General features: G+C 70.8%; 54 protein-coding genes (2 of these 54 running past the window's edge). 26 read left to right on the plus strand and 28 right to left on the minus strand.

Annotation, left to right across the window (positions count from 1 at the left end; all coding sequences use genetic code 11):
• The 4 genes from AC1HIL_RS28230 to AC1HIL_RS28245 all read left to right on the plus strand — a co-directional run.
• Positions 1-216: the 3' end of an LLM class flavin-dependent oxidoreductase gene (locus AC1HIL_RS28230; protein ID WP_479670550.1), read on the plus strand. Its footprint begins 906 nt before the window's first position; only the last 216 of its 1,122 coding nucleotides appear in the window; its start codon lies beyond the left edge, outside the window; the stop codon is at positions 214-216.
• A 61-nt stretch (positions 217-277) separates the two neighbouring features.
• Positions 278-1,099, plus strand: coding sequence for a class II aldolase/adducin family protein (locus AC1HIL_RS28235; protein WP_479670551.1), 822 nt, complete (start codon positions 278-280; stop codon positions 1,097-1,099).
• A gap of 25 nt (positions 1,100-1,124) precedes the next feature.
• The gene (locus AC1HIL_RS28240) at positions 1,125-2,126 is read left to right on the plus strand and encodes an ABC transporter substrate-binding protein (protein WP_479670552.1); all 1,002 of its coding nucleotides are present in this window, start codon (positions 1,125-1,127) and stop codon (positions 2,124-2,126) included.
• 13 nt (positions 2,127-2,139) lie between these two features.
• Entirely contained in the window at positions 2,140-3,120 is a 981-nt protein-coding gene (locus tag AC1HIL_RS28245) for an ABC transporter substrate-binding protein (RefSeq protein WP_479670553.1), read from the plus strand.
• Here the strand turns inward: AC1HIL_RS28245 and pdxR (AC1HIL_RS28250) are convergent, their stop codons facing one another.
• The gene (gene pdxR / locus AC1HIL_RS28250) at positions 3,121-4,617 is read right to left on the minus strand and encodes a MocR-like pyridoxine biosynthesis transcription factor PdxR (protein WP_479670554.1); all 1,497 of its coding nucleotides are present in this window, start codon (positions 4,615-4,617) and stop codon (positions 3,121-3,123) included.
• 103 nt (positions 4,618-4,720) lie between these two features.
• On the opposite strand from pdxR (AC1HIL_RS28250), the gene AC1HIL_RS28255 reads away from it, so the two are divergent.
• The gene (locus tag AC1HIL_RS28255; RefSeq protein ID WP_479670555.1) at positions 4,721-5,458 is read left to right on the plus strand and encodes a GNAT family N-acetyltransferase; all 738 of its coding nucleotides are present in this window, start codon (positions 4,721-4,723) and stop codon (positions 5,456-5,458) included.
• Between the two features lie 6 nt (positions 5,459-5,464).
• On the opposite strand, the gene AC1HIL_RS28260 is transcribed toward AC1HIL_RS28255, so the two are convergent.
• Positions 5,465-6,382: a LysR substrate-binding domain-containing protein gene (locus tag AC1HIL_RS28260; protein WP_296783305.1), complete on the minus strand. Its 918-nt coding sequence runs from the start codon at positions 6,380-6,382 to the stop codon at positions 5,465-5,467.
• 135 nt (positions 6,383-6,517) lie between these two features.
• On the opposite strand from AC1HIL_RS28260, the gene AC1HIL_RS28265 reads away from it, so the two are divergent.
• Positions 6,518-8,080, plus strand: a complete 1,563-nt coding sequence (locus AC1HIL_RS28265) for a M20/M25/M40 family metallo-hydrolase (protein ID WP_479670556.1) — start codon at positions 6,518-6,520, stop codon at positions 8,078-8,080.
• 12 nt (positions 8,081-8,092) lie between these two features.
• Here the strand turns inward: AC1HIL_RS28265 and AC1HIL_RS28270 are convergent, their stop codons facing one another.
• Positions 8,093-8,956, minus strand: coding sequence for a symmetrical bis(5'-nucleosyl)-tetraphosphatase (locus AC1HIL_RS28270; RefSeq protein WP_413762668.1), 864 nt, complete (start codon positions 8,954-8,956; stop codon positions 8,093-8,095).
• Between the two features lie 23 nt (positions 8,957-8,979).
• On the opposite strand from AC1HIL_RS28270, the gene AC1HIL_RS28275 reads away from it, so the two are divergent.
• The 11 genes from AC1HIL_RS28275 (at position 8,980) to AC1HIL_RS28325 (ending at position 19,236) form a co-directional block, all read left to right on the plus strand.
• Complete coding sequence (locus tag AC1HIL_RS28275) at positions 8,980-10,296, plus strand: hemolysin family protein (protein ID WP_261210840.1); 1,317 nt, start codon at positions 8,980-8,982, stop codon at positions 10,294-10,296.
• 16 nt (positions 10,297-10,312) lie between these two features.
• A complete protein-coding gene (locus AC1HIL_RS28280) occupies positions 10,313-11,281 on the plus strand; it encodes a protein kinase family protein (RefSeq protein ID WP_479670557.1) in 969 nt (322 codons plus the stop codon).
• A 39-nt stretch (positions 11,282-11,320) separates the two neighbouring features.
• Positions 11,321-12,298, plus strand: a complete 978-nt coding sequence (locus tag AC1HIL_RS28285; protein ID WP_261210838.1) for a VWA domain-containing protein — start codon at positions 11,321-11,323, stop codon at positions 12,296-12,298.
• Positions 12,299-12,314: 16 nt separating this feature from the next.
• Positions 12,315-13,640, plus strand: coding sequence for an adenylosuccinate synthetase (locus tag AC1HIL_RS28290; RefSeq protein ID WP_479670558.1), 1,326 nt, complete (start codon positions 12,315-12,317; stop codon positions 13,638-13,640).
• Positions 13,637-14,284: a class I SAM-dependent methyltransferase gene (locus AC1HIL_RS28295; protein ID WP_479670559.1), complete on the plus strand. Its 648-nt coding sequence runs from the start codon at positions 13,637-13,639 to the stop codon at positions 14,282-14,284. The genes AC1HIL_RS28290 and AC1HIL_RS28295 overlap by 4 nt, the downstream gene beginning before the upstream one ends.
• A gap of 125 nt (positions 14,285-14,409) precedes the next feature.
• Entirely contained in the window at positions 14,410-15,411 is a 1,002-nt protein-coding gene (gene dctP / locus AC1HIL_RS28300) for a TRAP transporter substrate-binding protein DctP (protein WP_479670560.1), read from the plus strand.
• A 126-nt stretch (positions 15,412-15,537) separates the two neighbouring features.
• A complete protein-coding gene (locus AC1HIL_RS28305; protein ID WP_413764627.1) occupies positions 15,538-16,266 on the plus strand; it encodes a TerC family protein in 729 nt (242 codons plus the stop codon).
• A gap of 73 nt (positions 16,267-16,339) precedes the next feature.
• Entirely contained in the window at positions 16,340-16,900 is a 561-nt protein-coding gene (locus AC1HIL_RS28310; protein ID WP_479670561.1) for a gamma carbonic anhydrase family protein, read from the plus strand.
• 286 nt (positions 16,901-17,186) lie between these two features.
• Positions 17,187-17,603 carry an SEL1-like repeat protein gene (locus AC1HIL_RS28315; RefSeq protein WP_413762663.1) on the plus strand — a complete coding sequence of 139 codons (417 nt, stop codon included), beginning with the start codon at positions 17,187-17,189 and terminating at the stop codon, positions 17,601-17,603.
• On the plus strand, positions 17,587-17,793 hold the full coding sequence (locus AC1HIL_RS28320; RefSeq protein WP_479670562.1) for a hypothetical protein: 207 nt from the start codon (positions 17,587-17,589) through the stop codon (positions 17,791-17,793). The genes AC1HIL_RS28315 and AC1HIL_RS28320 overlap by 17 nt, the downstream gene beginning before the upstream one ends.
• A 57-nt stretch (positions 17,794-17,850) precedes the next feature.
• Positions 17,851-19,236, plus strand: coding sequence for a glycosyltransferase family protein (locus tag AC1HIL_RS28325; protein WP_479670563.1), 1,386 nt, complete (start codon positions 17,851-17,853; stop codon positions 19,234-19,236).
• Between the two features lie 4 nt (positions 19,237-19,240).
• Here the strand turns inward: AC1HIL_RS28325 and AC1HIL_RS28330 are convergent, their stop codons facing one another.
• The 10 genes from AC1HIL_RS28330 to AC1HIL_RS28375 form a co-directional block, all read right to left on the minus strand.
• Positions 19,241-19,702, minus strand: a complete 462-nt coding sequence (locus tag AC1HIL_RS28330) for a GNAT family N-acetyltransferase (protein ID WP_422096194.1) — start codon at positions 19,700-19,702, stop codon at positions 19,241-19,243.
• A 70-nt stretch (positions 19,703-19,772) separates the two neighbouring features.
• Positions 19,773-20,762 (minus strand): CobW family GTP-binding protein, encoded by a 990-nt coding sequence (locus AC1HIL_RS28335; RefSeq protein WP_479670564.1) that lies wholly within the window; start codon positions 20,760-20,762, stop codon positions 19,773-19,775.
• A 7-nt stretch (positions 20,763-20,769) separates the two neighbouring features.
• On the minus strand, positions 20,770-22,431 hold the full coding sequence (locus AC1HIL_RS28340) for an amidohydrolase (RefSeq protein ID WP_479670565.1): 1,662 nt from the start codon (positions 22,429-22,431) through the stop codon (positions 20,770-20,772).
• A 49-nt stretch (positions 22,432-22,480) separates the two neighbouring features.
• Positions 22,481-23,515, minus strand: a complete 1,035-nt coding sequence (locus tag AC1HIL_RS28345) for an ABC transporter ATP-binding protein (RefSeq protein WP_296783267.1) — start codon at positions 23,513-23,515, stop codon at positions 22,481-22,483.
• Positions 23,512-24,543: an ABC transporter ATP-binding protein gene (locus AC1HIL_RS28350; RefSeq protein WP_479670566.1), complete on the minus strand. Its 1,032-nt coding sequence runs from the start codon at positions 24,541-24,543 to the stop codon at positions 23,512-23,514. The genes AC1HIL_RS28345 and AC1HIL_RS28350 overlap by 4 nt, the downstream gene beginning before the upstream one ends.
• Position 24,544: 1 nt before the next feature.
• The gene (locus tag AC1HIL_RS28355; RefSeq protein ID WP_057592025.1) at positions 24,545-25,465 is read right to left on the minus strand and encodes an ABC transporter permease; all 921 of its coding nucleotides are present in this window, start codon (positions 25,463-25,465) and stop codon (positions 24,545-24,547) included.
• Between the two features lie 28 nt (positions 25,466-25,493).
• Positions 25,494-26,468, minus strand: a complete 975-nt coding sequence (locus AC1HIL_RS28360; protein WP_479670567.1) for an ABC transporter permease — start codon at positions 26,466-26,468, stop codon at positions 25,494-25,496.
• A gap of 12 nt (positions 26,469-26,480) precedes the next feature.
• Entirely contained in the window at positions 26,481-28,082 is a 1,602-nt protein-coding gene (locus AC1HIL_RS28365; protein ID WP_479670568.1) for an ABC transporter substrate-binding protein, read from the minus strand.
• 209 nt (positions 28,083-28,291) lie between these two features.
• On the minus strand, positions 28,292-29,740 hold the full coding sequence (locus tag AC1HIL_RS28370; protein ID WP_057591953.1) for an NAD(P)/FAD-dependent oxidoreductase: 1,449 nt from the start codon (positions 29,738-29,740) through the stop codon (positions 28,292-28,294).
• A gap of 8 nt (positions 29,741-29,748) precedes the next feature.
• Positions 29,749-30,150, minus strand: a complete 402-nt coding sequence (locus tag AC1HIL_RS28375) for a nuclear transport factor 2 family protein (protein WP_057591954.1) — start codon at positions 30,148-30,150, stop codon at positions 29,749-29,751.
• Between the two features lie 149 nt (positions 30,151-30,299).
• On the opposite strand from AC1HIL_RS28375, the gene pdxR (AC1HIL_RS28380) reads away from it, so the two are divergent.
• On the plus strand, positions 30,300-31,838 hold the full coding sequence (gene pdxR / locus AC1HIL_RS28380) for a MocR-like pyridoxine biosynthesis transcription factor PdxR (RefSeq protein ID WP_057591955.1): 1,539 nt from the start codon (positions 30,300-30,302) through the stop codon (positions 31,836-31,838).
• Positions 31,839-31,901: 63 nt separating this feature from the next.
• Here the strand turns inward: pdxR (AC1HIL_RS28380) and AC1HIL_RS28385 are convergent, their stop codons facing one another.
• From AC1HIL_RS28385 to AC1HIL_RS28415, 7 genes are all read right to left on the minus strand, one after another.
• Entirely contained in the window at positions 31,902-33,374 is a 1,473-nt protein-coding gene (locus AC1HIL_RS28385; protein WP_261210825.1) for a DEAD/DEAH box helicase, read from the minus strand.
• Positions 33,375-33,527: 153 nt separating this feature from the next.
• Complete coding sequence (gene ypfJ, locus AC1HIL_RS28390; protein ID WP_479670569.1) at positions 33,528-34,412, minus strand: KPN_02809 family neutral zinc metallopeptidase; 885 nt, start codon at positions 34,410-34,412, stop codon at positions 33,528-33,530.
• A gap of 135 nt (positions 34,413-34,547) precedes the next feature.
• Complete coding sequence (gene dcd / locus AC1HIL_RS28395) at positions 34,548-35,114, minus strand: dCTP deaminase (protein ID WP_057591958.1); 567 nt, start codon at positions 35,112-35,114, stop codon at positions 34,548-34,550.
• A gap of 68 nt (positions 35,115-35,182) precedes the next feature.
• Positions 35,183-36,469 carry a guanine deaminase gene (gene guaD / locus AC1HIL_RS28400; RefSeq protein WP_057591959.1) on the minus strand — a complete coding sequence of 429 codons (1,287 nt, stop codon included), beginning with the start codon at positions 36,467-36,469 and terminating at the stop codon, positions 35,183-35,185.
• A 159-nt stretch (positions 36,470-36,628) separates the two neighbouring features.
• Positions 36,629-37,165 (minus strand): Rrf2 family transcriptional regulator, encoded by a 537-nt coding sequence (locus tag AC1HIL_RS28405; protein ID WP_057591960.1) that lies wholly within the window; start codon positions 37,163-37,165, stop codon positions 36,629-36,631.
• Between the two features lie 264 nt (positions 37,166-37,429).
• Positions 37,430-38,539, minus strand: a complete 1,110-nt coding sequence (locus AC1HIL_RS28410) for a BMP family ABC transporter substrate-binding protein (RefSeq protein WP_479670570.1) — start codon at positions 38,537-38,539, stop codon at positions 37,430-37,432.
• Positions 38,540-38,612: 73 nt separating this feature from the next.
• Positions 38,613-39,005, minus strand: a complete 393-nt coding sequence (locus AC1HIL_RS28415; protein WP_057591963.1) for a carboxymuconolactone decarboxylase family protein — start codon at positions 39,003-39,005, stop codon at positions 38,613-38,615.
• Between the two features lie 147 nt (positions 39,006-39,152).
• Here AC1HIL_RS28415 and AC1HIL_RS28420 point away from each other — a divergent pair, with 147 nt between their 5' ends.
• Positions 39,153-40,379, plus strand: a complete 1,227-nt coding sequence (locus AC1HIL_RS28420; RefSeq protein WP_479670571.1) for an MFS transporter — start codon at positions 39,153-39,155, stop codon at positions 40,377-40,379.
• A gap of 150 nt (positions 40,380-40,529) precedes the next feature.
• Here AC1HIL_RS28420 and AC1HIL_RS28425 read toward each other — a convergent pair whose 3' ends face one another.
• The 4 genes from AC1HIL_RS28425 to AC1HIL_RS28440 form a co-directional block, all read right to left on the minus strand.
• Entirely contained in the window at positions 40,530-43,085 is a 2,556-nt protein-coding gene (locus AC1HIL_RS28425) for a penicillin acylase family protein (protein WP_479670572.1), read from the minus strand.
• 131 nt (positions 43,086-43,216) lie between these two features.
• Positions 43,217-43,768 (minus strand): helix-turn-helix domain-containing protein, encoded by a 552-nt coding sequence (locus AC1HIL_RS28430; RefSeq protein WP_479670573.1) that lies wholly within the window; start codon positions 43,766-43,768, stop codon positions 43,217-43,219.
• A 3-nt stretch (positions 43,769-43,771) separates the two neighbouring features.
• A complete protein-coding gene (locus tag AC1HIL_RS28435) occupies positions 43,772-44,032 on the minus strand; it encodes a hypothetical protein (RefSeq protein WP_479670574.1) in 261 nt (86 codons plus the stop codon).
• A 114-nt stretch (positions 44,033-44,146) separates the two neighbouring features.
• The gene (locus AC1HIL_RS28440; RefSeq protein WP_057591969.1) at positions 44,147-45,097 is read right to left on the minus strand and encodes a LysR substrate-binding domain-containing protein; all 951 of its coding nucleotides are present in this window, start codon (positions 45,095-45,097) and stop codon (positions 44,147-44,149) included.
• A gap of 83 nt (positions 45,098-45,180) precedes the next feature.
• On the opposite strand from AC1HIL_RS28440, the gene AC1HIL_RS28445 reads away from it, so the two are divergent.
• Entirely contained in the window at positions 45,181-46,500 is a 1,320-nt protein-coding gene (locus AC1HIL_RS28445) for an MFS transporter (RefSeq protein WP_479670575.1), read from the plus strand.
• Here AC1HIL_RS28445 and AC1HIL_RS28450 read toward each other — a convergent pair.
• A complete protein-coding gene (locus AC1HIL_RS28450; RefSeq protein WP_479670576.1) occupies positions 46,455-47,525 on the minus strand; it encodes an adenosine deaminase in 1,071 nt (356 codons plus the stop codon). The two genes, AC1HIL_RS28445 and AC1HIL_RS28450, sit on opposite strands and share 46 nt — an antisense overlap.
• 95 nt (positions 47,526-47,620) lie before the next feature.
• Positions 47,621-48,445, minus strand: a complete 825-nt coding sequence (locus AC1HIL_RS28455) for an IclR family transcriptional regulator (RefSeq protein ID WP_093340419.1) — start codon at positions 48,443-48,445, stop codon at positions 47,621-47,623.
• Positions 48,446-48,615: 170 nt separating this feature from the next.
• On the opposite strand from AC1HIL_RS28455, the gene AC1HIL_RS28460 reads away from it, so the two are divergent.
• The 6 genes from AC1HIL_RS28460 (at position 48,616) to AC1HIL_RS28485 (ending at position 52,943) form a co-directional block, all read left to right on the plus strand.
• Complete coding sequence (locus AC1HIL_RS28460) at positions 48,616-49,395, plus strand: ABC transporter substrate-binding protein (protein WP_057591976.1); 780 nt, start codon at positions 48,616-48,618, stop codon at positions 49,393-49,395.
• Positions 49,396-49,409: 14 nt separating this feature from the next.
• Positions 49,410-50,078: an ectoine/hydroxyectoine ABC transporter permease subunit EhuD gene (gene ehuD / locus AC1HIL_RS28465; RefSeq protein WP_057591978.1), complete on the plus strand. Its 669-nt coding sequence runs from the start codon at positions 49,410-49,412 to the stop codon at positions 50,076-50,078.
• Entirely contained in the window at positions 50,075-50,821 is a 747-nt protein-coding gene (locus AC1HIL_RS28470) for an amino acid ABC transporter ATP-binding protein (RefSeq protein WP_209544154.1), read from the plus strand. Before ehuD ends, AC1HIL_RS28470 begins: the two co-directional genes overlap by 4 nt.
• The gene (locus AC1HIL_RS28475; RefSeq protein ID WP_479670577.1) at positions 50,818-52,104 is read left to right on the plus strand and encodes an NAD(P)/FAD-dependent oxidoreductase; all 1,287 of its coding nucleotides are present in this window, start codon (positions 50,818-50,820) and stop codon (positions 52,102-52,104) included. Before AC1HIL_RS28470 ends, AC1HIL_RS28475 begins: the two co-directional genes overlap by 4 nt.
• A 30-nt stretch (positions 52,105-52,134) precedes the next feature.
• The gene (locus AC1HIL_RS28480; protein WP_413762646.1) at positions 52,135-52,473 is read left to right on the plus strand and encodes a hypothetical protein; all 339 of its coding nucleotides are present in this window, start codon (positions 52,135-52,137) and stop codon (positions 52,471-52,473) included.
• A 65-nt stretch (positions 52,474-52,538) separates the two neighbouring features.
• Positions 52,539-52,943 (plus strand): nuclear transport factor 2 family protein, encoded by a 405-nt coding sequence (locus tag AC1HIL_RS28485; protein WP_057591984.1) that lies wholly within the window; start codon positions 52,539-52,541, stop codon positions 52,941-52,943.
• A 4-nt stretch (positions 52,944-52,947) separates the two neighbouring features.
• Here the strand turns inward: AC1HIL_RS28485 and AC1HIL_RS28490 are convergent, their stop codons facing one another.
• Together AC1HIL_RS28490 and AC1HIL_RS28495 are read right to left on the minus strand one after the other, a co-directional pair.
• The gene (locus AC1HIL_RS28490; protein WP_261210814.1) at positions 52,948-53,865 is read right to left on the minus strand and encodes a DUF3883 domain-containing protein; all 918 of its coding nucleotides are present in this window, start codon (positions 53,863-53,865) and stop codon (positions 52,948-52,950) included.
• Positions 53,866-53,953: 88 nt separating this feature from the next.
• Positions 53,954-54,620, minus strand: partial view of a glycoside hydrolase 100 family protein gene (locus AC1HIL_RS28495; protein WP_479670578.1) — the 3' portion only. Its footprint extends 524 nt past the window's final position; the window shows 667 of its 1,191 coding nt (coding positions 525-1,191); the start codon falls outside the window, past its right edge; it ends in the stop codon at positions 53,954-53,956.

Raw genomic sequence — 54,620 nt, forward strand, 5'->3', positions numbered from 1 at the left:
CAGGAGATCGGCGGGCGCTCCAACAGCACCGCGCTGGTCGGCACGCCCGAGCAGGTCGCCGATGCGCTGCTCGACTACTACGACCTCGGCGTGACCACCTTCCTGATCCGCGGCTTCGATCCGCTGGAGGACGCGGCCGACTACGGGCGCGAACTGATCCCGCGCACGCGCGAACTGGTGGCGCAGCGCGCGGCCTCGGTCCGCAAGGCCGCCTGACCACCCTGCCTTCCTCCCTCCCCCAGAGGGGGAAGGAACAAATACCCAAAAGGACATCCCCATGAGCGCCGTTCTTTCCATCGACCGCAACGCCTCGGCCCTGAAGCTCAACCCGGTGCCGACGCAGAAGTACTGGTTCGACCCGATCCCGCCGCGCACCAGCGTGCAGGCCGAGCGCCGCCACCGCCAGGAGCGCCTGGCGGGCGCCTTCCGCCTGTTCGCGCGCTTCGGCTTCGCACAGGGCCTGGCCGGCCACATCACCGCGCGCGATCCCGAGCTGGCCGACCACTTCTGGGTCAACCCGCTGGGCATCCACTTCTCGCGCATCAAGGTCTCCGACCTGCTGCTGGTCAATGCCAGGGGCGAGACCGTGATCGGCGACCGCCCGCTCAACAAGGCGGCCTTCGCGATCCACGCGGCGATCCACGAGCACAACCCCAAGATCGTCGCGGCCGCCCACACCCACTCGACCTACGGCAAGGCCTGGTCGACCCTGGGCCGCAAGCTCGACACGCTGACGCAGGACAGTTGCGTGTTCCACGACGACGTGGCGCTGTTCGACGACTTCACCGGCATGGTGGTCGACACCAGCGAGGGCGAGCGCATCGCGCAGGCGCTGGGCGACAGGAAGGGCGCGATCCTCAAGAACCACGGCATCCTGACCGCCGGCCCGACGGTGGAGGCCGCGGCCTGGTGGTACATCGCGCTCGACAACGCCTGCCACACGCAGCTGCTGGCCGAGGCCGCCGGCACGCCGCAACCGATCGACGAAGCCACGGCGCGCCACACGCACGGCCAGATCGGCGGGCCCGAGGGCGCGATCCATTCCTTCGACAGCCTCTACCAGGGGCTGGTCGAGGCCGAGCCCGAGCTGCTGGACTGACTCCTTCTTTCTCCTGGAACCGCCGATGAACGCATCCCTCTCCCGCCGCCGCCTCCTGCGTGCCGGCGGCGCCGCCGCCGTGGTCGCCTCGGGCGGCCTGATCGCCTCGCAGGCCTTCTCGCAGTCCACGCGCAAGCTGACCTTCGCCTGGAACGCCGCGGCCTTCTGCCTCTCGCCGGTGGTGGTGGCGCAGGAGCGCGGCTACTTCGAACGCAACGGCCTGCAGGTCGAGCTGATCAACTACACCGGCTCGACCGACCAGTTGCTCGAATCGCTGGCCACGGCCAAGGCCGACGCGGCGGTGGGCATGATCCACCGCTGGCTCAAGCCGCTGGAGTCGGGCTTCGACGTGAAGATCGTCGGCAGCTCGCACGGCGGCTGCGTGCGCCTGGTGGGCGCCAGGGCCGCGGGCGCCACCAGCCTCGCGAGCCTCAAGGGCAAGATCATCGGCGTGTCGGACATCACGAGCCCGGGCAAGAACTTCTTCTCGATCCTGCTCGCCAAGAACGGCATCGACGCCGAGCGCGACGTGACCTGGCGCCAGTACCCGGCCGACCTGCTCGACCTCGCGGTGCAGAAGGGCGAGATCCACGCCATCGCCGACGGCGACCCGAACGTCTACCTGATCGAGAAGCGCAACAAGGGTGCGTTCGTCGAGATCGCGAGCAACCTCACGGGCGAGTACAAGGACAAGGTCTGCTGCATCGTCGGCGCGCGCGGCGAGCTGGTGCGCAAGGACAAGGCCACCGTGGCCGGGCTGGTGCGCGCCATCGCGCAGGCCTCGGACTACGTGGCCGAGAACCCGAACGAATCGGCCAAGCTGTTCGCCAAGTACTCGCCCAAGGTGCCGGTGGAGGACCTGCGCGCGCTGCTGGGCACGCTCACGCATGCGCACCATCCGCTGGGCCGCAGCCTGCGCGACGAGGTCGCCTTCTACGCGGCCGACTTCCGCAACGTGGGCGTGCTCAAGAAGAGCACCGACCCGGCGCGCTTCGCGGACCACGTGTCGTACGACCCGCTGGCCTGAGCACGGTCACGCCATGACGAACCGCATGCCATCCGCCAGCCGCCGCCGCTTCATCGCCCAGGGCGGCGCCGCCGCGACCATCGCCGCCCTGCCCGCCTTCGCGCTGCAGGCCCGCGCCCAGGCGCGTCCGCTGCTCAAGGCCGGCGACCAGAAGGGCGGCCTGCGCGCGCTGCTCGAGGCCGCGGGCGGGCTCGAGGGCCTCTCGTACGACATCCAGTGGTCGGAATTCCCGGCCGCCGCGCCGCTGGCCGAGGCCTTGAACGCGGGCGCCGTCGATTCGGGCCCGATCGGCGATGCGCCGCTGATCTTCGCGCTCGCGGCCGGCACGCGCGTGAAGGCGATCGGCGCCAACCGCTCCGACTCCTACGGCACGGCCGTGCTGGTGCGGCCCGATTCGCCGCTCAAGGGCGCGGCCGAGCTCAAGGGCAAGAGCGTGGCCACCAACCGCGGCTCCATCGGCCACTACGTGACGCTCAAGGCCATCGTCGCGGCCGGGCTGAAGCCCGAGGACATCAACCTGCGCTTCCTCGCGCCGGCCGACGCCAAGCTCGCGCTCACGCAGGGCTCGGTCGATGCCTGGGCCACCTGGGAGCCCTACACCGCGCTGGCCGAGACCAGCGGCCATGCGCGCGTGCTCGCGAGCGGCCGCGGCCTGCTGCCGGGCCTGAGCTATCTCGCGGCCACCGACGCGGCGATCGCCGCCAAGCGGCCGGTGCTGCAGGACTTCCTGCAGCGCGTGGTGCGCGCGCAGCAATGGTCCTATCGCAACGTCGATGCATTCTCGGCCACGCTCGCGCGCATCATCGGCATCCCGCCCGAGGCCGCCAGGCTGCAGTTCGAGCGGCGCCAGCAGAAGTGGGTGCCGATCGACGCGCAGGTGATCGCCGACCAGCAGGGCACGGCGGACTTCTATCGGCAGGTGGGGCTGATCAAGCAGGGGCTCGACGTGAAGACCACCTTCGATACCGGCTTCGGGATCGGCATCGCAGCCTAGCTAACCGGCATCCACCGCGCGCGCCAGCTGCGCCAGCCGCTTCGCCATCGGCTCGAACAGCTCGGCCGAGGTGTTGCCGTAGCCCAGCACCAGCCCGTTGCAGTCCCGCCCGGGCCGGATCGCGGCGGCCGACAGCGGCATCGGCGCCATGCGGTGGCGCCGCGCCTCGGCGGCGATGCGGCGGTCGTCGAAGCGCGCGGGCAGGCGCAGGGTGAGATGCATGCCGCAGTGGCCGCCGTCGATGGTGTGCGGCAGCCTGAAGTGGCGCTCGAGCGCGGCGCGCAGGGCCTGCTGGCGCTCGCGGTACAGGCGCCGCATGCGGCCCAGGTGGCGGCTGAACTGACCGCTCTCGATGAAGTCGGCCAGCGCGAGCTGCTCGTGGCGATGGCCGCCGCGCAGCATCTCCTCGAGCGGCGCGCGCACGGTGGCCAGCAGGTCCTCGGGCAGCACCAGGAAGCCCAGCCGCAGCGAGGGGAACATGGTCTTGCTGAAGGTGCCCACGTAGAGCACCGGCGCCTGCGGCACCAGCCCCTGCATGGCGGCGATGGGATCGCCGGTGTGGCGAAACTCGCTGTCGTAGTCGTCCTCGATGATCCACGCGCCGTGCGCGCGCGCCTGCGCGATCAGCGCGAGCCGCCGCGCGATGCCGAGCACCACGCCCGAGGGGTACTGGTGCGAGGGCGTGGCATAGACCAGCCGCGGCGTTTGCAGCCGCCAGTCCTCCTCGCTCGCGCGCAGGCCGCCGGCATCGACCGGCATCGGCACGATGCGCAGGTCGCCCGCGTGCATCGCGGACTTGGCGCCGCGGTAGCCGGGGTCCTCGACCCAGGCGGTGTCGCCCGGGTCGGTGAGCAGGCGCACGCACAGCGCGATGGCCTCCTGCGCGCCTTCGGCGATCACCACCTGCTCGGCCGTGCAGCGCACGCCGCGCGCCAAGCCCAGGTGCTGCGCGATGGCGGCGCGCAGCGCGGGCTCGCCGAAGGGATTGCCATAGCCGAGCGCGGCGTGGCCGGCACCGCGCAGCGCGCGGTCGAGCGCGCCGCGCCAGGCCGCGATCGGGAAGTGCGACAGCGCGGGCACGCCGGGGCGCAGCGCGAGTTCGGGCTCGGCGCGGCTTCCCATGGGATGGATGCGCGCGAGCCGGCCCGCGGTGGCGGGCACGGCCGGCGCGCGCGGGCCGCGCCGCGGCGGCGCGGGCGCGGCCAGCTCCATCACGCGCGTGCCCTGGCGGTCGGGCCGCAGGTAGCCCTCGGCCGCGAGATGCTCGTAGGTGGCCGTGACGGTGTTGCGCGACACCGCGAGCGCCTCGGCCAGCGCGCGCGAACCGGGCAATCGCGTGCCGGGTGCGAGCCGGCCGTCGAGGATGGCGCGCTTCAGGCGCTCGTGGAGCTGGCGCTGCATCGAGCCGGCCTCGCGCTCGCGCGCCAGCGGTGCCTCGAGCAGCGCGCGGCGCACGGGGTCGGACAGGGTGGCGAAGGGGTCGGCGGCATCGGTCATCGGGTGTTGCTCGTGGCACCATGAAATTCGCATGGCGTGGCGCTTTTCGTGGCGCCACGACGGACGTACTGTAACGCCTGTCGTCATCGAAAGAGAGCCCCTCATGCCCGCCTCCCACCCCTCGCTCGCGCCGCGCACCAACCAGTTCGGCCAGACCATCGGCGCCGCCCTGCCCGGCTGGTCGCCGCGCCCGAAGCCGCCGCGCACGCCCATCGAAGGCCGACTGTGCCGGCTCGAACCCTTGTCGGCCGAGCGCCACGCGGCCGACCTGCATGCCGCCCATGCGCTGGCACCCGACGGCCGCGACTGGACCTACCTCTCGGTGGAGCGCGCGCCCGACGCCGCGAGCGCGCGTGCCTACGTGGAGCTGCTCGCGCAGAGCGCGGACCCGATGCACTTCGCGGTGATCGACAAGGCCACGGGCCGCGCCGTGGGCAGCCTCGCGCTGATGCGCATCGAGCCCAACCATGGCGTGATGGAGGTCGGCCACGTGACCTTCTCGCCGCTGCTCAAGCGCACGCCGCTGTCGACCGAGGCCCAGTACCTGCTGATGCAGCTGGCCTTCGACGAACTCGGCTACCGGCGCTACGAATGGAAGTGCGACAACTTCAACGCGCCCTCGAAGAAGGCGGCGCAGCGCCTGGGCTTCCAGTTCGAGGGCGTGTTCCGCCAGGCGATCGTCTACAAGGGTCGCACGCGCGACACGGCCTGGTTCTCGATCGTCGACGGCGAATGGCCGGCGCTGCGCGCGGGCTTCGAGCAATGGCTCTCGCCCGCCAACTTCGATGCCGACGGCAGGCAGCGTCGGTCGCTCGAACAGGTGCGCGCAGCCGCGGCCTGAAGCGACTCAGGCCGCGGCGGGCGCGGGCAGCTGCTCGCCGAGGAAGGCCAGGAAGGTCTTCACCACCTCGGGCAGGGTGCGGCCCGCCAGGGTCTGCAGTTCGACCGCGCGGCCGCGCATGCCGCGCTCGCGGATCTCCGCCGCGTGCAGCTCGCCGCGCCGCACGCGGTCGCGCACCGTGATCTCGCCCGCGATCGTGAGGCCGCCGCCGTGCAGCACGAAGCTGGCCAGCGACTCGAAGCGGTTGCTGGTCAGCACTGGTTCGAACACCAGCCCGCGCTGGCTGCAGCCCACGTCGAACAGCTGGCGCACGGTGTTGTCGGCGCCCGAGAGCGCGATCGGGTACGGATGCATCTGCGCCAGGGTCACGGTGCGCAGCTTCGCGAGCGGATGGTCGGGCCGCATCACGGCGAACACCGAGGCCGGCTGGCGCCGCTCGACGCGGATGCCGTCGACCGCGGCGCGGCTGTAGGTCAGGCCGATGTCGGCCTCGCCGAGCAGCACCGCCTCGGTCACCTCGGCCGGCCGCGCGGCGCGCAGCTGGAACTGGATGCCCGGGTGTTCGGCGCGAAAGTCCGCGATGGCGCGCGGCAGGAACTCGTTGGCGAAACCCGAGGAACAGGCGAGGCGCACCCGCCCGCGCTTCAAGCCCTGCAGCCCGCGGATGTCGGACACCACGCGCTCGGCCTCGAGCGCGCCGTGCAGCGCATGCGCGGCCAGCAGCTCGCCCGCGGGACTCGCGACCATGCCGCGCGGATGGCGCTCGAACAGCGGCACGCCGAGCAGGTCCTCGAGCATCGCCACCTGGCGGCTGATGGCCGAGGGGCTGACGCTGAGCCGCTCGGCCGCGACCGTGAGCGAGCCGCTGCGGGCCACCTCGAGGAAGTAGCGCAGGGCGGTGTCCTGCAGGCGGTGGGCGGTCATGACGGGCTTTCGCTTTGAGGAAAACGCAAAGATATCGCCAAAAAACGGCAATTGTTCAAAAGCGGCGGCCTGCCTAAGCTGCACGGTGGCCGCCCCGGCCAGCCCCTTCCCTCACCCCCACCGAACGATCCGCGCATGCACCTCCCGCTCCTCCACCGCCCCGCGCCCCGCCCACGCACCCTGCTCGCCCTGCTGGCCGCCGCCCTGATCGCCGGCACCGGCCTGGCCCAGGCGGCCGACCTGCCGCAGGCCGAGGCCGAACGCCACGCGCAGGCCAGCTACCGCGAGTACTTCGAGCTGCTCTCGCTGCCCAACGACGCGATCGTTCCCGAAGACATCCGCAAGAACGTGGACTGGCTCGCCAAGGCCTTCGAGAAGCGCGGCTTCGCGACGCGCCAGCTCGACAACGACGGCAAGCCGATGCTCTATGCCGAGCTGCCCGGGCGCGACCCGGCGCGCAAGACCGTGCTGTTCTACATGCACCTCGACGGCCAGCCGGTGATCCCCGCGCAGTGGGCGCAGAAGAGCCCGTGGACGCCGGTGCTCAAGCGCCGCGCGGCCGACGGCGGCTGGGAGGAGATCGATGCCGCGCCGCTGTTCGACGGCCCGGTCGATCCCGAGTGGCGCGTGTTCGGCCGCGCCTCGGCCGACGACAAGGGCCCGATCATGATGATGCTGGCCGCGATCGACGCGCTGAAGGCGGCCGGCGGCACGCCCGCGGTCAACGTCAAGGTGATCCTCGACAGCGAGGAGGAGAAGGGCTCGCCCTCGATCGCCAAGGTGATGCAGGCGCACCGCGAGCTGCTGGCCTGCGACGCCATCGTGATCCACGACGGCCCGATGCACGCCACCAACCGGCCCACCCTGGTGTTCGGCAACCGCGGCGCGGCCGAGGCTCGGCTCACGGTCTACGGCGCCAAGGTGCCGCTGCACAGCGGCCACTACGGCAACTACGCGCCCAACCCGGCGCAGCGGCTCGCGAGCCTCCTGGCCTCGATGAAGAACGAGCAGGGCCGCGTGACCGTGGCCGGCTACTACGACCGGGTGCGCATCAGCGCGGCCGACCGCCAGGTGATGGCCGCGGTGCCCGACGACGAGACCGCGCTGCGCCGCCGCCTGGGCATCGCGCGCACCGACAAGGTGGGCGCCAACTACCAGGAGGCGATGCAGTACCCCTCGCTCAACGTGCGCGGCATGGCCTCGGCGGCGGTCGGCGACAAGGTCGCGAACATCGTGCCCGACCGCGCGGTGGCCGAGCTCGACCTGCGCACCACGCCCGATTCCGACGCGGCCTACCTGGGCGCGCTGATCGAGAAGCACATCGTCAAGCAGGGCTACCACCTCGTGAAGGGCGCGCCCGGCGACGAGGACCGCGCGCGCTACGACAAGCTCGCGACCTTCAGCTACCAGAGCGAGGGCGCCGACGCGGCCGGCGCGCCGATCGATTCGGCGATCGGGCGCTGGGCCTACAAGTCGCTGACCGACAGCTTCGGCGCCACGCCGGCGCCGGTGCGCATCCGCATGATGGGCGGCACGGTGCCGACCGCGGAGATCGTCAAGGTGCTGCAGGTGCCGTTCGCGATCGTCCCGCTGGTGAACGCCGACAACAACCAGCATGCGGCCAACGAGAACCTGCGGCTGGGCAACTACGTGAGCGGCGTGCGCACCATCTACAGCCTGATGACGCACCCGCTCTGAACGAACGGAGGCTCAGGCGCCCTTGCCGGGCTTCTGCGCCTGCTCGCACTTCACCTGGATGCGCTCGCGCTCGTCGAGCGTGGCGCCGATGCGCACCGCGCTGAGGCAGCCGCCCCAGACGCAGCCGGTGTCGGTCGACAGCAGGTCGGGCCGCGACACCCAGCCCAGCGTGGACCAGTGGCCGAAGGCGACCGTGGCTTCGGCCGTGCGGCGACCCGGCACGTCGAACCAGGGCATGTAGCCCGCGGGTGCCTGGGCCGCGTCGTCCTTGGTCTCGAACTCCATCGTGCCGTCGACGGTGCACAGCCGCAGCCGCGTGAGCGCGTTGACGATCACGCGCAGCCGGTCGCTGCCCGCGAGCGCATCGCTCCAGCGGTCGGGCTGGTTGCCGTACATGGTGGTGAGGAATTCGCCGAGGTCGGGGCCGCGCAGCACCGCCTCGAGCTCGCCCGCGTGGGCACGCACGTCGGCCACGCTCCACTGGGGCAGCACGCCCGCATGCACCATCAGCAGGTCGCGCGCGGCCGCGCCCGAACCGATGCGCCGGTGCAGCGCCATGTGCTGGTGGCGCAGCCAGTCGAGCATCGCCTCGCGGTCGGGCGCGGCCAGCAGCTCGGCCAGCGTGTCCTTGCGGCCGGACTTGCGCACGCCATGCGCCACACCCAGCAGGTGCAGGTCGTGATTGCCCAGCAGGCTCAGCGCCGCGCCGCCCAGGCGCTGCGCGCGCCGCAGCACCTGGGCCGATTCGGGGCCGCGGTTGACCAGGTCGCCGAGCAGCACCGCGGTGTCGCGGCTGGGAGAGAAAGCGAGCTCGTCGAGGAGCCGGCCGAGCGCGCTGTCGCAGCCCTGGATGTCGCCAATCAAGTAAAGTGCCATCTCCTCATTCTCTCCCCCCGTACATGGATGTCTTCCTGCTGGCCTTGCTGACCACGCTCAATGCGTTGTTCGCAATGTCCGAAATGGCCCTTTCCACCAGCCGCCGCGCGCGCCTCGCGGCATTGGTCGAAACCGGGGATACGGGCGCCGCCGCGGCGCTCAAGCTGATGGAGTCGCCGACCCAGTTCCTCTCGACGGTGCAGATCGGCATCACCTCGATCGGCATGCTGAGCGGCATCGTGGGCGAGGCCGCCTTCGCGGCGCCGCTGGCGGTGTGGATGGAGAGCGTGGGCATGGGCGCGGGCACCGCCAGCGTGGTGTCGACCGCGGTGGTGGTCACCTGCATCACCTTCTTCACGATCATCTTCGGCGAGCTGGTGCCCAAGCGCATCGGCCAGCTCTACCCCGAGCCGGTGGCGCGCTGGGTCTCGCGCCCGATGCGCGGCCTGGCCAAGGGCGCCAAGCCCTTCGTCTGGCTGCTCGCGGGCGCCACCGCCACCGTGCTGAAGCTGCTGCGCATCGACGCCAACGCGGCGCGCTCGGTGACCGAGGAAGAGATTTCCGCCAGCCTCGAGGAAGGCGTGGACGCCGGCGTGATCGAGCAGCACGAGCACCAGATGGTGCGCAACGTGTTCCACCTCGACGACCGGCGCCTGTCCTCGCTGATGATCCCGCGCGCCGACATCGAATGGCTCGAGGCCTCGTTCAGCGTGGCCGAGGCGCTGCAGAAGGTGGCGGCCGCGGGCGCGCTCAACCTGGTGCATTCCTGGTACCCGGTGTGCCGCAACTCGCTCGACGACGTGGTCGGCGTGATCAGCGTGGCGCACCTGCTGCGGCTGGGCCCGGCCCACGTCGGCACGCTGGGCCAGGAGGCCACGGCCGCGGTGTTCGTGCCCGAGACGCTGACCGGCATGGAACTGCTCGAGCAGTTCCGCGCGCGCGCCGGCCGGCTGGTGTTCGTGGTCGACGAATACGGCGTGGTGCAGGGCCTCATGACGCCGCGCGACCTGCTCGAAGCGATCACGGGCGAGTTGCAGCCCGGCATGCAGACCGACGCCTGGGCTCACGAGCGGCCCGACGGCATCTGGGAGCTCGACGGCCTGATGCCGGTGTCGGAACTGCGCGCGCGCCTGGGCATCCGCGAGCTGCCCGACGAGGAGCGCGGCCTCTACAACACGGTGGCCGGCCTGCTGATGGCGGTGTCGGGCCACCTGCCCTCGGTGGGCGAGCACATCGACTGCGCCGGCTGGTGCTTCGAGGTGACCGCGCTCGAAGGCCGGCGCATCGACCGCGTGCGCGCCTCGCGCGATCCCTCGGTGCCGTCCGGCGGCGACGACTGACGCGAGCGGAGCGCCGATGCTGTCGCTGCTCGCGCTCGCTTGCCCCCAATGCTCCGCGCCGCTGCCGCGCGCGGCGCGCTGGCGCACCGTCAACTGCAGCTACTGCGGCGCCACCATCTCGCGCGGCGAGGAAACGGTCGAGCGCGAGAGCTTCCGCGCCGCGTTGCAACGCGCCAATGCACGGGGCGCCGACGGCGCGCGCCTGCTGCGCTGGCGCGGCGCGCGCTACCGCGTGCTGGCGCCGCTGGCCACCGGCGAGCACAGCGAGGTGCTGCTGGCCGAACGGCTCGGCGCCCTGCCCGAGCGCGTGACCTTCAAGCTGGCGCGCGGCCGGGAGGGCGCCGAGGCGCTGGCGCGCGAGCATGCCGCGTTGCAGGCCCTGCAGTCGCTCGCCATGCCCGGCGCCGCCTATTTCACGCGCCGGCTGCCGCAGCCCGTGGGCCTGGGCGCGACCGGCGCCGACGACGGATCGGAAGACGGCCGCCAGGCGCTGGTGCTGCGCCATCCGACCGGCTACTGGGGCAGCCTGCTCGACGTGCAGCGCGCCAACCCGCAGGGCATCGATGCGCCCCATGCGGTCTGGCTCTGGCGCCGCATGCTCGAGGTGCTGGCCTTCGTGCACGACGCGGGCTGGGCGCACGGCGACCTCTCGCCCGCCCATGCGCTGGTGCATCCGCGCGACCATGGCGTGCTGCTGATCGGCTGGTCGCGCGCGCGGCACGACACGGCACGCGCCGCGGACGACCTCGCGCAGAGCGCCTGGGCGGTGCGTGCCGTGCTGCATGGCCACGAAGGCCTCGGCGAGCCGGGCACCGGCGTCGCGCCCGCACCGCTGGCCGCACTGCTGCGCCGCTGCAGCGAGGACCCCGGCGAATGCCGCCGCCTCGGCGCGCGCGGCATCGAGCAGGCGCTGTCGGCGGCCGCGCGCGAGGCCTTCGGCGCGCCGCGCTTCATTCCCTTCGATCCCGCGCCGCACGGCGGCTGACGGTCCTTTCTTCTTCTCTCTTCACGACGAGGAACATCCATGGGTTACGGAAACTATTCGCACGCCGCGCACGCGGCCCTGGTCGCGGACCGCGCCACCAAGTCGGGCGCCGAGGTCTTCACCCAGACCGCCACCCATCCGCTGATGGACCCGCGCGGCCTCAAGGTGCGCGAGGCGCGCGACAACGCCGACCATCCGAATTCGCTGGGCATCGTATTCGCGCTCGACGTCACGGGCTCCATGGGCGACATCCCGCAGACGCTGGCGCGCCGCGAGCTGCCGACCTTCATGAAGCTCTTGACCGACTGCGGCGTGGCCGACCCGCAGCTGATGTTCATGGCGATCGGCGACGCCACCTCCGACCGCGCGCCGCTGCAGGTGGGCCAGTTCGAATCCACCGCCAACCTGATGGACCAGTGGCTCACCTGGAGCTACCTCGAGGGCGGCGGCGGCGGCACCGGCGAGGAGAGCTACGAGCTGGCCTTCTACGTGATCGCGCAGCACACCGACATGGACTGCTGGGTCAAGCGCAAGAAGCGCGGCTACCTGTTCGTGACCGGCGACGAGCTGCCCTACCCCGCCGTCTCGCGGCACCAGATCGAGGGCCTGGTCGGCGAGAAGCTCGACGAGGACATCCCGATCGAGGAGGCCATCGCGGCCGCGGCCGAGACCTGCCACCTGTTCTTCCTGATCCCCGATGCGCAGCGCCGCCGCCGCTGCGAGCCGCGCTGGCGCGAACTGCTCGGCGACCACGTGATCTGCATGGACTCGCCCGACGACGCCTGCGCGGTGGCCGCGGGCATCGTCGCGCTGACCGAGAAGGCCGTGCCCAGCCTCGACGAACTCGGCCGCGTGATGGCCGCGACAGGCAGCGTCGACGAGGCGCGCATCAACGGCGTGCTGCATGCGCTCGACGGCTATGCGGCGCTGCTCGATCCGAACAAGCCGCGCCACGCGCCGCCGAGCGCTGCCGCGTCGGCACCGCGCTCGTCGTGGTGGAAGCGCCTGTTCGGCTGACCCCTTCGCGCGCGTCGTGAGCACCGGCGCCACGCGCTATCTCTCGCTGCTGGGCCTGGGCTTCGGCGACTGCGGCAAGGGCCTCTACACCGATCACTTCTGCGCCGCGCTGCGCGCCCACACCGTGGTGCGCTTCAACGGCGGCGCGCAGGCCGGCCACAACGTGGTGCTGGCCGACGGGCGCCATCACACCTTCTCGCAGTTCGGCGCCGGCAGCTTCCAGCCCGGCGTGGTCACGCTGCTCGCGAGCCCGGTGGTGGTGCATCCCACGGCGCTGCTCGTCGAGGCCGCCGTGCTGCGCGACAAGGGCGTGCCCGACGCGCTCGCGCGCCTGCGCATCGATGCGCGCTGCCGCGTCACCACGCCCTTCCACCAGGCCGCGGGCCGGCTGCGCGAATGGGCGCGCGGCGAGGCGGCCCATGGCAGCTGCGGCGTGGGCGTGGGCGAGACCGTGCGCCAGGCACTGGCCGCGCCCGACCTCGCGCTGCGCTATGGCGACCTGCTGCGGCCGGCGCTCGCGTTCGAGAAGCTCGAGGCGCTGCGCCTCGTGTTGCTGCGCGAATTCGCGCCGCGGCCCGATCCCGATTGGCAGCGCGAACAGACGCTGCTGGCCGATGCCAGCCTGTCGCAGCGCTGGCTCGCGGCCGCCGAACCCTGCCTGCGCGCCGCGCCGCCCGCGGGCGTCGATGCGGTCGCCGAGCAACTGGCGCGGCCCGGTGCCGTGGTGTTCGAGGGCGCGCAGGGTGTGCTGCTCGACGAATGGCGCGGCTTCCATCCGCACACGAGCTGGAGCACGGTCTCCACCGCCGCGGTCGAGGCCGTGCTGCGCGACGCCGGCCTGGGCACGCCGCCCGTGCGGCACCTGGGCGTGCTGCGCAGCTACCTCACGCGCCATGGCGCCGGACCGCTGCCCACGCACGATCCCGCGCTCGCCGCGCGGCTGCCCGAGCCGCACAACGCCGACTTGGGCTGGCAGGGCGCGTTCCGCCGCGGGCATCCCGATGCCGTGCTGCTGCGCTATGCGATCGCCGCGGCCGGCACGCTCGACGGCCTGGTCGCGAGCCATCTCGATGCGATCGGACGCGCGGGCCTGCGCTGGTGCGAGGGCTACCGCGATACCGATGGGGAAACCATCGCGCAGCTCGCGTTGGGCCCCGAGGCGGACCTCGATCATCAACTGCGCCTGACGCGCCTGCTGGAGCGCGCGCAACCGGTCTATGCGGAGGCCGGCATCGCGAGCGAGCGCGACTGGCTCGAACGCGTGGAAGCCGCGAGTGGCCTGCGCGTGCAATGGGGTTCCCACGGCCCCACGCGCGACACCCTCGAGGCGCTGCGGCCATGAGCACGACCGACGACACCCGCTTCTGGGACCGCGGCGCGCGCAAATACGCGCGCGGTGCGGTCGCGGACCCGGCCGGTTACGAGCGCACGCTGGACCGCACGCGCGGCCTGCTGCGGCCGGACCATGGCGTGCTCGAACTGGGCTGCGGCACCGGCAGCACCGCGCTGCGGCTCGCCGGTGGCGTGCGGCGCTATCTCGCGACCGACATCTCCACCGAGATGATCGCGATCGCGCAGGAGAAGCTGGCCGCCCAACCCGTTGCGGCCCTCGCGCTGCGCACCGCGACCGTGGACGAACTCGCGACCGGCACCGAACGCTTCGACGCGGTGCTGGGCTTCAACTACCTGCACCTGGTGCGCGACCTGCCAGGCACGCTGCGCGGCATCCATGCGTTGCTGGCAAGCGATGGCCTGTTCGTGTCCAAGACACCCTGCCTCGGCGACATGCCGGTGCCGTTGCGCCTGCTCCTGCTGCCCGCGATCGGCCTGGCCCGCGCGCTCGGCAAGGCGCCGCACGTGTCGGTGTTCGACACGTCGCAACTGAGCCGGCGGATCGAGGCGGCGGGCTTCGAGATCCTCGCCACCGAGCGCCATGGCTCGAAGCGCGGCGATCCGCGCGCCTTCATCGTGGCGCGCAGGCGATAGGGCCGCCAACGCCCATCGGCCGAAACGGCGGCCGCACGAGGCCGGACAAATCCCTATCGCGCCCGCGCGCGCGCGATGCCTACCATGCGGCACCGGGCCGATGCCCCGCACCGCTGGGAGACACCATGACGATTTCGACGCCGCGGCATCGCGCCCGCGGCTGGCTGTTGGCGCTCGCTTGCGCCGCGCTCGGCACGGGCGTGGCGCCTGTCCACGCGCAGGCGCTGCAGCTCAAGTGGGGCCATGTCTACGAGGCCTCGAGCATCTTCCACCAGCAGGCCGAGCTCGCGGCGCGCAAGATCGCCGAGCAGTCCGAGGGAAAGATCAGGATCGAGGTGGTGCCCGCCTCGAAGCTCGGCCAGGAGGGCGACTACCCGCTGATGCTGGCCAACGACTCGGTGCAGATCGCCTATGTCACGGCCGCCACGCTGGCCGAGGGCTATGCGCCGCTGCGCCTGGGCAGCTATCCCTTCGCCTTCAAGGACCTCGACCACGTGCGCAAGTACCTCGCGAGCCCGCTGCTGGGCCAGCTCATGAAGGGCTACGACGAGCGCAGCGGCAACCACCTCGTGGCCTCGGTCTACTACGGCGCGCGCCAGGTCACCTCGAACCGGCCGCTCGCGCGGCCCGAGGACTTCCGCGACCTGCGGCTGCACGTGCCCGATGCCTCGGCCTACCAGCTGTTCGCCACCGCGCTCGATGCCAGGCCCGTGACCCTGCCCTACGTCGGCCTGTATGACGCGCTGAAGAAGAACGAGGTCGAGGCGCAGGAATATCCGCTGAGCACGGTGAAGGCCAAGAAGCTCTACGAGGTGCAGAAGTACGTGCAGCTCACCGCCCACGTCTACGACACGCTGGGCATCGTGATCGGCAAGGCCGCCTGGGCCAGGCTCTCGGCGCCGCAGCAGGCCATGGTCGAGAAGGTGCTGGTCGACGGCGCCAAATGGACCAACGTGGGCGTGATCGCGGGCGAGCTGGAAGACGAGCAGTTCCTGCGCGGCAAGGGCATGACGGTGTCGCAGGTCAACCGGCAGCCCTTTCTCGAGCGCATCGCGCGGCGCTCCACGCCCGAGCAACTGGGCGCGCGGCCCGGCGACTGGGCGAAGCTGCAGGCGCTCGCCAACTGATCGCTCGCGCCTGTTGGCGAACCGGCCGCGCTGCTGCACACTGGCGAGCGGCATGCGCCCTGACCGCATTGCCGGGAGCACACCGTGGAATTCCTCCTGGACCCGAATGTCTGGATCGCCTTCGCGATGCTGACCGCCCTCGAGATCGTCCTGGGCATCGACAACATCATCTTCATCTCGATCCTGGTCGGCCGGCTGCCGCCCGAGCAGCGCGACAAGGCGCGCCGGCTGGGGCTGGGCTTCGCGATGGTCTCGCGGCTGCTGCTGCTGTTCTCGCTGAGCTGGGTGATGGGCCTCACGGCCGACCTGTTCCACGTCTTCGGCCAGGGCATCAGCGGGCGCGACATCGTGCTGCTGCTGGGCGGCCTGTTCCTGCTCTACAAGGCCTCGCACGAGATCTTCCTCGAGGTCGAGGCCGGCGAGGAACACGGCCCCGATGCCGCGGAGGACGGGGGCGCGCGCAAGGCCGCGTTCTGGGGCGTGATCGGCCAGATCGCCATCATCGACATCGTGTTCTCGCTCGACTCGGTGATCACCGCCGTCGGCATGGTCGACCAGATCGCCGTGATGGTGGCCGCGGTGGTCGCCTCGGTCGGCGTGATGCTGGTGGCCGCCAAGCCGATCGGCGACTTCGTCGACAAGCATCCCTCGGTCAAGGTGCTGGCGCTGGCCTTCCTCGTGATGGTGGGCATGGTGCTCACGGCCGAGGCCTTCGACAAGCACGTGCCCAAGGGCTACATCTACGCGGCGATGGCCTTCTCGCTCGCGGTCGAGGCGCTGAACATCCGCGCGCGCGGCAAGCGCACCGCGGCGCGGGCGCTGAAGGCACGGGCCGAGGCGGGCAAGGCGCCCTGACCGGAACGACTCACTAACGCATCTCTGTGGCATTATCCGGCCGCCACTCCAACGACGACCGACGAGATTCCACATGATCCGCAAGAACCCGCGCGGCGACCTGCCGCAGATCCATCCGAGCGCCTTCGTCGACCCGACCGCGATCCTCTGCGGCCTGGTCGTGGTGGAGGAGAACGTGTTCATCGGCCCCTATGCCGTGATCCGCGCCGACGAGACCGACGCGAACGGCCACATAGCCCCCATCGTCATCGGCGCGCACTCGAACATCCAGGACGGCGTGGTGATCCATTCCAAGTCGGGCGCGCCGGTCACGATCGGCGAGCGCACCTCGATCGCGCACCGCGCCATCGTCCACGGGCCGTGCCGGGTGGGCCAGGGCGTGTTCATCGGCTTCAACAGCGTGCTGTTCAACTGCGTCGTCGGCGACGGCAGCGTGGTGCGCTACAACGCGGTGGTCGACGGCTGCGAGCTGCCGCCGAACTTCTACGTGCGCTCCACCGAGCGCATCGGCCCCGAGACCGCCCTGGATGGACGGCCGACCGTCTCGGTGGATGCGAGCGAGTTCTCGGAGGACGTGGTGCGCACCAACAACGCGCTGGTGCAGGGCTACAAGAACATCCAGAACGAGTTCTAGGCTAGGGCCTGTTCACACTATGCAAGGGGTCGCGAAGCTCGCCAAAGCCCGCCCATCAAGGCGCGCGACGACGCGTGTGCGTGCGCACACGCTAGGAGGGCAACGCCGAGGGGCGGGCTTTGGCGAGCTTCCCTCCGGGTTGCCCCGCAAAGGGGCCCCTTGGATAGTGTGAACAGGCCCTAGTGCCCTCAGCCTGCGCCATAGGCCGGCTGCGGAAATTCCAGTTCGACGCGCCGGCACGCGCGCGGGAAGATCGTGGCCACCGAACGCCACGAAGGAGCCCGCGATGCACCTCTCCCCGCCATTCCCCCACCGCGCCCTGCGCGCGATGCTCCTCGCGGCCGCGTTCGCCGCGGCCGCCAGTGCCTCGGCGCGCGACACGGCCGTGGCGGTCACGCCCGAACAGCGCTTCCAGCTCGCGCTCGAGGCCCAGTCCGCGCGCGACTACCGTTCGATGATGTCGCTGCTGCGCGAGGCCGGCGCCTCGGGCCACCGCGAGGCGCAGGAGATGCTCGGCGTGGTGCTGCTGGCCGGGCCGCTGCTGTACGGCAACGGCGTGCCCGCCGACCGCTGCGAGGCCCGCCACTGGGCGCGCGAGGCGGCGCGCCAGGGCAGCGAGGTCGGCCAGCACCAGCTGCACCTGCTCAACCGCGCGCGCAACGCGCCCATGGGCAGGGAGGCCTGCGATGCGCAGCGTTCCTGAGTTCGCGCGCGGGCTGCTCGCGCGGCACGGCGCGGTGGGCCTGCTGCAGGCCTGGCGCATGCTGCTCGCGGCGGTCGCGGTGGCGGCCTTCGCGGCATCGGTCGATGCGGGCAGCGACGAAGCACCGGCCGCCACCTGCACGACTGGCGACTGCGTCCGGACCGCGGCCTGCGAGCATCCGTCGCGCTAGCGATCCGCGTCGAGGCACGGGGGCGACAATGGGGCACGCCCCACTCGCCGCCCCCGCATGTCCTCCACCACGATCCTCTCCGTCTTCGCCCACCGGCCGATCGACGGCCTGCTCGAGAACCACGCGGCCTATGCGGCGCGCTGGGGCTACGCGCACGAGGCCAGGGACAGCCTGCACGTGTTCGGCGACCGGCAGGCCGAGCTCTACAAGTACCACGCGATCTATGGCGCCCTGCTCGCGCTGCCCGAAGGCGGGCTGCTGCTGGTGCTCGACGAGTTCTCGGTGGTCTACGGCCGGCAGAAGCTCGAGGACGTGGCACAGGGCCATGACTTCGTGGTCGTGTCGCAGGAACCCGGCGCCGGCCTGCCCACATCGAGCGGGACGATCCTGCGCAACACCGCCGAGGTCCGCGAGCGGCTGCGGCTGCTGGTGTTCCATCTGTCGGTGAGCGTGGCGGGCGACCCGGACACGCTGGGCAAGTCCGCCAGCGAGCACCTGGGCGAGGCCTTCGCCGTGCATCCGCTCGAGAACCGCCTGGCCAACGGCTACTACAGCAGCATCCAGGCCGTCTGGGACGGCGGCGGCCGCGTGGCCATCGACCAGTTGCCGAAGGTGGTGCCGCTGGTCGCGCATGCCGCGCCGCGCTGGGAACGCCAGCACGGCGTGTGGCTGCCGACCTATGGTTACGACTTCCGCTACGTCAGCGTGCTGCTCGAGCAGGCGCGGGCCTTCGAGGAGGAACGGCCGCTCGACCTGCCGGCGCAGTGGGAGCAGGCCGCGCAGGAGGCACGGGGAGGCGAGTTGCACCTGAACCCGCAGGCGAAGATCGCCTTCGTCTCGTTCTACGACGCCAAGGTCGCGGGCTACGGCCGCATCCACGAAGACAACCTCGCGCGCTACTGCGAGCGGCATGGCTATGCCCACCACCTCTATCGCGAGCTGCCGGCCTTCGTGCCGGCGGGCGTGCAGGCCAACTGGGCCAAGATGCATCTGGTGCGCGAGCATCTGGTGCAACACGAGCAGCTGTTCTGGATCGACGCCGACATCCTCGCGATCAACCAGCGTCTCGGCGTCGAGGACGTGCTCGGCGCGCGCGGCTTCGTGATCGGCATGGACCACAGTGCCTGGCCCGCGAACTCGGGGCTGATGGGCTTCAGGCCCGGGCCGCGCATGCGGCAGTTCGTCGACCATGTCTGCGCGGCCATCGAAGCCGCGCCCGACAAGTCGAACGTCTATGCCGGCGGTGGCGACCAGGCCAGCGTGCTCGCGGGCATGCGCCATTTCGGGCTCGAGAACGCCGAGCACGTGATCGACGCGATCTCGCTCGCGCCGGCGCCGATCTACGCGACCCGCGACAGCCGCTTCGTGCACTTTCCGTCGCAGATCAATGCCTACCGGGCCGAGGCGATGCGGGCCTGGGACCGGTGGAGCCACGAACGCTGAAACCTCAGACGTTCTTCGCAAAGATGATGAAGCCCGTGCGGTCCGCGACCTTGTCGTAGAGCCGCTGCCCCGCGAGATTGGTCTCGTGCGTCTGCCAGTAGACGCGCTTCACGCCGGCCTGCCGCGCACGCTCGTACACGCCCTCGATCAACTGCCGGCCCACGCCCTGCCCGCGCAGCGAGGGCAGCGTGAACAGGTCCTGCAGATAGCAGGTCGGCTCGATGCGCGTGGTGCTGCGGTGGAACAGGTAGTGCGTGAGGCCGACCAGCCGGCCCTCGTGCTCGGCCACGAGCGCATGCACGGGCTCGTAGGCGTCGAAGAAGCGCTGCCAGGTGGCCTGCGTGATCGCGTCGGGCAAGGCCGTCGGGCCCTCGCGCTCGTAGAAGGCGTTGTAGCCGTCCCACAGCGGCTTCCAGTCGGCGTAGTCGTCGCGCGTGGGCGGGCGGATCACGAGGGTCGGGTTCATGGCGTGTGCAATGCGCAGGTGCGCGTCGGGCGAAAAGCCGGCATTGCAACACGAACGGGCTGGGGCGCAGCTAAGGATTCGCTGAAGACGTCACGCTCAGGAAGAATTCCTCGAGTGCCGCTGCCGGCAGGTGGCCGCGCAGCCCGATCGCGACCACCGCCGCGCCTTCGGCATCGAGCGGCGCGGCAGCCCGCCGCAGCATGCCGTGGCGGCCCGCGTACTGGACTTCGGACCAGGTCTCGACACCGCCCTCGGCCTCGATCTTCAGCAGGCCCTTGAGCCGCAGCACGCCGGGCGGCATCGCGCGCATCCAGGCGCGCAAGGCCTCGGGCGCGAACGTGGCCGAAGGCCGGGCGCTCCAGGTCGCGAACTGCGCGCCATGGTCGACGTGGTGCGCATGGTCGTGATCGTGGCCGCAGCCCGGCACATCGCAATGCGCGTGCGGCCTTGTCTGCCCATGCGGCCCCGAGGCCAGCGCGAGCGGCAGCGCGGACTGCGTGGTCGCGATCCGCGGCGTGCCCGGCACGGTCGCCTCGAGCCAGGCCGTGGCGGCCGCCAGCGCGGCATCGTCCGCGATGTCGGTCTTGTTGAGCACCACGAGGTCGGCCGACTTCGCCTGCCGCGCGAGCGTGTCGGCCAGCAGCGGGTCGCGCGACTGCGCGGCGACCGCGCTCGCATCGACCAGCACCAGCACGGCCTGCAGGCTCAGCTCGGGCGCGGCCATGCCGATCTGCGCGATGCGCCAGGGGTCGGAGACGCCGCTGGCCTCGATCACCACGGCGTCGAACGGCGGCTGGGCGTCGATCGTGCCCTGCAGCGCGCGCCCGAGGTCGTCGCCGATCTGGCAGCAGACGCAGCCGTTGGTGAGCGCGACGGTGTCGCCATGGCGCGCGGCGATCAGGCCGGCATCGATGTTGAGCGCGCCGAAGTCGTTGACCAGCACCGCCATGCGCAGGCCCTCGGCCTCGGCCAGCCAGCGGTTGAGCAGCGTGGTCTTGCCGGCGCCGAGGAAGCCGCCGACGACCGTGAGCGGCAGGCGCCGCGCCGTCATCGCGGTCATCGCGCCCTCATGCCTCGAACACGCGGCCCGACAGCACCGTGCCCCAGACGCGCAGGTCCTTGAGCCGCATCGGGTCGACGGCCAGCGGATCCTCCTCGAGCACGCAGAAGTCGGCGCGCTTGCCGCATTCGATGCTGCCGATCTCGCCATCGAGCTTGAGGGTCCAGGCCGCGCCCAGCGTGATGGCGCGCAGCGCCTGTTCGACGGTGATGCGCTCGGCCGCGCCGAGCACGCGGCCCTTGGGCGTGACGCGGTTGACCGCGCACCAGGCGGTGAACAGCGGGCCGAGCGGCGTGACCGGCGCGTCGGAATGGATCGCCAGCGGCACGCCGGCGGCGAGCGCGCTGCCGCAGGCATCGAGCCGGTTGGCGCGGTCGGGGCCCATGGTCATCTCGTAGTGCTGGTCGCCCCAGTACCAGATGTGGTTGGCGAACAGGTTGGCGCACAGGCCCAGCGCGGCCATGCGGCGGAACAGCGGCGCGTCGATCATCTGGCCGTGCTGCAGCGTGTGGCGGTGGTCGGGGCGCGGCGCGCGCGCGAGCACGCGGCCGATGGCGTCGATCGCGACCTCGCTGGCCTCGTCGCCGTTGGTGTGGGTGTGGATGGTGAGGCCGGCGCGGTGGTAGGTCTCGAAGTCGGCCTCGTACTGCGCGGGCGCGGTCACCCAGATGCCGTTGGGCGCGCCGTTGAAATGGCCGGGCCAGCGCAGCCGCGCCGAGAAGCCCTGGATCGAGCCGTCGAGCATCATCTTCACGAGGCCATAGCGCAGCCGGTCGGTGTTGCGCGGCATCAGCGCCTGTACATGCTCCGCGCCCTGCGCCGCGCCGTGCGTGCCGTGGAAGGCCTGGAACGCGGGCAGGATGCGCACCGCGAAATCCTCGGCGCCAGTGGCGCGCTCGAGCACGCCGCAGTCCTCCTCGGTGAGCTTGTTGACCAGGTCGGTGGCGGTGGTCACGCCCTGCATGCAGGCCAGCCGCGCGAAGGAGCGCACGCCGGCCTCGGTCATCGGCGCCAGCAGGCCGGCATTGCCGATCCTGCGCAGCACCAGGAACATCGCGGCCGGCTCCTGCAGCTCGCCCGTGGGCTCGCCCGCGGCCGGCCCGGTGGCGAACTTGACCACGCCCTCGACCTCGTTGTCGCGCGTGATGTCGGCGATGCGCAGCATCGCGCTGTTGACGTTCATCAGGTGGCCGTTGGCATGGCCGATGACGATCGGCCGCGTGGCGCTCGCGCGGTCGACGTGTTCCACCGTCATGCGCTCGCCGCCGAAATAGATCGGATCGAAGCCCCAGGCCACCAACGGCTCGGACTCGGGCCTGCCCTCGGCCTGCATGCGCGCGGCGATCTCGGCCAGCCGCGCGACCACGGCCTCCATCGAGCGCAGGCCGCTCCAGACCTTTCCCTGCGGATCGCGCCGGTCGAACCAGCCGAGGTATGCCCAGTCCCACATGCTGCCCTCCTTGAGGTGGCAGTGGCCCTCGACCAGTCCCGGCATCAGCACCTTGGACGCGAAGCGCTCGTCGAGCGCGAAGTCGCCCCAGGCGCGCATCTCGTCGAGCGAGCCGACCGCGAGCACGCGGCCCTCGCGCACCGCGACATGGGTGGCCTCGGGCTGCATCGGGTTCATCGTGAGGATCTTGCGGGCGCTGTAGACGGTGGTGGCGGTCATGGATTCGGGAAGGAGGATGGACGGGGCGCGACGCGATGTTCGCGCGGATTCAATCGGCTTGCAGGCGCAGGGGCGGCAGCGGCAGGCCGTCGGCCAGCCCGACGCGGCGGCAGCGCACCCAGTGGCCGGGCACCACCTCGCGCAGCGGCGGCGGCTCGGCCGCGCAGGCCGGCTCGGCCACCGGGCAGCGGCCGGCGAAGCGGCAGCCGTGCGGCGGATCGATCGGGCTCGGCGGATCGCCCGTGAGCTTGATGCGGCCCGCGGCGCGGCGCCGGCCGCCGCCCACGGTGGGCACGGCCGACATCAGCGCCACGCTGTAGGGATGCAGCGGCTGCGCGAAGAAGGCGCGCCGCGGCGCGCGCTCCACGATCTGGCCCAGGTACATCACGGCGATGTCGTCGCAGATGTGCTCGACCACCGCCATGTCGTGCGAGATGAACAGGTAGGTCAGGCCCAGCTCGCGCTGCAGCCGCGCGAGCAGGTTGAGGATCTGGGCGCGGATCGCGATGTCGAGCGCCGACACCGGCTCGTCGCAGACCACGAGCTCGGGGTTGGTGGCGAGCGCGCGCGCGATGTTGATGCGCTGGCGCTGGCCGCCCGAGAACTGGTGCGGAAACAGCTGCTGCTGCTCGGGCCGCAGGCCCACGGCCTCGAACAGCTCGGCCACGCGGCGCGTGCGCTGCTCGGGCGTGCCCACCTGCATCAGGTCGAGCGGCGCGCGCACCGCGGCACCGGCGCGCTCGCGCGGGTTGAGCGAGGAGAACGGGTCCTGGAAGATGATCTGCATGCGCGTGCGCGAACGGCGCAGCGCCTCGCCCTCGAGCGCGCCGAGGTCGGTGTCGCCGAGCCGGATGCGGCCACCGGTCAGCGGCGACAGCCGCATCACGGCGAGCGCGGTGGTGGTCTTGCCCGAGCCCGATTCGCCGACCACCGCGAGCGTGCGGCCGCGGCGGATCTCGAAGGACACGCCGTCCACCGCCTTCACCACCTCGGGCTTGCGGCCCCAGCCGGCCCTGGCGCGCGGGAAGTGCACCTGCAGGTCGTCGACCGCGAGCAGCGTGTCCGCCGGTTCGATCAGGCTCATGCGACCTCCTCCGCCAGCGCTTCGGCATGCAGCCAGCAGGCCGCGCCGTGCGAGCTGCCGCCATCGCCGTCGCCGGCCAGCGCGAACATCGGCGGCACCTCGTGCGCGCAGCGCGGCATGGCATGCCGGCAGCGCTCGCGGAAGGCACAGCCGCTGCCCAGTTCCCAGATCGAGGGCACGACGCCCGGGATCTCGGCCAGGTCCTCGCGCGTGTCGTCGTCGAAGGCCGCGCTGCTGCCGAGTTCGGGCAGGCAGTCGATCAGGCCGCGCGTGTAGGGATGGCCGGGCGCGGACAGCACCTGGTCGGCGCTGCCCTGCTCGATCACGCGACCCGCATACATCACCATCACGCGGTCGGCCATCTCGGCCACCGCGCCCATGTCGTGCGTGATCAGCAGGATCGCCGTGCCCTTCTCGCGCTGCAGCTCGCGCAGCAGGTCGAAGATCTGCGCCTGCACCGTCACGTCGAGCGCGGTGGTGGGTTCGTCGGCGATCAGGATGTCGGGCCGGCAGGCCAGCGCCATCGCGATCATCACGCGCTGGCGCATGCCGCCCGAGAGCTGGTGCGGGTACTCGTCCACGCGCCGCTCGGGCGCCGGGATGCCGACCTGGCGCAGCATCTCGATGGCGCGTTCGCGCGCGGCCTGCGCATCGAGGCCCGCATGCAGCCGCAGCGATTCGCCGATCTGGTCGCCCACGCTGAACACCGGGTTCAGCGAGGTCATCGGTTCCTGGAAGATCATCGAGATGCGGTTGCCGCGCACCTCGCGCATGCGCGCGTCGGTGGCGCGCACCAGGTCCTCGCCCTGGAACAGCACGCGGCCGTCGCGGATGCGCCCCGGCGGCGAGGGAATGAGCCGCAGCAGCGCGAGCGCGGTCATGCTCTTGCCGCAGCCCGACTCGCCGACCACGCACAGCGTCTCGCCGGCGCGCAGCTCGAAGTCCACGCCGTTGAGCACCAGCGCCTGGCCGCGGCGGGTCCGGAATTCGACGTGCAGGTCCTGCACGCGCAGCAGTGCCTCGCTCATCTCAGCGCTCCCTCAGCTTGGGGTTGAGGGCATCGTTGAGCCCGTCGCCGATCAGGCTGACCGCGAGCACGGTGACGAAGATCGCGGCGCCGGGAAAGGCCACGGCCCACCAGCACGACAGCACGTACTGGCGGCTCGAGCCGATCATCAGGCCCCAGCTCATCTGGTTCGGGTCGCCCAGGCCGAGGAAGGACAGGCCGGCCTCGAACAGGATCGCCGCGCCGATCGCCAGGGTGGCCGACACCACCAGCGGCGGCAGCGCATTGGGCAGGATCACCTTCCAGATGATGCGGGCGTCGCGCGCGCCGATGGCGCGCTCGGCGCGCACGAACTCCAGCCCCCGGTACTTGAGGAACTCGGCGCGCGTGAGCCGCGCGGTGCCGGTCCAGCTCACGACGCCGATGGCCAGCGTGACCGTGACCAGCGTGGGCGAGAACAGCGTCACCACCACCATCGCGAACAGCAGCGCGGGCAGCACCTGGAAGAACTCGGTGATCTTCATCAGCACCGCGTCGACCTTGCCGCCGTAGTAGCCGGCGAAGGCGCCCAGCGTGATGCCGATCAGCACCGACAGCAGCGCCGCCACCGCGCCCACCAGCAGGGTGGCGCGGCCGCCGTAGATCAGCGCGGTGAGCACGTCGCGCCCGAGGTAGTCGCTGCCGAGCCAGGCCTCCTCGCTGAACGGCGGCGTGAGCGGCGCGGCCTTGATCTCGAAGGGATCGGCCGGATAGAGCCAGGGCCCGGCGATCGCGACCGCGAGCACGATCAAGAGCAGCACCATGCCGGCGATGGCCGCGGGGTTGCGCAGGAACATGCGCGCGGCCTCGATGCCGGGGTGTTCGGCGCGCGGGCCGGCGGTGGCGCTCGTGCGCGCGGGCGCCACCGGCTTCGCGGCGGGCGCCGGGTCTGGGTCGAGGGTCATCGTGGAGGTCGCATTCATCGGGGAGGCGTCACGCGGTCTTGATGCGCGGATCGATCAGGCGGTAGCAGAGGTCCGTGAGCTGGTTCATCACCACCACCACGATGGAGGAGAACAGCAGCACGCCGAGGATGGTCGGGTAGTCGCGCCGCAGCACCGAGTCGAAGGCCAGGCGGCCGAGCCCCGGCCAGTTGAAGACGGTCTCGACCAGGATCGCGCCCGCGAGCACGTTGCCGAACTGCAGCCCCAGCACCGTCACCACCGGCAGCAGCGCGTTGCGCAGCGCATGCTTGTAAAGCACCACGCGCTCGGCCAGGCCCTTGGCGCGCGCGGTGCGGATGAAGTCGGAGCCGAGCACGTCGAGCATCGACGAACGCGCGAGCCGGCTGTACTGCGCGAGATAGACCAGGCTCAGCGTGATCGTGGGCAGCACCAGGTGGTGCGCGACGTCGAGCACGTCGGCCAGGCCGCCGCCGGTGGCGTCGATGGAGCGCATGCCGGCCACCGGCAGGATCGGGAATACCGAGGCCAGCAGGATCACCAGCATGATGCCGATCCAGAACACCGGCGCCGCGAAACCCACCAGCGACAGCACGGTGATGAACTGCGACAGCAGCCCGTTGGGCCGGCGCGAGGACAGCACGCCGAGCGCCGTGCCGACCACGAAGGCCAGCAGCACCGAACTCAGCACCAGCAGCAAGGTGGCGGGCACGCGCTCGGCGATCATCTGCGTGACCGGCAGGTTGAAGAAGTACGAATAGCCGAGGTCGCCGCGCAGCACCTTGCCGAGGTAGACGCCGAGCTGCACCGGCAGCGGCCGGTCGAGGCCGTACTGCGCGCGCAGCTCGGCCATGAGCTCGGCCGACATGCCGCCGCTCGCGCCCGCGATGGTCTCGACCGGATCGCCCGGTGCCGCGTGCACCAGCACGAAGTTCAGCACCACCACCGCGAGCACCAGGGCGAGGCCCTGCAGCAGGCGCGAGGCGGCGTAGCGAAGCATGCCCATGTGCGCCCCGCCTTACTTGAGGTAGACCTCGTCGAGCGGCGACAGCGGTCCCCAGATGGTGGTGGGCACGTTGCCGACCTTCTTGCTGGTGATCGTGTGGTAGGGCACCTGGTTGATGAACTCGATCGGCAGCTCGTCGGTCACGATCTTCTGGAAGGTGGCGTAGTAGGCCTTGCGCTGCGTCGGGTCGGTCAGGCCGCCGGCGGTGTTGAGCAGCTCGTCGACCTTCGGGTTGGCATAGGACTGGGTGTTGGTCCAGACGATGGGCTTGATGTTGGTCGACAGGTAGGTGCGGTGCACGCCGATGATCGGATCGCCCCAGTTGAAGACCGCGTCCATCGACATGTCGAAGTCGTGCGTGGCCAGGCGCTTGGCCCAGGCCGGGAAGTCGGCCGAGGCGCGCACCTCCACCGTGATGCCCACCTTCTTGAGCTGGCCGCGCACGTACTCGGCCACGTTCTTCTGCTGGTCGTCGCCGCCGGGCAGGTAGTCGATGGTGAGCTTGAAGCGCTCGCCGTTGGCGCCGGCCTTGTAGCCCGCGGCATCGAGCATCTCGCCGGCCTTCTTGAGGTCGAGCGGATAGCGCACCAGGTCGCTGACCGCGAACGGGCTGCTGGCCACCAGCGGGCCGTCGGACACGGTGGCGAAGCCGCCCATCAGCGCCTTGGTGATGAAGTTCTTGTCGATCGAGTGCGCGATGGCCTTGCGCACCTGCAGGTCCGACAGCGGCTTCTTCGCGGTGTTGAAGGCCAGCCAGTTGAGCGGGCCGATGCCGTCGTAGCCCTTGGGCGTGAGCGACACGCGCGGATCGCTGGCGAAGCGCTTGAGGTCGGTGGGCAGGGTCGCGAAGGGCAGCATCTGGATGTCGCCGCGTTCCACGCCGAGCACCAGGCTCGCCATGTCGGGCGTGATGCTCACGATGACCTTGTCGAGGTAGGGCTTGTTGGGCAGGAAGAACTTGTCGAAGCGCTCCATCACGATGCGCTGCGAGGGCTTGAACTCGGTGACGCGGAACGGGCCCGAGCCGACCACGTCGGTGCTGTTGCGCGGATGGTTCTTGAGGTCGGTGCCGTCGCCGTAGACGTGCTTGGGCAGGATCGGGCACAGCGCGGGCGACATCGCGAGCACGATCGCCGGATGCGGCGCGCTCATGCGGATGATGGCGGTGTAGGGATCGGGCGTGTCGACCTTCTCGACCGGGCCCAGCATGGTGGTGAAGGGATGGTTGGCCTTGATGGCCATGATCGAGAACGCGACGTCGGCCGAGGTGATGGGCTTGCCGTCGTGGAACACGGCGTTCTTGCGCAGGTTGAGCGTGAGCGACTTCGCGTCGTCGGCGAGCTTCCACGATTCGGCCAGGTAGGGCTGCGGGTTCCACTTGTCGTCGAAGCGCAGCGGGCTCGCGAAGATCTGCGCCGAGGGCAGCGCGGTGGCGATGCCCGACTGCACGGCGCCGTTGAGGTGGCGCGGCGTCTGCGTGCTGCCGATCACCAGCGTGCCGCCACGCTTGGGTTCTTGCGCGGCGGCCGGCAGGGAGCACAGCGCGAGCGCGGCCAGCGAGGCCGCCGACAACAGGGTGACACGGCGCGTGAAGCGGGAGAGCGGAAACGGCATGCTGGACCTCTGGATGGCTACTCGAAGAAGAAGCGGCGCGCGGTGCGGCGCCGACGAGATCGACGATAGGCCCGCGAGCAGGTGCCACGAAGAGCCACGTGGCACCGATCCGCAGGGCCAGACGCTGCGGGTTTGCCCCGTTGTGCGGCGTGCGATGCGCCGTTTGCGGGAAGGCGCACCGGATGCGGGAGCGCGATGGCGCTCGCGCGCTACTTCTCGTCCTTGAGCCAGTACCACTTGTAGAGCATGCGCTGGCCCATGCGGCGGAACGGCGCGAAGGCCTGCGACTCGACCAGGCCCATCACGTTGGGGAAGGGCAGCGGCGAGTCGTAGATCGGCAGCTCGAACACCTCGCGGCCCGCATCGCGGCCCGCGATGCGCTCGGCCAGGCGCTTGCCGGCCCAGGTCGAGAACGAGACGCCGTTGCCGCCATAGCCCACCGCGTACCAGATCTTCTTCGACGCATCGGGCTGCGTGATGCGCGGCATCATGTCGTGGCTCATGTCGACCCAGCCCCACCACGAGTGGTCGATGCGGATGTTGGCGAGCGGCGGGAACTTGCGCGCGATCGCGTCGGTGAGCAGCTTCAGGTGCACCGGTGCCTCGGCATCGGCGCCGCTGACCGAGCTGCGGCTGCCGATCTGCAGCCGGTTGCCCTCGAGCAGCCGGTAGTAGAAGCGCAGCGTGCGCGTGTCGGTGAGGAAGGTCTTCGAGCGGAAGTTGGTGGCCTTGAGCTCGGCCTCGGTGAGCTCGCGCGTGACCACCGAGTTCGAGAGGATCGGCATCACGCGGTTCTTCAACAGCGGGCTCAGCGCCTGGCCCGTGTAGCCGCCGGTGCACACCGCCACGCGGCGCGCGCGCACCGTGCCGCCGGGCGTGCGCAGGTGGTGCACGCCGTCGATGGTCTGCCAGCCCTGCACCGGGCTCGAGGTGTGGACCTTCACGCCGAGCGCGCGCGCGCGCCGCAGCAGCCCGAAGGTGAACTTCAGCGGATGGATGCCCACGCCCTCGGCCTCGAACATCGCGCCCACGGTCTCGCGTTCGTCGCAGTAGTCGCTGCGCACTTCCTCGGCGCTCATCATGCGCGTGGCATAGCCGAAGGTGTCGCGCATCAGCGCGGCCTCGGCGGCGAGCACCGGCAGCTTCTCGCGGCGGTGCGCGAGGTAGAGGTGGCCGCCGTCGAAGGCATCGCAGTCGATCTGCTGCGTGAGCGCCTTGAAGTTCTCGAAGCCCGCGCGGATCTCGGCGTCGAGCTTCTTCGCGGTATCGAGGCCCCAGCGCGCGATCCACTGCGAGCGCTTGAGGCGGCCGCTGGCGTTCTGGCCCTGGCCGCCGCTGCGGCTCGAGCAGCCCCAGGCCGCCTGGTTGGCCTCGAGCACGGTGGCGCGGATGCCGTGCTCCTGCGCGAGGTAGAGCGCGGTCGACATGCCGGTGGCGCCCGAGCCCACGATCGCCACGTCGACGTCGATGTCCTGCACCAGCGGGCCGTCGTCCTCGGGCGGCGTGCCCGCGCTCGCAACCCACCAGGTGGGCGCATAGGCGCGGCCGGCGCCGGGGTCGGGCGCGAGCAGCGGGTCGTAGCGCGGGTCGTAGGGCCGCGAGGGCGTGGCGGGCACGGGCTCGGCGGAAGCGAAGTGCGTGGCGGTACCGGTCGTCATGGCCTTGTCTACTTGGCCGCGGGCAGGTTCGGCCTTGCCTTGCGGAACACGTTCTTGAGCTGGATCTTCCCGTCCTTGAAGGTGAAGACGTCGATGCCATCGGTCTCGATGCGGCTGCCGTCGGCGGCGGTGCCGGTGAAGGTCCACTGCGAGGTGCCGAAGTCGCCGTGCACGAAATGCACGCCGTCGATCCACTGCGCGTCGGGCACGGCCTGCCAGGCGGCCGCGAAGGCCTTGCGCACGGCCTCGGTGCCCGTGTGGCGGGTGCCGCAGGCATCGGGGCCGGCGGCGGTCTGGAACACGCAGTCGTCGCTCATGAAGCTCATCAGCGCATCGATGTCGTGGCGGTTCCAGGCCGCGCTGAAGGCGGCGAGGGTGTCGGTGGTCACGGGCGGGAAGGAAGAGGACATGGCGCTCGGATTGAAGTCTTTGGGGAATGAATGGAGCCGAGGGTAGGCAGCGGGCGGGACGCGCGATAGGGCCAGATGCGGGGATTCGACCGAGCCAGAGCGCACCGGCATGCGCGCTCGCCAGAGGCCTGCCCTAAACTGCGGCGACCATGGCAAGCCATCCCCGAGCCACCCAGTGGGCGCAGCTCTTCGCGCTGCCCGACCAGCCCGCGCTGCCGCTGCAGGCGCGGCTGCGCGCCGCGGTGGTGCAGGCCATCCTCGAGGACCACCTGAGCCCGGGCGCGTCGCTGCCCTCCTCGCGCGAGCTCGCGGTGCTGCTGGGCCTGAGCCGCAACACCGTGACCTCGGCCTACCTGCAGCTGATCGACGAGGGCTTTCTCGAGGCGCGTCCGCGCAGCGGCGTGTTCGTGGCGCGCAATGCGCGACCGCCCGCGGCTGCACCGGCCGAGCCGCTGGTGGGACGCAGCGGGCAGTCGGGCCAGCCGCCCGACTGGTCGCAGCGCGTGCTGCGCTCGCTGGTGGACCAGCCCACGCTGTCCAAGCCCGAGCGCTGGCGCGACTATCCCTATCCCTTCGTCTACGGCCAGCACGACCCGCTGCTGTTTCCGACCGAGGACTTCCGCGAGTGCTGCGCGCGCAGCCTGGCGCGCTCGCAGCTGCAGCACTGGACGCCCGACTTCGAGACCGACGACGTGCCCGACCTGATCGAGCAGATCCGCACGCGCCTCCTGCCCAAGCGCGGCGTGTTCGCGCTCAAGGAGGAGATCATCGTCACGCTCGGCGCGCAGCATGCCTACTACCTGCTGGCCGACACGCTGTTCGACACCCACACGCGCGTGGGCCTCGAGGAGCCCGGCCATCCGCATGCGCGCAACAGCTTCTCGCTGCGCCAGCCCAGGTGGGTGGAGGTGGCGGTGGATGAAGACGGGCTGGTGGTCGATGCGCTGCCCGCGGCCGACTACCTTTTCGTCACGCCCTCGCACCAGAGCCCGACCACCGCCACGCTGAGCCTGGAGCGCCGCCAGTGGCTGCTGCGCAAGGCCGAGCTGCAGGACTTCGTGATCATCGAGGACGACTACGAGGCCGAGAACCTCTACGAGGGCACGCCGATGCCGGCGCTCAAGAGCCTGGACAAGACCGGACGCGTGATCTACGTGGGCTCGGTATCGAAGAGCCTGTCGCCCGCGCTGCGGCTGGGCTTCATCGTCGCGCCGCGCGCGCTGATCAAGGAGCTGCGCGCCATCCGTCATGCGATGGTGCGGCATCCGAGCGCGTTCCTGCAGCATGCCTATGCGCTGTTCCTCTCGCTGGGCCATCACGAGTCGCATGCGCGGCGCGTGAACCACGCGATGCAGGAACGGCTCGCGCTGGCGGCGCAGGCGCTGCGCGACCACCTGCCCGATTTCGAGTTCAGGCTGCCGCAGGGCGGCGCGTCGCTGTGGGTGCGCGCGCCGGCCTGGGTCGACGCGGGCGAGCTGTCGCTGATGGCGCGCAGCCACGGCGTGCTGATCGAGGCCGGCGACGTGTTCTTCGCGAAGCCGCCCTATCCGTGCCCCTTCTTCAGGCTGCGGCTGTCGTCGATACCGGCGGCGCAGATCTCGGCCGGCATCCGCGCGCTGGGGCTGGCGGTGGAAGAGCTCGCGGCCGCGCGCGGCGAGCGGCGCCCGGCGGGCGGACGCACGCACTGAGGAAGCGCCCATGAAAAAGGCCGCGACATGCGCGGCCCCGTTGCTGGGCGATCGGCGAGCCGGTCAGCTCGGCTCGGGCGTCTTGAACAGCGCCGGGATCTTGCGCTTGCTCTTGATGTTGCTCGACACGCCGGTGCGCGCGGGCGCGGACTTGGCCGCGGCTTCCCAGGCCGGCGCGGCCTCGCTGTTGCTGTTGCCGGGCTCGTAGGGCTTGTCGAAGAAGGGATCGCGCGGCGCCGAGGGCGCGCGGTGCGGGCGTCCGCCGCCGCGCCGCGCATCGCTGCCGTAGCCACGTTCGCGCGGCTGGTCGAGCACGTCGCGCGCATCGCCGGCCTCGCCCTCTTCGCGCCAATGACGGCGGCCGTCGTTGATGCGGCCGCGCGGGCGGTCTTCCTCGAACTCGACCGGCTCGAGCTCGATCTTCTTCTTGATCAGCTTCTCGATGTCGGCCACCAGGCGCGCATCGTTGCCGCCGCTCGCGAAGCTCACGGCCAGGCCCGAGGCGCCGGCACGGCCCGTGCGGCCGATGCGGTGCACGTAGTCCTCGGCGTTGAACGGGATGTCGAAGTTGAAGACCGCGGGCACGTCCTTGATGTCGAGGCCGCGGGCCGCGACGTCGGTGCACACCAGCAGGTCGACCTCGCCGGCCTTGAAGGCGGCGAGCGCCTTCAGGCGTTCGTCCTGGCTCTTGTCGCCATGCAGCGCCGAGGTGCGCAGGCCGTCGCGCTCGAGCGTGCGCGCGAGCCGCGCGCAGCCCAGCTTGCTGTTGACGAACACGAAGGCCTGGGTGATGCCGCGCTGGCGCACGATCTGCTTGAGCGCGCGGCGCTTGTCGTCGTCGGACACGCTGTAGAAATGCTGCTCGACGGTGGAGGCGGTCTCGTTGGGACGCGCCACCTCGATGGTCACCGGGTTCTGCAGGTAGCTGCCGGCCAGGCGCTTGATCTCGGGCGAGAAGGTGGCCGAGAACAGCAGCGTGGTGCGCTGCTTGGGCAGGTAGCTGAGGATGCGCTGCAGGTCGGGCAGGAAGCCGATGTCGAGCATGCGGTCGGCCTCGTCGAGCACCACGTACTCGACCTGGTTGAGCACCGCGTTCTTGGCCTCGATGTGGTCGAGCAGCCGGCCCGGCGTGGCCACCAGCACCTCGACGCCCTTCTTCAACTCCAGCGTCTGCGGCTTCATGTCGATGCCGCCGAACACCACCGTGCTGCGCAGGTTGGTGTACTTGGCATAGAGCTTGATCTGCTGCGCCACCTGGTCGGCGAGTTCGCGCGTGGGCAGCAGCACGAGGGCCCGCACCGGATGCCGCGCGGGCGAGGTGGAGGCGTTCTCGTGCTTGAGCATGCGCTGCAGCAGGGGCAGCGAGAACGCCGCGGTCTTGCCGGTGCCGGTCTGCGCTGCGCCCATCACGTCCTGGCCCGAAAGCACGACCGGAATGGCCTGCTCCTGGATCGGCGTCATGGTCTCGTAGCCCATTTCGGCCACGGCACGCGCCAGCGGAGCCGCCAGCGATAGGTTGGAGAAGGAACTTGTCATTGAGCCCGCTATTGTCGCACTGCCGCAAAAAACGGCAGTGACCGCGCGATGACAACGTCCGCTTTCACGGCATTGCTATTTATTCAATAGCAAACAACGGAGCACTGGCGCGCGGTCCAAGATGTCGCGCTGTCAGGCAATCGTGTGCAACCATCAGAGGTTGCGCGCGTTGAAGGTGTCGCAGGCCTGCACGCTGCCCGTTTGGTAGCCGGTTCCGAACCAGCGCTGGCGCTGCGCGCTGGTACCGTGCGTGAAGCTGTCGGGCACCACCGCGCGCCCCGCGGAGCGCTGCAGGGCGTCGTCGCCGATCTTCTGCGCGGCATTCATCGCGGACTCGATGTCGCCCGGGTCGAGCCACTTCTTCGACTCCTGCGAATGGTGCGCCCAGATGCCCGCGAAGCAGTCGGCCTGCAACTCGACGCGCACGCTCATCGCGTTGTTCTGGCTCTGGCTCAGGCGCCGGCGCATGCCGTCGACCTTGGCCGTGATGCCGAGCTCGTCCTGCACGTGGTGGCCGACCTCGTGCGCGATCACGTAGGCCTGCGCGAACTCGCCCGGCGCGCCGAGCTGGTTCTTGAGCGTGTCGTAGAAGCCGAGGTCGATGTAGACCTTCTTGTCGCCCGGGCAGTAGAACGGCCCCATGGCCGATTCGCCGGTGCCGCAGGCCGTGGGCGTGGCGCCGCGGAACAGCACGAGGCGCGGCGCATGGTAGGTGCCGCCGTTCTTCTGGAAGATGTCGCTCCAGACCACCTCGGTGTTGCGCAGCACGGTGCTGACGAAGGCGGCCTCGCGGTCGTTGGCCGGCGGCTTGGGCGCCGGGCCCTGTTGCTGCTGCACCGGTGCCGGGCCGCCGCCACCGCTGAGCAGGCTCAGCACGGTGAGCGGATTGATGCCGAAGACCCAGCCCGCGATCAGCGCGACGGCGATGGTGCCGATGCCGATCCCGCGGCCGCCGATGAAGCCGCCGCCACCACCACCGCCACCCTCGCCGCGGCGGTCTTCCACGTTGTCGGATTGCTCGTTGCCTTCCCATCTCATCGCATGCTCCTTGCCGGCCTCTTGCTGGGGTTTTGGCCGGTGATCGCCGGATGGTAGCGGCCCCGGGAGGCGCCGGGGTAACCGGGCGTCAGCGCAGGCCGCGCGCGCATGGCGGAGGCGCGCTCGACAGCGAGATCAGGTCTTGGGCAGGGTCACGCCGCGCTGGCCCTGGTACTTGCCGCCGCGGTCCTTGTAGCTGGTCTCGCAGACCTCGTCGCTCTCGAAGAACAGCACCTGGGCGCAGCCCTCGCCCGCATAGATCTTGGCCGGCAGCGGCGTGGTGTTGCTGAACTCGAGCGTCACGTAGCCTTCCCATTCGGGCTCGAAGGGCGTGACGTTGACGATGATGCCGCAGCGCGCATAGGTGCTCTTGCCCAGGCAGATGGTCAGCACGTTGCGCGGGATGCGGAAGTACTCGACGGTGCGCGCCAGCGCGAAGCTGTTGGGCGGGATGATGCAGTAGTCGCCGTGCATGTCGACGAAGCTCTTCTCGTCGAAGTTCTTCGGGTCGACCACCGTGCTGTGGATGTTGGTGAAGACCTTGAATTCGGGCGCGCAGCGGATGTCGTAGCCGTAGCTCGAGGTGCCGTAGCTGATGATCTTGTGGCCGTCGGACTCGCGCACCTGGCCGGGCTCGAAGGGCTCGATCATGCCGTGCTGCTCGGCCATGCGCCGGATCCATTTGTCGCTCTTGATGCTCATATGCGGTCGCTGCTGCGGGGGGAACGGGCGCGAATTGTGGCACGGCAGGCAGCGCCGCCCTGCCCCGCCTACCCGGCCTGCGAGATCACCGTGCGCTCGACCAGCCGGTCGTCGCCCAGCACGATCAGCGCGAACAGCAGCTCCTCGAGGCCGTTCGCCCGCGCGGTCTTGCGCTCCAGCAGCGGCGTGGCCTTGGGATTCAGCACCAGGAAGTCGGCCTCGCAGCCCGGCTGCAGGTTGCCGACCACGCCGTCGAGCCCCAGCGCGCGCGCCGCGCCGCCGGTGTGGCGCCACCAGAGTTCCGAGGGCGCGATGCTCAGGCCGGCCTTGGTCTGGCCCTCGCGGCCCACGTAGTAGGCGGCCATCATGGTGTGGAAGGGGCTGAAGCTGGTGCCGCCGCCCACGTCGCTGGCCAGGCCGTAGGGGTGGCCCACCTGGTCGGCCTTGCCGAAGTCGAAGAAGCCGCTGCCCAGGAACAGGTTGCTGGTCGGGCTCACGGCCGCGGCGGTCTTCGTCTCGCGCAGCAGCGCGCGGTCGGTGTCGTCGAGGTAGATGCAGTGCGCGTAGACGGCGCGCTCGCGCATCAGGCCGAAGCCGGCGTAGACGTCGAGGTAGGAACGCGCCTGCGGATACAGCTCGCGCACCCAGGCCACCTCGTCGCGGTTCTCGGCCACGTGCGACTGGATCCAGGTGTCGGCGTACTTCGCGGCCAGCTCGCCGGCGCCGCGCATCTGCGCGTCGGTGCTCGCGGGCGCGAAGCGCGGCGTGATGGCGTAGCCGAGCCGGTCGACGCCGTGCCACTTGCGGATCAGCGCCTCGGAATCGATCAGGCTCTGCTCGGTCCGGTCGCGCACGCCGTCGGGCGAGTTGCGGTCCTGCAGCACCTTGCCGGTGATCATGCGCAGGCCGCGGCGCCGGGCGTCCTCGAAGAAGGCATCGACCGAGGCCACGTGCGAGGTCGCGAAGGTCAGCGAGGTGGTGACGCCGTTGCGCAGCAGTTCGTCGAGGAAGAAGCCGGCCACTTCCTTCGAATGGGCCGGGTCGGCGAAGCGGCTCTCGGCCGGGAAGGTGTAGTTCTCGAGCCAGGGCAGCAGGCCCGGCGAGGGCGAACCGATGATGTCGGTCTGCGGGAAATGGATGTGCATGTCCACGAAGCCCGGCGCGAGGATGCGCCCCGGCAGGTGCGTGGTGTGGACCTCGGGATGGCGCGGCGCCACGGCGGCGTGGCTGCCCGCATCGAGCACGCGCTGGCGGCCGGCGGCATCGGGGCCGACGACCAGCAGGCCGTCTTCGTCGAACTGGGGAAGACCTGCGGCGTCGAAGCGCAGCAGGGAGGCGCGGTAGGCTTTTTTCATCGTGGAGACCGAGCGTAATGCAGCCTCGCGCCGCCGCAATTTCCATGCGCGTATGAGCGCTATATGGCGCGCCGCCTGCGGGTTATCCCGAGGCCGGGGCCTGGAAACGGCGAAGCCGGGCCATGGCGGCCCGGCCGGACCCCCCCGATGCCCGCGGTCTCAGGACTTCGCGAGCACCTTGCCGAGCGCGAACACCGAGTTCGGCACGTTGGTCGGGCGGGCGACGCTGGGCGCGGCCTGGCGCGAGGTCGCGTGGCGGACCACCGCGGGCGCCTTGGCCTGGGTCGCGTTGCGCGCGAGCTGCTCGTCCATCAGGTGCTGCAGCGTGACCGAATCGAGGAACTCCACCATGCGGCTGTTGAGCGATGCCCAGAGCTCGTGCGCGGTGCAGCGCACGCCTTCTTCCTCGCTCGCGGAGGCCGAGGACGGCGCCGCTTCGGCGGCATCGACCGCGAACACGATGTCGGCCACCGTGATGCGGGCGGCCTTGCGGCCCAGCGAGTAGCCGCCGCCCGGGCCGCGCGTGGAGGCGACCAGTTCGTGCCGGCGCAGCTTGCTGAACATCTGCTCCAGATAGGACATCGAAATCTTCTGCCGCAGGCTGATGGCAGCCAGCGTGACCGGACCGGTGGTCTGGTGCAGGGCCAGATCGATCATGGCGGTGACCGCAAAGCGGCCCTTGGTGGTGAGACGCATCTCATCTCTCCTTCGTGCTTCTTGTAGACGTGAGGCCATTGCGGCCCCGGGGCGAAGCTTCCTTTGTTGTTATGCGTTCTTCCAGAAACTCGACGCCGGAGTATCGGGCCTCGCGGACCGACTACCGGCAGATCCCGCCATTGTCGGCGAAAGATCTGCCTTTTTGGCACCGGAAAAGCACTGAAGCCTTCCCGAACACCGGCATAGGCCTGTCCGACACGAAAAACGGCATTCGGTTCCCGAACCCGCCGACGGTCGTTCCGCTCAGCGCGCGATCCGCCCCTGCACGCCCTCGGCCAGCCAGTTCATCCGCAGGATCTGCTCGTCGGACAGCTGGCTGCCCTTGGCGATCGCGACGCGGCCCTCGTTGTCGCGCACCTCGGCCGCCACGGCGCGGAACGGCTGCAGCCGGCCGGCCGCGATGTCCTGCTGGCGCGCCAGCACCTCCTGCTGCACGGCCTGGGGCACCCTGGTGCCGAAATCGCCGACCCGGATCATTCCTTCCTTCACGCCGCCCCAGAGGTTGGCGCTCTTCCAGCTGCCGTCGAGCACCGCGCGGGCGCGCTGCGTGTAGTAGCCGCCCCACTGGTGCGTGACCGCGACCACCTGGGCGTCGGGCGCGATCCTGCGCATGTCGGAGTGGTAGGCGATCGCCAGCTTGCCGCGCTCCTGCGCCGCCGCCATCACCGCGGTCGAGCCGGTGTGGAAGGCGATCACGTCCACCGACTGGTTGAACAGGGTCATGGCCGCGTCGCGCTCCTTCGGCGGATCGAACCACTCATCGAGCCAGACCACGCGCACGGTGGCCTTCGGGTTCACCGAACGCATGCCGAGCGTGAAGGCGTTGATGCCCTGCAGCACCTCGGGGATCGGGAAACCCGCCACGTAGCCCGCGACGTTGCTCTTCGTCATGCGCCCGGCCGCCACGCCGGCCAGGTAGCGGCCCTCGTAGTAGCGCGCGTTGGCGGTCGCCACGTTGGGCGCGGTCTTGTAGCCGGTGATCGACTCGAACTTCACCTCGGGGAAGTCGCGCGCCACCTTGAGCGTGGGCTCCATGTAGCCGAAGCTCGGCGTGAAGATCAGCCGGTGGCCCTGCTGCGCGAGGTCGCGGATCACGCGCTCGGCATCGGCGCCCTCGGCCACGTTCTCGACATAGGTGGTCTTGACGCGGGCGCCTAGCGCCGCTTCCACGGCCTGGCGGCCCTCGTCGTGCTGGCGCACCCAGCCGGCCTCGGTCAGCGGCGTGACGTAGACGAAGCCGATCTTCAGCGGCGGCGCGGGTTGGGTCTGGGAGTGGGCCCGGGAGTGGGCGGACAAAAGAAAACAAGCGGTCAGCCACGCCACCAAGGCGCGGCCCGCGAGGTTTTTGTACATGGTGTTCCTCTACATGGCCCCGGAAAAAGAAATCCCCGCACCGGCCGGGACGCCCGGTGCAGGGGCGGGCATTCTACTTGTCGAAGGCCGGGTCGACCGGCACCCGGTAGCCGTTGACCAGCCGGTTGGTCTCGTTGGCCATGCCGACGACCGCCATCAGCTCGGCGAACATCGCCGGCGTCATGCCGGCCTTCTCGGCGCCCGCGTGGTGGCTCGCGATGCAGTAGTTGCAGCCGTTGCTGACGCTCACGGCCAGGTAGACCATCTCCTTGACCACCGGGTCGAGCGCGCCGGGCGCCATCACCTCCTTGAGGCTGGACCAGGTGCGCCGCAAGGTGGCGGGGTCGTTCGCGAGGTACTTCCAGAAGTTGTTGACGTCGGGCACGTTGCGCGTGGCCTTGATGTCGTCGAACACGGCGCGGACCTCGTCCGGGGCGTTCGCGTATTCGATGGGCTGGGGTTTCATGCGGTGTTCTCCTGGGTGTCTGTGGCCGGACGCCCATTAGAGCGAAAGCCGCGCGGCCGCGCCGCCAGCCGTGCACAGCCGCGATGGCTGCCGCCGCCAATCGGCAGGCGCCAGGGCGCGCGGGCGGCGGGACAATTCCGCCACCCCATGACGACCGACGCACAGCCCTCCTCCACCGCCGCGTTCACGCATTCCACCCACTGGCGACGCAACCTGGTCGTCTGCATGTTCGGCTCCTTCACCACCATCGTGGCGATGACGCTGCTGCTGCCCTTCCTGCCGCTGTACGTGGAGCAGCTCGGCGTGAAGGACCATGCGGCCATCGTGCAGTGGTCGGGCGCGGCCTATGGCGCGACCTTCCTCAGCGCGGCGCTGGTGGCGCCGCTGTGGGGCTGGCTGGCCGACCGCTACGGGCGCAAGCCGATGCTGATCCGCGCCAGCCTCGGCATGGCGGTGGCGATGGCGCTGATCGGCGTGGCCGGCAACGTCTGGCAGCTGGTCGGGCTGCGGCTGCTCGCGGGCCTGCTCGGCGGCTATGCCTCGGGCTCGATGGTGCTGGTCGCCACGCAGACGCCCAAGGACCGCACCGGCTGGGCACTGGGCACGATGTCCTCGGCGATCATGGCCGGCAACCTCGTGGGGCCGCTGGTCGGCGGCGCGCTGCCGCCGCTGATCGGCATCCGCGCCACCTTCTTCGCGGCCGGCGCGATCATCTTCGTGGCCTTCCTCGCCACGGCCTTCCTGATCCGCGAGGAGAAGAAGCCGCGCGCCGCCACGGTCAGGGGTGGCGACGCCGGCGCCGGCTGGGCCGCGGTGCCCGACAAGGGGCCGCTGGTCGCGATGCTGTTCACCGGCATGCTGCTGATGCTCGCCAACATGTCGATCGAGCCGATCATCACGGTCTACGTGGCGACGCTGGTCGAGGACCCGGACCGCGTGACCATGATGGCCGGCTTCGTGATGTCGGCCGCCGCGCTCGGCAGCATCCTGTCGGCCTCGCGGCTGGGCAAGCTGGCCGACCGCGTGGGCCACTGGAACGTGATCGTGGGCTGCCTCGCGGTGTCGGCGCTGCTGCTGATCCCGCAGGCCTTCGTGACCTCGGGCTGGCAGCTCGTGGTGCTGCGCTTCCTGATGGGGCTGTCGCTCGGCGGCCTCTTGCCTTGCATCGCGAGCGTGATCCGCCACAACGTGCCCGAGCGCGTGGCCGGCAACATGCTCGGCTATTCGACCTCGGCCCAGTACACGGGCCAGGTCGCGGGGCCGCTGCTCGGCGGCTTCGTGGGCGGCCACATCGGCATGCGCGCGGTGTTCCTCGGCACCTGCGTGCTGATGGCGGCGGGCGCGGCGTGGAACTGGGCCGCCAAGCGGCGCTGAGCGAATGGCGATCGCGCGCCCATAAAAAAACCGAGGCGGGGCTTTGGGGCCCGCACCTCGGCAACGCAGTGAAGGTTGGGAGCGGGCCCGTTCGCCGAAGTTCAACCTTTCGTGGCTGTTCCGACGAACGGCGTTCCGCGCCTCACTCGCTCATTCGCTGATCGAACTGGTCTTCAGCGCCGCATCGGCCTGGATCTCGGCTTCGGAGAACGGCACCTTGAGCCACTGCCCGGCGCTGTAGGCGCGGGTGTAGTCGGCGTTGTGCGCCGAGGCTGGGTCGTCCGACAGCGAGAAGGTCAGGAAGGTATGGGCCTCCACGCCGCCGGCGGGGAAGCGCACGATCTGCATGTAGCTGTTGCCGTTCGGGTCGCCGTCCATCGAATAGCCGCCCTTGTCGAGCCGGTTTTCCGAGCAGGCGATGGTGAAGTAGCCTGGGCCGCCGCAGCCGCCGCAGCCGCCGTACAGCGGGATCTTCTCACCGCTGCGCGTTGCGAACAGCACGTCGCCGCGCTTGGCATCGGCCGCGAAACCGCTGGCCTGCACCCGCGCCGCCGCGGCACCGAGGGCTTCGCGCAGCGCGACGGCGGCGCTGCTCTTGAGGTCGCGCGGCGTGTGGATCGGATCGGCCGGATCGAAGGGCACGTTGTAGAGCGTGGCGGCCGGCAGCAGCGAGGCACGGTTCCAGAACTCGTCCCAGACGTGCGCGCCGCGCGAGGCCACGGTGCCGGTGTTGTCCCAGGCACGCAGCGCGGCGCAGGCGGCGCTGACGTCCACCGTCGGTCCGATCGCGTCGCCGGTCGCCGGGTCCTTCGACACCGACACCGTCGGGCCGGTGCACACCATCGCCAGCGCCTGGTCCTTGAACAGCTCGGCCGTCAGCGCCCGGCTGTTGAGCACCATGCGCCTGACCGTGTCGGCGGTCGCGCCCTTGGCGCCGTAGGCGTCGCCGCCGTCGATGCGCCCCTGCGCCAGCAGGTTGCCCATGCGGGTGCGGAAGCTCACGGGGCTGGTGCCGGCCGGGCCCATGATCGGCGGATAGCCGGTCATCGGCGCCTTCGGGTTGGCGAGCCAGTAGCTGTCGTTCATGTTGGCCACGTAGTCGTCGCGCTGCAGGTTCGGCAGGCGCGAGGCACCGATCACGCCCTTCTGCGGCGAGTCGGCGTCGGTCTGCCAGTCGCAGGCGCTGCGCGAGCCGTCGAACACCGGCACGCGCGCGAGCGAGGCCCCGCCGGCATTGAGCATCTGGCCGGTGGGCGTGGTGCAGTCGGTCATCTGCGCGGGCGACACGTTCGGGATCGCGCCGATGTCGGCATACCAGGCCTTGGCCGCGCCACGGCCCACGGCCACGGTGTTGACCCAGGGGATCGCGACCTCCTCCTTCTGGATCGCGATGAACTCGTCGAGCGACTTGGCCGTGTTCCAGCGGTGCCAGTTGCGGAACAGCCGGAAGTTGTCGGCGTTGATGTCGCGGATCGCGTAGGCCGTGGTCTGGCTCCAGGCCAGCGCCGGACTGAGCGCGCCGAGGTTGATCAGCGGACCGTACTCCGACTTGTAGAGCGTGCGCGTGACCGGCACCACGCCACCGCCGTCCTGCTTCACCTGCACGGTGATGTTCGCGGCCTTCATCTTCACCGCGGCGCCGTCGCGCATGTAGCTGGTGGGGTCGCCCGAGGCGAGCTTGAGCTCGAAGAAGCCGAAGCGGGTGGCGGTCGAGACCGTGTGGCTCCAGGCGACGTCGTTGTTGAAGCCGATCAGGATCACCGGGATGCCGAGGAAGGAGGTGCCGCTGATGTTGGCCTGGCCCGGGATCGTGATCTGCGCCTGATAGAAGCGGTCGGGGCCGCGCCAGTACCAGTGCGGGTTGCCGAACAGCAGCGGGCTGTCGCCGCCGGTGGCGCCGGTGCCGAAGCCGATCATGTTGCTGCCCACGCCCTCGTGGCCGCCGACCTGGAGCTCGGGCATGCGCACCGCGGCGAGGCGGGTGGCCGGCTCGCTCTTCGCGGCCTCGCGCCGGGCCATGGCGACCGAGGCGGCCGGCGCGGTGGCGCCCGCGATGTTCGGCAGGAAGTTGCTGAGCCCGGCCGCGAAGTTGGCCGCGTACATGCGGCGGAAGATGTCCTCGCGCGTGACCGGCTGCACCCAGGCCTCGTTGCGGCAGGCTGCGTTGGCGCCGGCGCTGCCGCCGGCCTTGATCTCGCGCACGTAGCGGTTGTAGCCCGCGGCGAAGCCCTCGACCAGCTTGATCAGCGTGTCGGGCTGCTGCTTGAGCATGGTCGCCACCACGTCGTCCGAGATCACGTGCTTGTGGAAGAAGTCGGAGTCGATGTTCTTCGGCCGGCCGATGGTGCTGCTGAACGGGATCTGCGCGTCGGCGCCGAAGTAGCGCGAGCGCTCGCCGCGGTAGGTGAGGAAGGAGTTGGCCATGGTGCACAGGTCGTCCTGCGCCTGCGCATAGCCGTAGCCATAGCCCGCGCCGGCCCAGTTGTCCGCCTTGATGTGCGGCACGCCCATCGCGGTGCGGCGGATCTCGGCCTTGTAGGTGGCGTTCTCGGCCGGCGGCGGGCTGATCGGTCCGATCGGGAAGAAGCCGCCGCCGCCTCCACCGCCGCCGCAGGCGACCAGCAGCGTGGCCGCCGCGGCCAGCGAGGTGGCCGTGAATGCGAGGGCGAGCGGCCGCCTCCGGCCGCGCGGATTGTCTTGTCTCATGTCGGATGTCTCCTGTGAATGCTCTGGTGGTGCTCTCTTGATGGAGCCTTGCCAGCTTAGGCAGCGCACCGGCCGCTGGCTTGAACGAAGCCGCTGTATTGCGCTCGCGCGGGCGCCGCTGCAGCAGGCGCTCAGGAATGCATCGGGAGCGCGCCGTGGCCCCAGGCCTGCGAGGCCTGCTCGTCGGCCTTGACCTCGACCTTGCCCGCGAGGAACGAGGGCGCGAGGCCGAAGTAGCTCTTGAAGGTGCGGCTCATGTGGGCCGCGTCGGTGAAGCCGCTGGTCAGCGCGACGTCGGTCAGCGGGCGCTGGCCGGTGAACTGCTGCACCGTGCGCCGCACCTTGGTCCACAGCGCATAGCGCTTGATCGACACGCCCACCTGCTGCGCGAACAGGTGGGTGAGCCGGTCGGGCGAGAGGCAGGCCACGGCCGACAGCTCGCGCAGCGACACCGCGCCCGCGCGATGGCGGATCGCGTCGAGTACGCGCTCGATGCGCGGATCGTTGGGCGTGCGGCGCTCGGGGCTGCCGGTGATGGTCTCCACCAGGCCGCGGCTCAGTGCCTGCAGCGCGGCATCGTCGAGCGCGCCGGCCTGCGCGGGCTCGAAGCCCTCGCGCAGGCGGCCGAAGCGGCGCGCGTCGAGCACCTGGATGCCGTGCCCGCCGAGCTGGCGCGAGAGCATGCGCTAGGCGCCCGAGGCCGGATCGATGTTGAGCGACAACAGCCCGCAACCCTCGACCGCGAGCCGGCGCGCCACGTGCGGCGCCACCACGGCGGCGGTGCACCAGGTGCGCGTGCCGTCGGCCGCCTCGAGCATGAACGGATGCCCGCTCACCGAGGCCAGCACCGTGGCCGAGGAGCGCGCGGTCAGGCCCGACTGGATCGCCGGCGTGATGTAGAGGAACCTGTCGTCCCACAGGTGCAGGAAGTTCTTCGGGATGGTCATGGACCCGCTTGTCTCGTCTCTTGTCTTCTGCGCCCCATTCTGGGGCGATCAACGCGCAGGCGGTATGAGGCATTGCCCTCACTGGGCCGAAGGACGGTCGGTCCGCCCCCGGGCTCAGTGCAGCACGCTCCCCTCGCCCTGCACATGCTCGCGCACCGCCTCCAGCAGCAGGGTGCCCAGCCGCGCGGCCGGCGCTTCCGCCTGCGCCTGCGCGCGATAGAGCGACAGCGACATCTGCGGCAGCGCGGGCAGGCCGAGCAGCGTGCGGTCGATGGCCCGCACCTGGCGCGGCAGGCCGAAGGGCGTGCGCACCGAGAGGCCGAGGCCGGCCGAACTCGCGGCCCACAGCGCGGCCAGGCTGCTGCTCGCGAAGGCATGGCGCCAGGGCACGCCCGCGCGATCGAGGGCGTCGGTGACGATGGCGCGCAGCGGACAGGGCGCGTCGAGCAGCACCAGCGGCAGCGGCTCCCGCGTCCTGCGCGCGCCCGCCGCGCCGCGCTCGCGCTCCTTCCACCAGGGGGCATCGCACATCGCCGCGTCGACCGGGCCGATCCACTGCAGCGGCAGCCGCGCCACGCGCTGCGCATGCGCGGAGATCGGCTGCTCGCCCGCGTCCCAGGCCAGCGCGAGGTCGAGCTTGCCGAGCTCGAGCCGCTCGCGCAGGTCGCCGCTGCGCGCCACGCAGGCCTCGATGCGCACCTTGGGATGGGCGCGCGCGAAGCGGCCCAGCACCGCGGGCAGCAGCGTCTCGCCGAAGTCCTCCTGCAGCCCGAGCCGCACCCAGCCCTCGAGGTCGACACCGCGCATCGCGGCGCCCGCCTCCTCGTTGAGCGCCAGCAGCCGGTGCGCGTAGGCCAACAGGGTCTCGCCCGCGTCGGTCAGCTCCAGCCCGCGGCCGGCCTTGCGGAACAGCACCGTGCCGGCCTGCGACTCGAGCTTCTTGAGCTGGGCGCTGACCGCCGAGGTCGAGCGGCCGAGCCGGTCGGCCGCGCGCGCATAGCTGCCGAGCGCCACGCCGGTCGAGAAGCTGCGCAGCACGTCGAGATCGAACATCACCTGGGACATCGCAACCATCCTGTTTTTTCGAACGATGCGACGATTATTTTCTGATTTTCAAAACCTTCGCAAGCGCGGAGACTGCGTCGCCTATGACCCATTCCGCCCCTTCCCCCTCCCCGCTCCCGCCGCGCCACCGCTGGAAAGTGCTGAGCGCGGGCGTCGCGGCCAACGCCGCGTTCTCGGTCGCCTTCAGCGGCATCCCGATGACCGCCGTGCTGATGCGCTCGGGCTACCAGCTCGACAACGCCACGCTCGGCCTGGTGCTCGGCCTCATGGGCCTGGGCATCGCGGTCAGCGAGCTGCCCTGGGGCCTGCTGACCGACCGCTGGGGCGACCGCCCGGTGCTCTTGCTGGGCCTGGGCGCCACCGCGCTCGCGCTGGCGGCGATGGCGCTGTGGGCCGCGCCCGTGCCCGGCCACGTCCCGGGCCTGGGCCTGCTCGGCGGCGGGCTGCTGCTGGTCGGGCTGCTCGGCGGCAGCGTCAACGGCGCCAGCGGCCGCGCGGTGATGACCTGGTTCGCGGCCGGCGAGCGCGGCCTCGCGATGAGCATCCGGCAAACCGCCGTGCCGCTGGGCGGCGCCGTCGGCGCGCTGGTGCTGCCGTGGCTGGCGCTGCACCTCGGCTTCGCGGCGCTCTACGGCGTGCTCGCGCTGCTGTGCGCGCTCAGCGCCTGGATGGCCTGGGCCTGGGTGCACGAGCCGCCGCCCGAGCGCGCCGCACGGCCCTCGGCCGCGCCGGCCGCTTCGGGCACCGGCCCGCTGCGCGATGCGCGCGTGTGGCGCATCGTCGCGGGCATCGGCATCCTTTGCGCGCCGCAGTTCGCGGTGCTGTCCTTCGGCACGGTGTTCCTGCACGACTTCGGCCATGCGGGCCTGGCGACCATCACCGCCGCCATGGTCGCGCTGCAGGCCGGCGCGATGGCGATGCGCGTGTGGAGCGGGCGCTGGACCGACCGGCGCGGCAACCGGCCGGCCTACCTGCGCGCCTGCGCCAGCCTCAGCGTGGCGCTGTTCGCGTTGCTCGCGCTGCTGGTGTTCTGCACCGGTGCGCAGTTGGCCGCCGAATCGCAGGCGCTGCGCATCGCGCTGGTGGTGCTGCTGGGCGTGAGCGGCATCTGCGTCTCGGCCTGGCACGGCGTGGCCTACACCGAGCTCGCCACGCTGGCCGGCGCCGCGCGCGCCGGCACGGCGCTGGGCATGGCGAACACCAGCGTGTTCCTGGTCTGCTTCCTCACGCCGTTCTCGATCCCGCACCTGATGGCGGCGCGGGGCTGGCCGCTGGTGTGGCTGGCGGCGGCCGGTTGCGCGCTGGTCGCTGTGCCGCTGCTGGCGCCGCGCGCGCCTTCGACTTCCGCCAGTGCCTGTCAGGCGCCGAAGTCGGCGAAGACGACGTTGAGCCGCTCCACGTAGGCGCGCTTGGCGGCCTCGTCGATGAAGCTGCCCTCGAAGCTGTTGGCCGCGAGCTGCCAGGCATGGCGCGCGCCCAGGCCGGTGGCCTCGAAGGTCTGCGTGAAGTTCTGGTTCATGTAGCCGCCGAAGTAGGCCGGGTCGTCGGAGTTCACCGTGGCGACCAGGCCCGCGTCGAGCAGGGTGCCGAGGTTGTGCTGCGCGAGGTCGGGGAACACGCACAGCTTGAGGTTCGACAGCGGGCACACGGTCAGCGGGATGCGGTCCTGGGCCAGCCGCTGCATCAGCGCCGGGTCCTTCGCGCTCTGCACGCCATGGTCGACGCGCTCCACCTTGAGCACGTCGAGCGCGCTCCACACGTATTCGGGCGGGCCCTCCTCGCCCGCATGGGCCACGAGGTGCAAGCCCAGTTCGCGGCAGCGCGCGAACACGCGCGCGAACTTCTCGGGCGGATGGCCGACCTCGCTCGAGTCGAGCCCCACGCCGATGAACTTGTCGCGATGGGGCAGCGCCTGCTCCAGGGTCTCGAAGGCCTCTTCCTCGCTCAGGTGGCGCAGGAAGCACAGGATCAGCGACGCGCTCACGCCCAGCTTCGATTTCGCCTCGACGCAGGCGCGGTGCAGGCCGTCGACCACGGTCTGCATCGCCACGCCGCGCGCGGTGTGGGTCTGCGGGTCGAAGAACATCTCGGTGTGGACCACGTGGTCGGCCGCGGCGCGCTCGAGGTAGGCCCAGGCCATGTCGTAGAAGTCCTGCTCCTCGAGCAGCACGCTCGCGCCCGCGTAGTAGATGTCGAGGAAGCTCTGCAGGTTGGTGAAGGCGTAGGCCTGGCGCAGCTCCTCGACGCTGGCGTAGGGAATGGCCACGCCGTTGCGCTGCGCGAGTGCGAAGATCAGCTCGGGCTCGAGCGAGCCCTCGATGTGCATGTGCAGCTCGGCCTTGGGCATGGCGCGCAGCAGCTCGGGCAGGCGCCCGGCGGGAATGGCGTCGAAGCGCAGGTGGTCGGCGGCGGGACGGAAGTCGGTCATGGTGGGGTCTGGCGCATGGGGGGCGCCGTGGGGCGTTGCGTTCGCGCGAGCATAAAGGCTGCCCGCGGCCGCGCAATGCGCGAAACCGTATGGCCTCAATCGAGGCTGCGCGCCGAGCTCGTGAGCGAGCGCGCGCACAAGAGCAAGGTGGGCGCCAGCTTGCGCACCGCCTCCTCCAGCGTCCAGCGGCTGGTGGGCGCGACCACGTGCACCGAGGCCACCGGCCGGCCCTGGCTGCCGAGCACCGGCGCGGCGATGGTCATGTCGCCGAGGAACAGCTCCTCGGCATTGGTCGCGAAGCCCTGCAGCCGCGCCTGGCGCAAGGTGGCCAGGATCGCCTCGACCTCGGTCAGCGTGTGGGTGGTGTGGGCCACCCGGTCCGAGGCCTCGATCAGCGCGCGCGCCTCGTCCTCGGGCAGCGCGCTCAGGAAGGCGCGGCCCGAGGCGGTGCAGTACATCGGGATGCGGCTGCCGATCGGCATGTGCACCGGCACGAACTGCGCGCTCACGAAGCGCGCCACGTAGACCATGTCCAGCCCGTCGGGCTCGGTGAGGCAGGAGGTCTCGGTCGTCACCTTGGTGAGTTCCGACAGGTACGGGTTCGCCACGTCGATCAGCGCATTGGCCGCGAGGTAGTTGAAGCCGATCTCCATCACGCGTGGCGTGAGCTGGTAGCGCCGCGTCTTCGGATGCTTGCGCAGGTAGCCGAGCTTCTCGAGCGTGAAGACCATGCGCTGGGCCGAGCTCTTGGTGATGTCGGTGGCCGCGGCCACGTCGGCCAGCGTCATGGTGCGCCGCCGCGCGCTGAAGGCGCGCAGCACGGCCAGGCCCTTCTCGAGCGACTGGTTGAAGAGAAGGCTCTGGCTGTCCTCGGGCGCCGCGTCGTCGGCGGTCCCGGTGGGGGCGGTCGTGGGGTCCATGGCGCCGAAGTATAGCTAGCGTCCGAAGAAATATCGAATATCGATACGGTCAATTCGACTAGTGGTTTTCATTTATTGATTAAAGAGTCAATCGAATCGATTATTGGCATGCATGTTGCGTTGACCCTGCTTCCTTCCTTTCTCTGTCTCTTGTCCTGAGGAGTGCTTCCATGAATCGCATCGTTCGCCACCTCCGCCCGCTGCGCCGCCTCGCGCTCGGCCTCTGCATCGCCGGCGCCGCCTCGTTCGCGGCGGCCCAGGGCGCGGCCCCGGCCAGCTTCAACGTGGGCGCCACCGCCACCGGCGTGCCCTTCACCTTCCTCGACGTGAAGAGCAACAGCATCCAGGGAATGATGGTCGACACCGTCACCGCGGTCGGCAAGGCGGGCGGCTTCACGGTCAACGTGCAGCAGACCGTGTTCTCGGCGCTGATCCCCTCGCTCACGGCGCGCAAGATCGACATCGTCTCGGCCGCCATGCTCAAGACGCCCGCGCGCCAGGAGGTGGTCGACTTCAGCGACCCGGTCTATTCGTACGGCGAGGGCCTGATCGTCAAGGCCGACGACACCCGCGCCTACGCCACGCTCGACGAGCTCAAGGGCGAGGTGGTGGGCGCGCAGGTCGGCACCGTGTTCCTCGACATGCTCAACAAGAAGGGCATCTTCAAGGAGGTGCGCAGCTACGACTCGGTGGCCGACATGACGCGCGACCTCTCGCTCGGCCGCATCAAGGCCGGCCTCGGCGACCAGCCCATCATGGCCTACCAGATCCGGCAGAACACCTTCCCGGGCGTGAAGCTGGTCGACAGCTACAAGCCGGTGAACGTGGGCGACGTCTGCCTGGTGGTGCGCAAGGGCGACACCGAGACGCTGGCGCGGCTGAACAAGGCCATCGCCGCGATCAAGGCCGACGGCACGCTGGCGAAGATCGTCCAGAAATGGGGCATCTGAGCGCGCGCTGAGCCATGGCCTCCTCGTTCCTCCAACACGCGCAGGACTTCCTGCCGATCCTTCTGCAGGGCGCGGTGGTCACGGTGCAGGTCACCGTGCTGTCGTTCCTGCTGAGCAGCGTGCTCGGCCTCGCGCTGGCGCTGATGAAGCTGTCGCCGGTGCGCGCCGTCTCGTGGACCGGCGCGGTGATCGTCAACGTGATCCGCGGGCTGCCGATCATCGTGCAGCTGTTCTACATCTACTTCGTGCTGCCCGAGTTCGGCGTGCAGCTCACGGCCTTCCAGGCCGGCGTGATCGGCCTGGGCATCGCCTACTCGGCCTACCAGGCCGAGAACTTCCGCGCCGGCATCGAGGCCGTCGACCCGGGCCAGCGCGAGGCCGCGCAGGCCATGGGCATGCGCTCGGCGCTGATCATGCGGCGCGTGATCCTGCCGCAGGCCTTCCGCATCGCGCTGCCGCCCTACGGCAACACGCTGGTGATGATGCTCAAGGACTCCTCGCTGGTCTCGACCATCACGGTGGCCGAGATGACGCGCGCGGGCCAGCTGATCGCCTCCTCCACCTTCCAGAACATGACGGTCTACACGCTGGTCGCGCTGCTCTACCTGCTGATGAGCCTGCCGCTGGTCTGGGGCCTGCGCCGGCTCGAGGCGCGCTTCGGCGCCGGAAGGAGGAAGCCATGATCCACGTCGAAGGCCTGGAGAAGCGCTTCGGCGCGCACCGCGTGCTGCAGGGCGTGAGCCTGCGCGTGGACAAGGGCGAGGTGGTGTGCCTGATCGGCCCCTCGGGTTCGGGCAAGTCGACGGTGCTGCGCTGCATCAACGGCCTCGAGTCGTACGAGGGCGGCGAGGTGCGCGCCTTCGGCGAGCGCGTGGACCGGAACTCACCCGCCATCCACCGGCTGCGCAGCCGCATGGGCATGGTGTTCCAGCGCTTCAACCTGTTCCCGCACCGCACCGTGATCGAGAACGTGATGGAGGGCCCGGTGCACGTGCTGCGCCAGAACCCGGCGCAGGCGCGCGAGGAGGCGCTCGCGCTGCTCGCCAAGGTCGGGCTGGCCGAGAAGGCGCAGGCCTGGCCGGCGCAGCTCTCGGGCGGCCAGCAGCAGCGCGTGGCGATCGCGCGCGCGCTCGCGATGAAGCCCGAGGCCATGCTGTTCGACGAACCGACCTCGGCGCTCGACCCCGAGCTCGTGGGCGACGTGCTCGGCGTGATGCGCGCGCTGGCCGACGAGGGCATGACCATGATCGTGGTCACGCACGAGATGGGCTTCGCGCGCGAGGTGGCCGACCGGGTGTGCTTCCTGCACAGCGGCAGCATCGTCGAGGAAGGCCCGGCCGCGCAGGTGCTGGGCGCGCCGCGCCAGGCGCGCACGCAGGACTTCCTGCGCCGCGTGCTGCATCCGTCGGCGGAGGTGCGCGCGTGAGCATCGCGACATCCACACTGCCTCCCTCGCTGTGGGCAGCCACCGCGCCGGCGGCACCGCCGACGCCGCCGCTGGCCGGTTCGCGGCGCGCCGACGTGCTGATCGTCGGCGCCGGCTTCACGGGCCTGTCGGCCGCGCTGCACCTGGCCGAGGCCGGCGCGAAGGTCTGCGTGCTCGAGGCGCACGAGCCGGGCTGGGGCGCCTCGGGGCGCAACGGCGGCCAGGTCAATCCCACGCTCAAGCACGATCCCGACGAGCTGGTGCGGCTCTACGGCGCCGCGCGCGCCGAGCCGCTGATCGACGCGGTCTCGCGCTCGGCCGACCTGGTGTTCGAGCTGATCGAACGCCACGGCATCGACTGCCAGCCGGTGCGCAAGGGCTGGCTGCAGGTGGCCTATTCGCAGCAGCACATCGCCGCCATGCATGCGCGCGCCGAGCAATGGGCGCGGCGCGGCGCCGCCACGCAGATGCTCGACCGCGCCGACGTGGCGGCGCGCCTGGGCACCGAGGCCTTCGCGGGCGGCTGGCTCGACGGCCGCGCGGGTGGCATCCAGCCGCTGGCCTACACGCGCGGCCTGGTGCGCGCGGCGCAGGCGGCGGGCGCGTCGGTGCACGGCGGCAGCACGGTCACCGCGCTCGAACGCCGCGGTACGCAGTGGCATGCGACCACGGCCAGCGGCGCGAGCGTGGTCGCCGACCAGGTGCTGATCGCGACCAACGGCTACACCGGCGGCCTGTGGCCCGGCCTCTCGCGCACGGTGCTCGCGGCCAACAGCTTCATCGTCGCGACCGCGCCGCTGCAGGGCGCGGCCGCGCACGCCATCCTGCCGGGCGGCGAGACCGCCTCGACCTCGCAGCGCCTCTTGCTGTACTTCCGCAAGGACGCGCAGGGCCGGTTGCTGATGGGCGGGCGCGGCCACTTCGCCGATCCGGCGGGACCGGCCGACTTCGCGCACCTCGAGCGCTCGCTCGAACTGCTGTTCCCGCAGCTCGGGCCGCTCGAATACGAGTACCGCTGGGCCGGCCGCATCGCCGTCACGCGCGACTTCATGCCGCATGTGCACACGCCCGCGCCGGGCCTCACGATCGCGCTGGGCTACAACGGGCGCGGCATCGCGCTGGCCACCAGCATGGGCCGGCACGTGGCGGCGCGGCTGCTGCAGCCGGGGGCGGATTTCCCTTACCCGGTGACGCCGCTGCGGCCGATACCGCTGCATGGACTGCAGCGCTTCTACATCGCGGCCGGCGTGGCCTGGTACAGCCTGCTCGATCGCTTCTCCTGAGCCGGCGCCCCGCTTGATAAGCTGGGCCGCATGCACACCCTGATCAGCATCGCGGCGTATCTCCTGATCGGCATCGCCGTGGCGCCGCTGCTGCTGCTCGGGCTCTATGTGCTGGCCGACCGGCTCGGGCTCAAGGTGGCCGACCGCATGCTGTCGCTGACGGCGCGGCTGCTGCAGGTGCAGTGGCTCAGTGGCGGTGTGGTCAATATCGTCGGCGGCCTGCTCATCGCCGCGCTCGGGATCTGGGCCGCGCTGTCCCTGGAGCCGTCGTGGCATCGGCTGGCCGGCCTGCTGCTGGTGCCCTTCGGGCTCTGGCGGGCCTATCGGGGCGTGGCCGTGCTCAGGGCGCTCTCGAGCGTCGACCAATAGCACACGCAGGGCGGCCAGCCGATACCATGGCGTGCTCCATCCATCCACAGCATCGGACACACGACATGGCGATCGACACGCTTTCCACCTGGCACCAGCTCGTGAAGACGCACGACGCGGCGGGGCTCGACATCCTGCTCGACGAGAACGCCGTCTTCCATTCGCCGGTGGTGCACAAGCCGCAGGTCGGCAAGGAGATCACGCGCCGCTACCTGGCCGCGGCCTTCGAGGTCTTCTTCAACCCGAGCTTCCGCTACGTGCGCGAAGTGAAGGCCGAGCGCGACGCGGTGCTCGAGTTCGAGGTGGAGCTCGACGGCATCGTGGTCAACGGCGTCGACATGATCCGCTGGAACGACGCCGGCAAGATCACCGAGTTCAAGGTGATGCTGCGCCCGCTGAAGGCCGTGAACCTGATCCACCAGAAGATGGCGGCGCAGCTGCAGGCCGCGCAGCAGCAGCCCCGGGCCTGACGGTTCAGAGCGGCTCGAAGCCGGGCGCCTGCGTCATCTCGGTGGGCTTGTAGATCTTGTGCGCGGCCGTGGTGGTCGCCACGTCGGACACCACCAGCAGGCGCCACAACGGCTCGCCGACCGAGCTCAGCTGCTCCTCGCGCGTGAGGCGGAAGGTCGGGAAGCCCGAGGCCGTGCCCTTGACCGTGACCTTGAGCAGGGTCGCGCCCTTCGAGTTCGACACCACGATGTCGTAGCCGGTCTTCTGGCTGCGCACGTCCTCGGCGTTGTAGCCGTAGCCCTTGAAGTGGCGCATCACGTAGTCCATGGCGGCCTCCTGCACGGCCTCGGCCGAGCCCAGCTTCGCCGCGCCGTCGGCACCGGCCGCGGCCTCGTCGGGCACGTTGCCCTTGGCGCGGGCGGCCTGGATCGCGGCCTCGTCGGGCACCCAGCCGCGCGGGCCGCGCACCAGCACCGCGAACTTGCGCTCGGGCTCCCAGCTCGCGACATGCCATTCGGCGTCGTCGCGCACGCGCGTGGAGACCTTGGCGCTGCGGTTGGTCTCGATCTCGCCGATGGCGATGCGGTTGGTCTGCACCACGGCGCGGAAATCCTGGCCGGCGTCGAAGGTGCGCTTGAGCAGCGCGAGGCGGTCGGCGGCGCGCTGCGACTGGAACGCGGTGCGCGGGCCGCCGCCGGGGCGGAACTGCACGTCGAGCGACTCGAGGCAGAACCAGCGCCCGCCCTCGCCGAGGTTGACGTACTCGCCCCAGATGGTGGCGATCACGTTGTCGCCGGTGGCGAGCCAGGCGTGGTCCGAGGCCTTCTCGCGCGCGTCGAACACCCCCATCTTGGCGACGATGTCGACCGGCGTGAGCCGGGGGCCGGAGAGGCGCATCTCATCGATGACGGCGAGTACTTTGGGGTCGACTTCCTTGTCCATGCGGGGGTCTTGTGCGAGAGGCAGATTGGAGATTGCGGGGGGTGGCGAGTATGCCGCAACCGGAAACCGGCCGCCCTCGAGCGCCCCCTCACCAGGCCGTGGCGACGCCCTCGAGCGCGCGCCGCGCCAGCAGGAAGGTGGCGGCATTCCAGCTCTGGCCCGCCATGCCCATCGGCGCCAGCGTGCGGCCATGGAACCACTCGGTGAAGCGCCAGCCGTCGAGCTCGTTGGCCCGCGCCAGCTTCGCGAGCTCGGCCCAGCCCTCGGCCTCGAGCCCCAGCCTGGCGAGCGCCATGGCCCAGAAACCGCCGACGAAGGGCCAGATGCCGCCGTTGTGGTACTGGTGCACCAGGTTCTGCCGGTGCCGGCCCATGTAGGCGCGCCACAGGTCGTGCTGCGGCGACAGCGGATGCAGCACCACGCGCACCGGGTAGGGATCGCTCGCGCGCGCGCCCTCGATGGTGTTGACGATGCGGTGCGCCATCGCCTCGTCGGCCAGCCCGGCCTGGATCGCCAGCACGTTGCCGAACACGTCGCCCTCGTCGCCCACCACCGCGAGGTTGACGAAGCTCAGGTACAGCCCCGGATCGCGCCGGCCGCGCCGTGCGTAGTGCTGCAGCAGCCGCGCGCGGTGGTATTCGGGCAGGTCGCGCTGGAACGGGTTGAACAGGTGGTTGAAGTGGTGCCGGGTCTCGTCGGCCTGCGCGATCCCGAAGCGGCGCTTGACGTCGAACCACAGCGCGTTGGTGTAGAGC

This window comes from Variovorax sp. ISS6 (assembly GCF_056523145.1).

Excerpts from the sequence above, each read along its gene's own strand:
- AC1HIL_RS28385 (WP_261210825.1), bottom strand. The coding sequence starts at position 33,374 with ATGACAAGTTCCTTCTCCAACCTATCGCTGGCGGCTCCGCTGGCGCGT.
- AC1HIL_RS28485 (WP_057591984.1), top strand. The coding sequence starts at position 52,539 with ATGGCGATCGACACGCTTTCCACCTGGCACCAGCTCGTGAAGACGCAC.
- pdxR (WP_479670554.1), bottom strand. The coding sequence starts at position 4,617 with ATGACCGATGCCGCCGACCCCTTCGCCACCCTGTCCGACCCCGTGCGC.
- AC1HIL_RS28270 (WP_413762668.1), bottom strand. The coding sequence starts at position 8,956 with ATGGCACTTTACTTGATTGGCGACATCCAGGGCTGCGACAGCGCGCTC.
- AC1HIL_RS28490 (WP_261210814.1), bottom strand. The coding sequence starts at position 53,865 with ATGGACAAGGAAGTCGACCCCAAAGTACTCGCCGTCATCGATGAGATG.
- AC1HIL_RS28255 (WP_479670555.1), top strand. The coding sequence starts at position 4,721 with ATGCCCGCCTCCCACCCCTCGCTCGCGCCGCGCACCAACCAGTTCGGC.
- AC1HIL_RS28420 (WP_479670571.1), top strand. The coding sequence starts at position 39,153 with ATGACGACCGACGCACAGCCCTCCTCCACCGCCGCGTTCACGCATTCC.
- AC1HIL_RS28425 (WP_479670572.1), bottom strand. The coding sequence starts at position 43,085 with ATGAGACAAGACAATCCGCGCGGCCGGAGGCGGCCGCTCGCCCTCGCA.
- AC1HIL_RS28275 (WP_261210840.1), top strand. The coding sequence starts at position 8,980 with ATGGATGTCTTCCTGCTGGCCTTGCTGACCACGCTCAATGCGTTGTTC.
- AC1HIL_RS28375 (WP_057591954.1), bottom strand. The coding sequence starts at position 30,150 with ATGTCCTCTTCCTTCCCGCCCGTGACCACCGACACCCTCGCCGCCTTC.
- dctP (WP_479670560.1), top strand. The coding sequence starts at position 14,410 with ATGACGATTTCGACGCCGCGGCATCGCGCCCGCGGCTGGCTGTTGGCG.
- AC1HIL_RS28360 (WP_479670567.1), bottom strand. The coding sequence starts at position 26,468 with ATGGGCATGCTTCGCTACGCCGCCTCGCGCCTGCTGCAGGGCCTCGCC.
- AC1HIL_RS28355 (WP_057592025.1), bottom strand. The coding sequence starts at position 25,465 with ATGACCCTCGACCCAGACCCGGCGCCCGCCGCGAAGCCGGTGGCGCCC.
- AC1HIL_RS28435 (WP_479670574.1), bottom strand. The coding sequence starts at position 44,032 with ATGACCATCCCGAAGAACTTCCTGCACCTGTGGGACGACAGGTTCCTC.
- AC1HIL_RS28345 (WP_296783267.1), bottom strand. The coding sequence starts at position 23,515 with ATGAGCCTGATCGAACCGGCGGACACGCTGCTCGCGGTCGACGACCTG.
- AC1HIL_RS28350 (WP_479670566.1), bottom strand. The coding sequence starts at position 24,543 with ATGAGCGAGGCACTGCTGCGCGTGCAGGACCTGCACGTCGAATTCCGG.
- AC1HIL_RS28330 (WP_422096194.1), bottom strand. The coding sequence starts at position 19,702 with ATGAACCCGACCCTCGTGATCCGCCCGCCCACGCGCGACGACTACGCC.
- AC1HIL_RS28315 (WP_413762663.1), top strand. The coding sequence starts at position 17,187 with ATGCACCTCTCCCCGCCATTCCCCCACCGCGCCCTGCGCGCGATGCTC.
- pdxR (WP_057591955.1), top strand. The coding sequence starts at position 30,300 with ATGGCAAGCCATCCCCGAGCCACCCAGTGGGCGCAGCTCTTCGCGCTG.
- ehuD (WP_057591978.1), top strand. The coding sequence starts at position 49,410 with ATGGCCTCCTCGTTCCTCCAACACGCGCAGGACTTCCTGCCGATCCTT.
- AC1HIL_RS28440 (WP_057591969.1), bottom strand. The coding sequence starts at position 45,097 with ATGTCCCAGGTGATGTTCGATCTCGACGTGCTGCGCAGCTTCTCGACC.
- AC1HIL_RS28460 (WP_057591976.1), top strand. The coding sequence starts at position 48,616 with ATGAATCGCATCGTTCGCCACCTCCGCCCGCTGCGCCGCCTCGCGCTC.
- AC1HIL_RS28415 (WP_057591963.1), bottom strand. The coding sequence starts at position 39,005 with ATGAAACCCCAGCCCATCGAATACGCGAACGCCCCGGACGAGGTCCGC.
- AC1HIL_RS28285 (WP_261210838.1), top strand. The coding sequence starts at position 11,321 with ATGGGTTACGGAAACTATTCGCACGCCGCGCACGCGGCCCTGGTCGCG.
- guaD (WP_057591959.1), bottom strand. The coding sequence starts at position 36,469 with ATGAAAAAAGCCTACCGCGCCTCCCTGCTGCGCTTCGACGCCGCAGGT.
- AC1HIL_RS28340 (WP_479670565.1), bottom strand. The coding sequence starts at position 22,431 with ATGACCGCCACCACCGTCTACAGCGCCCGCAAGATCCTCACGATGAAC.
- AC1HIL_RS28280 (WP_479670557.1), top strand. The coding sequence starts at position 10,313 with ATGCTGTCGCTGCTCGCGCTCGCTTGCCCCCAATGCTCCGCGCCGCTG.
- AC1HIL_RS28445 (WP_479670575.1), top strand. The coding sequence starts at position 45,181 with ATGACCCATTCCGCCCCTTCCCCCTCCCCGCTCCCGCCGCGCCACCGC.
- AC1HIL_RS28405 (WP_057591960.1), bottom strand. The coding sequence starts at position 37,165 with ATGCGTCTCACCACCAAGGGCCGCTTTGCGGTCACCGCCATGATCGAT.
- AC1HIL_RS28320 (WP_479670562.1), top strand. The coding sequence starts at position 17,587 with ATGCGCAGCGTTCCTGAGTTCGCGCGCGGGCTGCTCGCGCGGCACGGC.
- AC1HIL_RS28265 (WP_479670556.1), top strand. The coding sequence starts at position 6,518 with ATGCACCTCCCGCTCCTCCACCGCCCCGCGCCCCGCCCACGCACCCTG.
- AC1HIL_RS28370 (WP_057591953.1), bottom strand. The coding sequence starts at position 29,740 with ATGACGACCGGTACCGCCACGCACTTCGCTTCCGCCGAGCCCGTGCCC.
- AC1HIL_RS28450 (WP_479670576.1), bottom strand. The coding sequence starts at position 47,525 with ATGACCGACTTCCGTCCCGCCGCCGACCACCTGCGCTTCGACGCCATT.
- AC1HIL_RS28260 (WP_296783305.1), bottom strand. The coding sequence starts at position 6,382 with ATGACCGCCCACCGCCTGCAGGACACCGCCCTGCGCTACTTCCTCGAG.
- AC1HIL_RS28305 (WP_413764627.1), top strand. The coding sequence starts at position 15,538 with ATGCTGACCGCCCTCGAGATCGTCCTGGGCATCGACAACATCATCTTC.
- AC1HIL_RS28365 (WP_479670568.1), bottom strand. The coding sequence starts at position 28,082 with ATGCCGTTTCCGCTCTCCCGCTTCACGCGCCGTGTCACCCTGTTGTCG.
- AC1HIL_RS28240 (WP_479670552.1), top strand. The coding sequence starts at position 1,125 with ATGAACGCATCCCTCTCCCGCCGCCGCCTCCTGCGTGCCGGCGGCGCC.
- AC1HIL_RS28295 (WP_479670559.1), top strand. The coding sequence starts at position 13,637 with ATGAGCACGACCGACGACACCCGCTTCTGGGACCGCGGCGCGCGCAAA.
- AC1HIL_RS28470 (WP_209544154.1), top strand. The coding sequence starts at position 50,075 with ATGATCCACGTCGAAGGCCTGGAGAAGCGCTTCGGCGCGCACCGCGTG.
- dcd (WP_057591958.1), bottom strand. The coding sequence starts at position 35,114 with ATGAGCATCAAGAGCGACAAATGGATCCGGCGCATGGCCGAGCAGCAC.
- AC1HIL_RS28480 (WP_413762646.1), top strand. The coding sequence starts at position 52,135 with ATGCACACCCTGATCAGCATCGCGGCGTATCTCCTGATCGGCATCGCC.
- AC1HIL_RS28325 (WP_479670563.1), top strand. The coding sequence starts at position 17,851 with ATGTCCTCCACCACGATCCTCTCCGTCTTCGCCCACCGGCCGATCGAC.
- AC1HIL_RS28335 (WP_479670564.1), bottom strand. The coding sequence starts at position 20,762 with ATGACCGCGATGACGGCGCGGCGCCTGCCGCTCACGGTCGTCGGCGGC.
- AC1HIL_RS28235 (WP_479670551.1), top strand. The coding sequence starts at position 278 with ATGAGCGCCGTTCTTTCCATCGACCGCAACGCCTCGGCCCTGAAGCTC.
- AC1HIL_RS28310 (WP_479670561.1), top strand. The coding sequence starts at position 16,340 with ATGATCCGCAAGAACCCGCGCGGCGACCTGCCGCAGATCCATCCGAGC.
- AC1HIL_RS28245 (WP_479670553.1), top strand. The coding sequence starts at position 2,140 with ATGACGAACCGCATGCCATCCGCCAGCCGCCGCCGCTTCATCGCCCAG.
- AC1HIL_RS28410 (WP_479670570.1), bottom strand. The coding sequence starts at position 38,539 with ATGTACAAAAACCTCGCGGGCCGCGCCTTGGTGGCGTGGCTGACCGCT.
- AC1HIL_RS28430 (WP_479670573.1), bottom strand. The coding sequence starts at position 43,768 with ATGCTCTCGCGCCAGCTCGGCGGGCACGGCATCCAGGTGCTCGACGCG.
- AC1HIL_RS28455 (WP_093340419.1), bottom strand. The coding sequence starts at position 48,445 with ATGGACCCCACGACCGCCCCCACCGGGACCGCCGACGACGCGGCGCCC.
- ypfJ (WP_479670569.1), bottom strand. The coding sequence starts at position 34,412 with ATGAGATGGGAAGGCAACGAGCAATCCGACAACGTGGAAGACCGCCGC.